Source organism: Dactylosporangium sp. NPDC005572, assembly GCF_040605515.1.
In the GTDB taxonomy this organism is placed as follows: domain Bacteria; phylum Actinomycetota; class Actinomycetes; order Mycobacteriales; family Micromonosporaceae; genus Dactylosporangium.
In genome coordinates this window covers 57232-100504 of sequence record NZ_JBEXCY010000021.1, presented here as the reverse complement: position 1 = coordinate 100504, position 43273 = coordinate 57232, and the positions used below count along the sequence as shown (strand labels likewise).

Sequence of the window (43273 nt, the reverse complement as noted above, 5' to 3'; positions counted from 1 at the left end):
GCCCGCGGCGGCCCGCGGCGGCCCGCGGCGGCCCGCGGCGGCCCCGCGCTGGTCGCCAGCAGGAGCGTGCCGCCCGCCAGGACCGTGGCTATGCCGAGCAGCAGCATGGCCATGATCGGCGGGCCCGTAACGGCGTCGTCCGGGATGCCCCTTGACCTGCGAGCCGCGCCTGGCATCCGCCCGATCGCCCGCGACGGCCTTCCCGTCCGTGCCCGACTCTCGGCCCGCGATCACCTTCGCGTCCGACTTCCGGCTCGCAACATCAGCGGGTCCAGGCCCGACGTCGGCACTCCTTCCCGTCCGCGCCCGACCTCCTGCTCGCGCAGGAGTCCGCGTCCGCTTTGCCGGCCGCGGACGCCTGACCGACCGCCTTGCCGTTCCGTGGCCGACGTGCCGCCGGCGGCGCCGGTGGTGGCCGGCGCGGCGAAGGCGGCCGCTGGCACGGCGATCGCTCCGCATGCGGTGGGCGTCACGAGCGCCGCCCACCGCATCGCTGTCCGCCGGTCGCGCGACCGGCCGTCCAGAAGGATCATTTCGTTCCGCCGTTTCGGGATCACCCGGCAACGGGCGCGGCTGACCCCCAAGGAGGAACTAGCAGCGTATGTCCCCTTTGCTACTGCCCGAGCCGATAATCCAGGTCCGGCGCGATCGTCACCGTGTCCATCTGCGCGCGCTGTAACCGGCCCGAGTAGTCCCAGTTCATCGACTGCCAGCGGGTGAACTGGTCGAGCACCCACACGCCCGACTGTCGGCTGCCGTTGCCAGAGCGGCCGTTGCCGCCGAACGGTAGGTGGGCCTCCGCGCCCGACGTTGAGTTGTTGATGCTGACCATGCCCGCGCGCGTGCCCCGCCGGAACGCGAACGCCTTGCGCGGGTCGGTCGTGTAGATGGCGGCGGACAGCCCATACCCGGGCGCGTCCGCCAGCTCGATCGCCTCCTCCAGCGACGAGTACCGCGCGATGCCCACGATCGGCCCGAACGTCTCCTGCTGGAACACCTTGTCCTCCGGGCGCACCCCGTGGACCAGGACCGGGTGGTAGAACAGCCCGGCGGTGGGGTCGCCGACGAAGCCCGCACGCGGGTTGGCGGCCGTGATGCGCCCGACCCCGGCGGAGCCCGAGACCCGGTGGTGGGGCTCAATCCAGTCGAGATACGACTCGTAGCGCTCGGCGAAACGCTCGCTCATCAGCGGCCCGAAGAGCACCGCGGGGTCGGTCGGGTCGCCGACGACGGCGCCCTGGACGGCGTCCTCGAGGCGCCGCTCGAACTCCTCCAGCACGCTGTCGTGCACGATCAGCGTGCCGAGCGAGGTGCAGCGCTGGCCGGCGGTGCCGAACCCGGAGAAGAGCGCGCCGTGAACGGCCAGGTCGAGGTCGGCGTCCTCGGTCACCACGAGCGGGTTCTTCCCGCCCAGCTCCAGGCAGGCGCTCTGCAGGTGGCGCCCGGCCAGCTCGCCCACGCGGGCGCCGACCTCCGACGACCCGGTGAACCCGATCTTGTCGATCAGCCCTTCCCGCAGGCCGGCCTCCAGCCCCTCGAAGGTCGTCGGCCCGTCGGCGTGGACCACGTCGAACACGCCGTCGGGCACGCCGGCCCGCCGGATCAGCTCCGCGAACGCGTCCGCGCAGGCCGCCGCATACTCGGCCGGCTTCCAGACGATGGCGTTGCCGCACAGCAGGGCGGGCACGATGTACCAGCTCGGGACGGCCACCGGGAAGTTGCCGGCCGTCACGATGGCGGCCACGCCGACCGGCACGCGGAAGGTGAACAGCTGCTTGTCGGGCATCTCGCTGGGCACGGTCTGCCCGTAGAGCCGGCGGCCCTCACCCAGGAAGAAGTCGCAGGTGTCGACGATCTCCTGCACCTCGCCGCGGGCCTCGGTGAGCGTCTTGCCCACCTCGCGGGTCACCAGCGCGGACAGCGCCTCGAAGTTGGCCTCGACCAGGCGGCCGAGGTTGGCCACGACCCGCCCGCGCACCGGCGCCGGCACCTCGGCCCAGGCCTTCTGCGCCTCCCGGGCCGACCGGCACGCGGCCACGAAGGTTTCGGCGTCGGCCAGGGCGACCTCGGCCACGACGTCGTCGAGACGGGACGGGTTGATGGAGGGCGCGCGGCGATCCTGCGGGGTGACCGGCTGCCCGCCGACGGTGGAGACGATGACGCGGTTCATGGGATACATCTTGAACCGCGGGTACGACGAAATGCGGGTCAGGGCGCGTCAGCGGGGTGCGCCGAGGCGGGCGGCGGCGCGAACGCCAGCTCGCCGCCGAACTGCGCATGCAGCCGGACGTCGTAGTAGTCGGCGGCGTCGGCCAGCCAGTCGCACGCGTTGGACAGCTCGATCGGGTCCAGCGTGGCCGCGAGCAGCTCGGTCGAGGCGATTACCGACTGGTCGCGCCAGAAGAGCCGGATGAAGTTGAGCCGGCCGTTGAGCTCGTTGAGCTCCGCGAGCAGCTCCGGTGAGCACTCGATCTTCCGCAGCAGGGGCGAGAACACCCGCACGAGCGGAGGGTCGTTGTGGACCAGCCGCAGGTACAGCACGGCTGTCCCGCTGCGGATGGCGGCCGGCGCCGCGGTCAGGTCGGCCGGCACCGGCTGACCGCCGAGGTAGTCGCTGACCAGCCCGCGAACCTTCGCGCGTAACGCGTCGTCGATCGACACAGCCCCACCTTACCGGGGCCATGCACGCCCGCCGATCAGCCGCTCTTGCCCGGCCGTCCGGGCGGCAGGAACCCCCGCCGCCGCGCCTCCTTCACCCACCGGTGCGCCGTGCTGACCGGAACGCCGTGCTGGTCGGCCAGGTCGCACGCGGGCCGCGGCGAGGCCTGCGCGAAGTTGAGATACACGTCGGCGACCTCGCGATAGAACACGTCGGGCCGCCCTCGAAGGCGCACGGCCGCCGAGGGAGCGGCCCGCGCGACGGCGAGCGCCGGCTCGATCATCTCCCAGCCCACGTCCGAGGCCATGGGCGGCATGACGGGTCGTGCCCGGGTGTTCAGGACGGGTGCCATACCGAGGGGCGCGTCCACCACGGCCAGTTGCGCATTGGCGGCCGCCTCGATGCGGCCGACGGGGATTGCCCGCAGCAACTCTGCGCTCGGGGTGCCTTCGATGCGCAGCCCGGTGAGCACCAGTCGCCCGCCCGCACCAACGCCGATGCGCACCTGAATCGTGCCGGCCAGCGGCGGATCGTCCTGGCGCCACTCATACCAGTCCTCAGCGACTGGAAACAGGCGACCCCGCACGCCGCAAGGTTATCCACAATTCCCCAAATCAACAATTGCGCGAACCTAGACGTCTAGATACGCTGATCTGGACGCACCTGGTGGGGGGCGTTGCACAAGGGGGCGATCGGGTGGCCGACACGCGATCGGGGGGAAGTTGACACGTCCGCATCGATTGGGGAGGAACGGGGCGATGCGGGCGTCGGCCGTCGGGCGGCTGCGCTTCGGCGCGGCCCGCTCGGCGGTGCCGAACAGAGCCGCGGCCGCGAGGTCTCGCCGGGCCTCGCGGCCGCTTCGCTCACCGACGAGCCGCCCGAGCCACCCCGAGCCACCCCGAGCCGCTCTGAGCCGAGGGCCGAGGGCCGAGGGGACAGTCGCCCAGGGATCAAGCGCCTCCGGGCCGGGCTGCGCCGCACTGACGCCCTGAAGCGGAGTTGGCAACGCCCGACCGGGTCGGCCCCAGCCGATGACCCGCGGGATCGCTGTCCAAGCTGGCCAGAAGGATATTGGGACTCGGGTCCGTGCAAGGCGCGACCATCGCTCCCGCCAGACACCGCTCGTGCCGCCGGTGCATTCGCCCCGGCGCCACGGACGCTGCCATCGCCGTCGTGGCAAGAACCCGCGACCTCCGGCCGCGCCGGACGCTCGCACGCCGTGCGGTGGTAGCGGGTCTTGCGGTCGTCGCGCCGTGCACGAAGTTGACCGTGCATCAGTCGGTTGCCGGCCCCCGGCTGCTCGCGGCCCGCGGGCCCGGCTGCGCCGTGCGCGCGGAAGTCGCGATCAACGCGCCTGACTTCATGATCGATGGAGACTTCCGGCTGTCATGGCGACCAGAACTCGCCGTCGATCATGAAGCCCCACGACCAGCGGCGGGCGGGCGTTCGCATCTCGTTGCCGAGATCGTGATCAAGGGCCGCGCCGCCATGATCGTGGGAAACATCTGGTCGCCATGACAGCCAAATGTTTCCCACGATCATGGCGGCGCGGTCAGGTCGTGGACGGGGTTGGGGGAGATTGGGTCGACGGTGACGACGGGGGTTGCATCGTCGGCTCCTGGATCTGTGGGGAACCCGGCGCGGCTGGGACGTCTCCGCTCGAAGAGCCGCTCCAGGCGAAGAAGAACACGCCCACCAGGACCGCGGCCACGCACAGCGTCGAGACGGCGGCCACCGTCAGGAGCACCCAGGCCAGCGCCCCCAGCTTCTTGCCCGGCTGGATCTGGATCGGTGGCGCAGGCAGCGCCGGGTCGTTGTCCAGCATCGCCTCGGCGGCCACGTCGGACGGGTCGCCCAGCAACTCCAGGATCGAGCGGACCTCGACCTCGGTCTCCGGCGACAGTTCCGCCCGCTTGGCCGCGATGTGCTGGCTCAGGTCGGCGAGGAGCTCCTCGCGGCGGCTGGCCGGGATGCCGGCCGAGGCTTGCTCGACGGCCCGCAGGTAGTCGTTGACCAGGTCATCGTAGGTGTTCATTTCAGTCCCGTCCCGACAATTCGGTCAACCGTGTCCCGGAAGGCCGTCCACTCGGCGCGGAAGTGGCGCAGCGCGGAGTGGCCGGTGGGGGTCAGGGCGTAGTACCGCCGAGGCGGACCCGCCGGCGACTCCCGCCAGGTCGTCTCCACCCAGCCCTGCCGGCGCAGGCGGGCCAGCAGCGGATACAGCGTGCCCTCGCTCGTGGTCAGGGTGCGCTCGGCGCCCAGGTGGCGGACCAGTTCGACACCGTACTGCTCCTCCTGCTCCATCAGCGCCAGCACGCAGAACTCCAGCGTGCCCCGCCGCAGAGCGGTCGACAATGTGCCCGGCACATCCATGCCCCACAAGCTACCTTGCGCCGCAAGGTAGCTGCAAGCGTGGCGGTAGCGGTAAGACTTTTCTGAACGTGCAAAAATGGGGCGGTGACCCGCTGGCTCGATGCGGACGAGCAGCGCGCCTGGCGCGCGTTCTACGCCGCCGCGACGCTCCTGCTCGATCGGCTCGACCGGGAGCTGCAGCACGACGCGGGCATGCCGCACGCGTATTACGAGATTCTGGTCGTACTGTCCGAATCGCCCGGCCGCTCGCTGCGGATGAGCGAGCTCGCCCTGCTCACCAGGTCGTCCCGGAGCAGGCTCAGCCACGCCGTCACCAAGCTCGAGGGCAAGGGCTGGGTCAAGCGGCGCGACTGCGACGACGACAAGCGCGGGCAGTTCGCCGACCTCACCGAGGCGGGGTTCACGGCGCTGGCGGAGGCCGCCCACGGCCACGTCGAGACGGTCCGCACCCACCTCTTCGACGCGCTGACCCCCGACCAGGTCGCGCAGCTCGAGACCATCAGCCGGCAGATCGCCGAGACGCTCAAGCAGTGACCCCGGGACTGTAGAAGCTGCTTGTCAAGCCTTGTAAGGATCATTTCCGGTCGATACCGTGCGCCCTGCCAAGAGACAGCCCCTGTCCTCTAGGAAGGCCCGCCATGCCCTCCAAGCACACGCTGAAACTGTCCCGGACGATCCTCGGCGCGCTCGCCGCGTTGGCGCTGCTGGTCGCCGTCCCGGGGAGCAACCCGACCATGCCGGACGCGGCGCAGGCGCCCAGCGGCTTCGAGCAGGGCGTGCCGCAGTGGGCCGACGAGCCGTCGATCGCGAGCCTGCTCGAAGGCGGCAAGGCGCAGCACGCCGAGCAGTTCTACTTCGTGCTGCCCGACCGCTTCGCCAACGGCGACCCGGGCAACGACCAGGGGCGGCTCACCGGCGACCGGCTGAGCACCGGCTACGACCCCGCGGACAAGGGCTTCTACCACGGCGGCGACCTCAAGGGCGTGATCGACCGCCTCGACTACATCCAGAACCTCGGCACCACGGCGATCTGGCTGGCGCCGGTGCTCAAGAACCGGCCGGTCCAGGGCAGCGGCAATGACATCAGCGCCGGCTACCACGGCTACTGGATCACCGACTTCACCGAGATCGATCCCCACTTCGGTACCAAGGAAGACCTGAAGCGGCTGGTCAAGCTGGCCCACCAGCGGGGCATCAAGATCTACCTCGACGTCATCACCAACCACACGGCCGACGTCATCCGCTACGCGCAGAACCAGTACTCGTACCGCGACAAGACGGACTACCCGTACCAGGACGCGAACGGCAACAACTTCGACGACCGCAACTACGCGGACGGCTCCAAGGGCTTCCCCGCGGTCGACGCACAGTCCTTCCCGTACACCCCGGTCTTCCCGAGTGACGCCGACAAGACGGTGAAGAAGCCGAGCTGGCTCAACGACCCGCTCATGTACCACAACCGCGGCGACTCGACCTTCACCGGCGAGAACAGCGAGTACGGCGACTTCTTCGGCCTCGACGACCTCTGGACCGAGCGCCCCGAGGTCGTCAAGGGCATGACCAGGATCTACTCGGACTGGGTCAAGGACACCGGCATCGACGGCTACCGCATCGACACCACCAAGCACGTCAACCTGGAGTTCTGGCCCCAGTTCGTCCAGGGCGTGCAGAGCGCCGCGCAGCAGGCGAAGAAGCCCGACTTCTTCATGTTCGGCGAGGTGTACGACGCGAACCCGGCATTCGACTCGATCTACGTCCGCAAGGGCCGGCTGCCGGCGACCCTCGACTTCCCGTTCCAGCAGGCCGCGGTCGACTTCGTCGCGCGCGGCGGCTCCGGGCAGGAGCTGGCCGACCTCTACGCGCAGGACGACATGTACACGTCGGCGGGCACGAGCGCGCAGACGCTACCGACGTTCCTCGGCAACCACGACATGGGCCGCATCGGCATGTTCGTCGCCGGTGGCGGCACCGACCCGGCCACCCACCTGCGCCGCGACCAGCTCGGCCACGAGCTGATGTTCCTCACCCGCGGCCAGCCGGTCATCTACTCCGGCGACGAGCAGGGCTTCACCGGCCCGGGCGGCGACAAGGACGCCCGCCAGGACATGTTCCCGAGCAGGACGGCCGACTATCTCGACGACGACCTGCTCGGCACCGACAGCACGCACGCCACGGCGAACTACGACGAGAACCACCCGATCTACCGGACGATCGCCGGCCTGGCCCAGCTCCGCGAGCAGCACCCCGCGCTGAGGCAGGGCATCCAGGTCACGCGCTACAGCGACCAGAACGTGTTCGCGTTCTCCCGGATCGACCCGCAGCAGCGCGTCGAGTACGTCGTCGCGGTGAACAACGGCACCGGTACCCGGACGGTCAAGGTCCCGACCTCGATGGTGAACACGACCTTCGACCGGATCTACCCGACGGCGGGCGCGTTCACCACCAGCGCCGGCGACGGCGCGGTCGAGGTGAGCATCCCGCCGTTCAGCAGCATCGTCCTCAAGGCGCGCACCCAGCTGCCCAAGCCGTCGGCCAGGCCCGCGATCCAGCTCAAGGCGCCGGTCAACCCGGCGACGACCGCCCAGGTCACCGCGGACGTCACCGGCGACCCGCTGGCCACGGTCACCTTCGCCGCCAAGGTCGGCAACGGCAAGTGGACGCTGCTCGGCACCGACCACGCCGGCCCGTACTCCGTGTACCACGACCTCGACGGCCTGCCCGCCGGGACGAAGCTCGAGTACAAGGCCGTGGTCAGGGACAGCCTTGGCCGTACCGCTGAAGCCAAGTCGGAGACGAAGGTCGGAACGCCGCCCGGTGTGGCGTCCGCGGACTACGCGATCGTGCACTACCAGCGGCCCGCGGGCGGGTACGACCCCTGGAGCGTCTACGCGTGGGGCGACATTCAGGACCCGATGAACTGGCCGAATGGTGCACCTTTTGCCGGAGAGGACTCGTATGGGCGCTTCGCATGGGTCAAGCTGAAGCCGGGGGCCAAGAACGTCGGCTTCCTGGTGGTCGACTCCAACGGGGTCAAGGACGTCGCCGCCGACCGCTTCATCGACCCGACGAAACAGCCGGAGATCTGGCTCAAACAGGGAGACGCGACCATCTACACCTCGCAGGCGGCCGCCACCGGCACCGTTGACGTCCACTATGGACGGCCCGACGGTGACTACACCGGCTGGGGCCTGCACCTGTGGGGCGACGGACTCGCTCCCGGCACCGGCACCGACTGGTCCAGCCCGCGCCCGCCGGACGCGATCGACGACTTCGGCGCGGTCTGGCACGTGCCGGTGACCGACCCGAGCAAGCCGGTGAACTTCATCGTGCACAAGGGCGACGTCAAGGACCCCGGCCCCGACCAGTCCGTGCTGCCCAGCCAGCAGGGCTCGGCCTGGATCCGCTCCGGGGAGGCGATCGTGCACCCGACCCGGGCCGCCGCCGAGCACGCCGCGGTCCTGCACTACCGGCGGCCGGCCGGCGACTACGACGGCTGGGGGATGCACGTCTGGAACGGCGCCGCGAGCCCGACCGAGTGGTCCAGCCCGCTGCCGCCGGCGAGCACCGACGCGTTCGGCGTCACGTTCAAGGTGCCGCTCGTCGACAACGCGCCGCTGCTCAACTACATCGTCCACAAGGGCGACGCGAAGGACCTGCCGGCCGACCAGACCCTGGACCTGGTGACCGTCGGGCACGAGGTCTGGATCCTTTCCGGCCAGGAGAAGTACCTCCTGCCGATGCCGAAGCAGGGAACGCCCGACACCGACGTGCACCTGGAGAAGGCGGTCTGGATGGACCGCAACACGATCGCCTGGCGCGCCGGGCCGACCGACGGCCACAGCTACGAGCTGTGGTCGGCGCCGGCCGGCGGCCTGTCGGTCGTCGACGGCCAGCTCGTCGGCAACGGCACCAAGCTGACGATGACCGCGGTACCGGGGAGCCTGACCGAGGCGCAGCGGGCCAAGTTCCCGCACCTCTGGGCGTACCAGAGCTTCCACGTCGCGGGTGACCGCGCCGCGTTCACGGCGGCGCTGCGCGGGCAGCTCGTGGCCGTGGAGCGCGACGTCGACGGCAACGTCACCGAGGCGACCGGCGTGCAGGTCGCGGGTGCCCTCGACGACCTGTACGGCGCGGCGCTCGGCGCCAAGCTCGGCCCGGCCTTCGACGGCAGCCGGACGTCGGTGAGCGTCTGGGCGCCGACCGCGCAGACGGTTGCCCTGGAGCTCTTCTCCTCCCCGGACAAGCCGGCGGAGCTGAAGACCATGCAGCGCGACGAGCGCACCGGGGTCTGGAGCGTCACCGGGGACAAGTCGTGGAAGGGGAAGTACTACCGGTTCCGGGTCACCGCGTACCAGCCGGCGGTCAAGGGCGTGACCACGGCGAGCGTCACCGACCCGTACAGCGTCTCGCTGTCGGCCAACGGTACGCACAGCCAGTTCGCCGACCTGTCCGACGGGGCGCTGCGCCCCGGCGGGTGGGGCACCCTGCGCAAGCCGCCGGCCCCGAACCGGCCGCAGATCCAGGAGTTGTCGGTCCGCGACTTCTCGATCGGCGACGACACGGTGCCGGCCGACCAGCGCGGCACGTACCTCGCCTTCACCCAGGGCCAGTCGGCCGGCATGCAGCACCTGCGCAGCCTGGCCCAGGCCGGCACGTCCTACGTGCACCTGCTGCCGGTGTTCGACATCGCCACGATCCCCGAGATCCGGACCGACCAGTCCCAGCCGCCGTGCGACCTGGCCGCGCTCCCGCCGGACTCGACCCAGCAGCAGGCCTGCATCGCGCAGATCGCCGGGACCGACGGCTACAACTGGGGCTACGACCCGTTCCACTTCAACGCGCCCGAGGGCTCCTACGCGACCGACCCGCAGGGCACCGCGCGGATCACGCAGTTCCGGCAGATGGTCGCCGGGCTCAACGGCGCCGGCCTGCGCGTGGTCATGGACGTCGTCTACAACCACACGACGGCCGCCGGCACCGACCAGTACTCGGTGCTCGACCAGATCGTGCCCGGCTACTACCACCGGCTGCTCGACGACGGCACCGTCGCCAACTCCACCTGCTGCGCCAACACCGCGCCCGAGAACGCGATGATGGGCAAGCTGGTGGTGGACTCGGTGGTGCTGTGGGCCAAGCAGTACAAAGTGGACGGCTTCCGGTTCGACCTGATGGGGCACCACCCGAAGGCCAACATCATGGCCGTGCGGGCCGCCCTGGACCAGCTCACCGTCGCCAAGGACGGGGTCGACGGGAAGAAGATCCTGTTGTACGGCGAGGGCTGGAACTTCGGCGAGGTCGCCGGCGACGCCCGGTTCGTGCAGGCGACCCAGGCGAACATGGCCGGCACCGGCGTCGGCACGTTCAACGACCGGCTTCGCGACGCCGTCCGCGGCGGCGGCCCATTCGACGGCAACCCCCGCATCCAGGGCTTCGCGACCGGCCTCTACACCGACCCGAACGGCGACCCGGTCAACGGCTCGGCCGCCGAGCAGCGCGCCCGCCTGCTGCACTACCAGGACCTGATCCAGGTCGGACTGACGGGCAACCTGGCCGCCTACGAGTTCGTCGACTCGACCGGCAAGCGGGTGACCGGCGCGCAGGTCGACTACAACGGCTCGCCGGCCGGCTACACGCGGTCGCCGTCGGAGGCGGTGACCTATGTGGACGCGCACGACAACGAGATCCTGTACGACGCGATGGCCTACAAGCTGCCGACGGACACGACGGCCGAGCAGCGGGCCCGGCTCCAGGTGCTCGCCCTGTCGACGGCGGTGCTGGGCCAGGGCACCGGGTTCGTCACCGCGGGCTCGGACCGGCTGCGGTCGAAGTCGCTGGACCGCAACTCGTTCAACTCCGGCGACTGGTTCAACCAGATTCGCTGGGACTGCACCGACGGCAACGGCTTCGGGGCGGGCCTCCCACCGGCCGCCGACAATCAGGACAAGTGGCCGTACGCGCAGCCGCTGCTGGCGAATCCGGCCCTGGTGCCCGGCTGTGACGCGGTCAACCTGGCGGCCGTCCGATTCCAGGAGCTGCTGCGGATCCGGGCCAGCTCGGCGGCCTTCGCCCTCGGTACCGCGGCCCAGGTCCAGCAGCGACTGAGCTTCCCGCTGTCGGGCACCGGCGCCACGCCCGGCGTGATCACCATGGTGCTCGACGCGCGCGGGCTCGACGGGCACTGGAAGTCGATCGTGGTCGTCTTCAACGCCGGTCCGGCCGCGACCACCCAGACCGTCGCCGCGTACCGCGGTGCGCAGGTCGCGCTGCACCCGGTCCAGGCGGCGTCGGCCGACCCGGCCGCCCGGCAGGCCACCTTCGACCGGGCTCACGGATCGTTCACCGTTCCCGCACGGACCGTGTCGGTGTTCGTGGAGGGAGCGTAGGAGGTATCAAAATCGGCGGCGTGGGTATCCACCAGGGCACGGAGGTGAACCCACATGACTCGATACCGCAACCGCGCCCTGAAGGCGAGTGCCGCGCTCTGGCTGCTCGTGCTGCTGGCGGACGCGGCCTGGGTCGCGACCTCGGGTGCCGCCGCGGTTGCCGCGACGGTGCTCACGCTGTGCGTACTCGTTTCGGCCGCGCTGCTTGCCAGGTTCATGCTCAACCTGCGTGAACAGCAGCCCGCGCCGGTGCGTGTACGCGCCCAGCGGCGCCGCCGGTAGCGACTCCGCCGGTGGTCGATTGGGGGTCTCCCTCAACCGGCCGCCGGCGGTGCCGTTCCGGTAGGCGTTCGTCGATGCCCCCATCGAGACCGTCATCAATGCCGACCGCGTCTCCCAGCCGCCCCGGTCAACGGCCTCCGCGTGGACGCGTCCGCCGCCGAAGCGGTCGCTTGGTTCGTACTGCGACCGCGTCGTGACGCATAGTTGCGCTCACCTCCGCCGTTCGGCTCCCAACGGTTGCCGATGGGCGCAAGGACTCTCGTGGGATGCGCTCCTTTCCAGTAGCGTGCCGAGTCGTGATCCGTAGTGGCCCCGCCTCCCGCTGCGGTGTTGGAGCGCTTTCTGGCGTGACGAGGAGGCCCCCGGTTGGCTGGCACCGGCTCCCCCCGTGTCCCGGTTCCGCGCGGCGGCGGTTCGAACCGCCGTACCGGCGGGACTGACACGTCGGTCGCCGGGCACCGCCGTGGCGGCGGCCCGCGCCCGAGCGGGCTCCGGTCGGTCCGGACCCAGCTGATCGCTCCGATCCTCGTGTCCATGATCGGCCTGGCGACCCTGGGCACCCTCCAGGCGACCACCGCCACGTCGGCCTCGCGCGACGCCGGCCGGGCGCGGACCGCCGCCGTCACGGCGACCAGTGCGGTGCTGTTCGTGCACGAGCTGGAGCGCGAGGTCGCCGAGACCGCCGCGCTCCGCCAGCGCGGGGGCAAGTCCGGTGCCGCGCTGATGGTCGCGCAGCGGGAGCGCACCGACCAGGCGGCCCGCCGCTACCTCGACGACGGCCGCCGGGCGATCGACTCGGTGCCCGCCCTCTCCGGCGCCATCCGCAAGGCCAACGACCTCTACGGCCAGCTCGGCGCGGTGCGCGAGTCGGCCGACAACGGCGCCGTCATCACACTGTCCGGCGATGCGGTGTACCGCGGACTGGCCGAGGCGCTGCTGGCCATCGCGGATGCGGTACCGGCGCAGATCAAGGACATCGAGCTCGCGAACGCCGCCCGTGCCGTCGCCGCCATCGCGGCCGTCGAGCACTACGCGGCCCTCGAGCGCGACCTCCTGCGCGCCATCTTCAGCCGCGGCGCCGTCGCCCCCGGCGAGCTCGGCGCCATGTCCGAGATCCGCGGTGCCCGCGCCCAGCGGCAGTCGGAGTTCGAGCGCGCGGCGACCCCGGACGAGGCGCGGACGTTCGAGACGGTGCTGCGGGGCGCCGACATCGACAAGGCCGAGAAGATGAGCGCCGCGGTCCGCGACGTCGAGCGCACGCCGGCCGGCGTGAAGGCCGACGCCGATGCCTGGTTCGTGGCGCAGAGCGGCGTCATCCGCCGGCTCAACGTCGTCAGCGTCGACTTCTCCGACGCGCTCGACCTGCGCGCCGACCAGATCGCGGTCAACGCGTCGCGGCGGGCCTGGGCCACCGGCATCGGCACCGCGGCGCTCGGCCTGACCGGGCTCGGTATCGCGATCCTGCTCGCGGTGCGCACCTCCCGGCGCCTGCGCCGGCTGCGGGCCGCCGCCCTCCAGATGGCCCGGCGCGAGCTGCCCGAGGCGATCAACTCGGTGACCACCGGCGCCGCGCCGCGGCCCGAGTCGGCCGAGTCGGCGGCCGTCGTCACGCGGTCGATCGCCGCCACCAACGACGAGATCGGCCAGGTGGCCGACGCGTTCGGCAGCGTGCACCGCACCGCGCTGCGCCTCGCCGGCGAGCAGGCCGAGCTGCGGGTCGACATGTCCCGCATGGCCGAGGTACTGGCCCGGCGCATCCGCACCCTCATCACCCGGCAGCTGCGGCTGCTCGACGAGTTCGAGCGCGACGAGACCGACCCCGACGTGCTGGCCCGGCTGTTCGCCCTCGACCACCTGGCCGCCCGCCTGCGCCGCAACGGGGAGAACCTGCTGGTCCTCTCCGGCGGCGAGCCCGGCCGCCCGCAGACCCACGCCGTGCAGCTCGGCGCGGTCGTCACCGCCGCCGCCTCCGAGATCGAGGACTTCGAGCGGGTCGAGGTCATGCACGCCGACCTGGCCGTCGCCGGCCCGGTCGTCGGCGACGTCGTGCACCTGCTGGCCGAGCTGCTGGAGAACGCGACGATGTTCTCGCCGCCGACCCAGCCGGTGCGGGTCGACGCCCGGTCGACCGTCGACGGCGCGATGATCCGCGTCCACGACAGCGGCATCGGCATCGCGCCGGCCCGGCTCGCCGAGATCAACTCCCGGCTGTCCGTGCCGAGCAACCTGAGCAGTGCCGCCGCCGGCACGATGGGCCTGCACGTGGTCTCGCACCTGGCCGCCCGGCACGGCATCCGGGTGCAGCTGCACGCCACGGGCAGCGGCACCGTCGCCTACGTCTCGCTTCCGCACCGCGTGCTGGAGCAGGTGAGCGCGCTGCCGTCCGGCCGCGGTGCGGGCGGCGCCGTCCGCCCGGAGCCGGTCCGTCAAGAACCAGTACAGGTCCTCTCGACGGTCGGCGCGCCCCTCGGCCGGCCCCGCACCACCGAACGACCGCAAACTGCCGGGACGGCGGCAGCACCCTGGTTCCGTCCCTACCTGAGCGGCGGCGACACCCCGACGCCGCCGCCACCACCCCCCGGCTCCTGGCCGCCGCGGCCGCCGGGGACACCGTCCAGTGCTGCCGGAGGTGGCTCGATGTCCGAAGCGAACCTTCCCCGCCGCCAGCCGGGCGCGCAGCTCGCGCCCGGAACCACCGAACAGCCGCCGCAGACCTCCCGCGGCGCGGCCGTCGACCCGGAGCTCGTCCGGTCCCGGCTGTCCGCGTTCGCCGAGGGGGTCTCGGCCGCCGCACGACGCACCAACAGCGCAGGCACAGGACAAAAGGAACAGTAGATGGCCATGCCACAGCAACCCTCCGGCGTCGGACAGCTCGACTGGCTCATGACGAGTTTCGCGCGGCAGGTGCCCGACGTCGCGCACGCGATCACGGTCTCCGGCGACGGGCTGCGGCTCGCGAGCTCGGCCGACCTGCCGATCGACCAGGCCGACCACCTCTCGGCCGTCATCAGCGGCCTGGCCAGCCTGGTCTTCGGTGCCGCTCGGCTCATGCAGGCGGGCCACGTCCGGCAGACGATCGTCGACATGGACGGCGGCGTGATGATCGTTATGTCCGTCGGCGACCGTGCCCTGCTCGGCGTGCTCGCGGCGCCCGGCTGCGACCTGGGCCAGGTCGGCTACGAGACGGCGATGCTCGTCCACCGGGTCGCCGACGCCCTGGACCCGCTGCCCCGGGACGCGCTGTCTCGATGACACGACGGGCGTTCGCGGCGGTACTGGCGGGGGTCCTGCTCCTGGCCGGTTGCGCCACCGTGCCGCAGCGTCCGGGCGCCGGGCTCTGGCACGGCGGCCGGCTCTTCATCGCCACCGGCAACACCACCGGCGTGTACTACACGATCGGTGGTGGCTACGCCGACCTGATCACCAAGCACGTCGCCGGCTACGAGGCGCGCGCCGAGGCGACGGGCGCCTCGGGCGAGAACATCGAGCGGGTGGCGAGCGGCGACATGGACGTGGCGCTGACCCTCGCGGACACGGCCGCCGACGCCTACACCGGCAAGGGCGCCTTCGACGGCGGCCCGCGCAAGATCGTGGCGCTCGCCCGCGTCTACAAGAGCTACATCCACCTCGTGGTGCGCAACAGCGCGAAGATCGCCACGTTCGGCGACCTGCGCGGCAAGCGCGTCTCGACCGGCTCGGCCGGCTCCGGCATCGACATCGTGGCCGGCCGCATGCTCTTCGCCGGCGGCATCAACCCCGACACCGAGATCGTCCGGCAGCGGCTGTCGCTGCCGGAGACCACCAAGTCGATGCAGGCCGGCACCACCGACGCGTTGTTCTTCGCCGGCGGCCTGCCCACCCCGGGCATCACCGACCTGCTCAACAGCGCGCCGGGCCAGTACTCGATCCTGCCGCTCAACGAGCTGATCCAGCCGCTGACGTACACCTACGGCTCGGTCTACAGCCTGGCGAAGCTGCCGGCGACCGCCTACAACACGCCGACCGACATCGACACCGTCGTGATCGGCAACCTCATCGTGGTGTCGCCCGACATGCCGGAAGAGCTCGCGTACCAGCTCACCAAGGTCCTGTTCGAGCATCAGGTCGAGCTCTCCCGGGTGCACCCCGAGGGCGGAAACTTCGACCGGGCCTCCGCGCCGAACACCGATCCGGTGCCGCTGCATCCGGGCGCCGCAAGGTACTACAGCAGCGGATAGGTCGACGTTATGGATCTCTCATTCGCGCCGAGCGGACAAGGTGATCACGGGTCTGTGGTGTCAGGATGGGCGGCGTGACCACGCTCCAGCAAGACCTCGTTCGCCTGGACGACATCCGCGACGCCGCCGCGCGGGTCTCCGGCCTCGTGGTGCGCACCCCGTTGCTGCCCTGTCCCTGGGCCGACGACCTGTGGCTCAAGCCCGAGAGCCTGCAGCCCATCGGTGCGTTCAAGCTCCGTGGCGCCACCAACGCCCTGCACCGGCTCGACCTGGAGCGCCGCAGCATCGGCGTGGTCACCCACTCGTCCGGCAACCACGGCCAGGCCCTCGCCTACGCCGGCCGCGCCCTCGGCATCCCGGTGACGGTCGTGATGCCCGACGTCTCGACCCCGCTGAAGATCGAGGCGACCCGCGGCTACGGCGCCGAGGTGATCCTGGTGCCCCAGTCGCAGCGCGAGATCGTGGCGCAGCAGTTGGTGGCGGAGCGCGGCCTGACGCTCATCCCGCCGTACGACCACCCGGACATCATCGCCGGCCAGGGCACCGTCGGCCTGGAGATCTTCGAGGACCTGTCGAGCGTGGATGTCGTCCTGGTCCCGGTGGGCGGCGGCGGCCTGTCCTCGGGCGTGGCGACCGCGGTGAAGTCGCTGGCGCCGCGGGTGGCGGTGATCGGCGTCGAGCCGGCGGTGGCCGCCGACGCCGCGGAGAGCCTCGCCGCGGGCGTGGTGCGCACGCTGCCGGAGGCGCGGATGCTGAGCACGGTCGCCGACGGCCTGCGCACTCCGCTGTCGGAGCTGACGCTGGCCCACCTGAGCACGTACCTGGACGCGATCATCACGGTGTCGGAGGACGAGATCCTGGACACGGTGAAGGTCCTGGCCCGCAAGGCGCGCCTGATCGCCGAGCCGAGCGGCGCCGTGGCCACGGCGGCGGTCCTCCACCACCGCGACGAGCTTCCCGCCGGCCGCACGGTGGCCGTGGTGAGCGGCGGCAACCTGGACCCGAAACTGGCCGCGACACTGTTCGCCTGACGGTTATCCACAGCCTGTGGGTAACGCCTGTGGGCAACGCCACCGTCACCTGACGCCGGGATCGGCCGTTGCTGACTCCGCTAGGTGACTGACCAGGCGATACAGATCCGTATGGATCACTGGCGGTAGGTGTTGTCCACAGCATCCCCAGCGTCCGTCCACAGCTATCCACTGGGTTATCCACAGTTGGGGACGACGTCCTGTGGACGACCACACATGCCGCAAATTCCGACCCACCGGACGCCCCGGGGCGTGGCGTGGTCGCAGCCCGCTCGGGCCACCTCATGATCGATGGAGACTTCTGGTCGCCATGGCAGCCAATTCTCTCCATCGATCATGGCGCGAACGGTATGTCCGATGCTGTTCGCCTGGCATACCCGACATTTCGCATTTATACGGCAAGAACGCGCCGGGCCGCGTAGGACGGACCCGGATGCCCGGACTGGCGCCGTGTCCCGCGAGCGTCGCCGATCTTGGAGTGGACGTGGGGCGGAGGTGATGTGGCGTGTCGGGCGGGCGGATACCGACAAATCCGGCTAACCGTCCGACCTCCAGGGGCGGGGTCTTGATCGTGGGAAGGATCTGGTTGTCAGGGCAGCCAGATGCTTCCCACGATCATGGGGCTCGGCGTCAGGCCTTGCCGGCTCGGTCCAGGATCCAGGCCGTGATGAAGGCCTCCTCGCGCCAGGCGTCGTAGCGGCCGCTCGGGCCGCCGTGGCCCGCGCCCATCTCGGTCTTCAGCAGTACGTCCGTCGACGGCGACTGGGCGCGCAGCCGTGCCACCCACTTTGCCGGCTCGTGGAAGAGTACGCGCGTGTCGTTCAGCGACGTTACCGCCAGAATTGCCGGATATGAACCAGAAGTCAGGTTCTCGTAGGGCGTGTACGACTTCATGTACGCGTACACCTCGGGGTCGGCGAGCGGGTTGCCCCACTCCTCCCATTCCGTCACCGTCAGCGGCAGCGACGGGTCCAGGATCGTGTTCAGCGCGTCCACGAACGGCACCTGCGCCACGATCCCCGCGAAGTCGGCCGGCGCCAGGTTCGCCACCGCGCCCATCAGCAGGCCGCCCGCCGAGCCGCCGCGCGCGATGAGGCGGTCCGGGGAGGTCCACGCCGCCTTCACCAGGTGTGCTGCACAGGCCACGAAGTCGGTGAACGTGTTCTTCTTCGCCAGCAGCTTGCCCTCGTCGTACCACCGCCGGCCCATCTCGCCGCCGCCGCGGATGTGGGCGACCGCGAACACCACGCCGCGGTCCAGCAGCGAGAGGCGCGGGATCGAGAACCACGGGTCCATCGACGCCTCGTACGAGCCGTAGCCGTAGAGGACGGCGGGCGCCGAGCCGTCGCGGGGCGTGCCGGCGGCCGCCACGATCGAGATCGGCACGCGGGTGCCGTCCTCGGCGATCGCCCACTCGCGGTACTGCTCGTAGCGGGACGCGTCGAAGTCGCCGAGCACCGGCTTCTGCTTGCGCAGCGTCAGGGTGCCGCTGTCCAGGTTGCAGTCGAAGATCGAGTCGGGGGTCACCAGCGAGACGTAGTGGAGACGGAACGAGGTGGTGTCGTACTCCAGGTTCGCCTCCGGGCCGACGGAGTAGAGCGGCTCGGGGAAGCTGATGTCGTACGGCGCGGCGCCCTGCAGCGGCACGACGCGGATGCCGGTGAGGCCGTCGCGGCGCAGCGAGACCACCAGATGGCCGGAGAAGGCGTCGACCTGGAGCAGCCGCGTGCCGGGCTCGTGCTCGATGAGCGTGGTCCAGGTGCCGGGGGTGTCGACCGAGGTGTACGCCAGCGCGAAGTCCTCGGCGCCGTCGTTGTGCAGGACCAGGAACCGGTGGCCGTGGTGCTCCACCGAGTACTCGACGCCCTGGCGGCGCGGCGCGATCGACACCGGCGGCGTCGTGGGCGCGTCGGCCGGGATGACCAGCACCTCGCTGGTCACCTTGCTGCTGAGGTCGACGAGGATGAACCGCTCGCTGCGGGTCAGTTCGACGCCGACCCAGAACCGCTCGTCGGCCTCCTCGTGCACCACCACGTCGTCGGCGGAGGGCGTGCCGATCGTGTGGCGCCACACGCGGTACGGCCGCCACGCCTCGTCGACCGTGATGTAGAACAGCGTCGAGCCGTCCGCCGCCCAGGCCGAGCCGTAGAACACGTCCTCGACGGTGTCCGGCAGCAGCTCCCCGGTGCGCAGGTCCTTGATCCGCAGCGTGAAGCGCTCGTCGCCGGAGAAGTCGGTGCTGTAGGCGAGCAGGTTGCCGTCGACGCTCAGGTCGAACGTGCCGAGCGCGAAGAACTCCGAGTCGCCGGCGAGCTCGTTGCCGTCGAGGAGCACCTCCTCGCCGGGCAGCGCGGTGCCGTCGCCGATGTCGGGCGGGGTCGTCTGGCCATCGGCCGCCGCGACCCGGCAGTGGATGCCGTACTGCTTGCCGGCCTCGGTGCGGGTGTAATACCAGTAGCCGCCCTTGCGCGCCGGCAGCGAGAGGTCGGTCTCCTTGGTCCGCGTCTTGATCTCGGTGAACAGCGTCTCGCGGAGCCCGTCGAGGTGTGCGGTCGCCGCGGTGGTGAACGCGTTCTCGGCCTCGAGATAGGCCACGGTGTCCGGATCGTCCTTCTGCTGGAGCCAGAAGTACTCGTCGACCACGGTGTCGCCGTGGTGGGTCCGCTCGTGTGGGACCCGCTTCGCGATGGGAGGCTGCTCGCTCGTCACGCGTCCTTACGTTACCCGGGAATGATGCAACCACGAGTGTCGTCCGTCGGTCCTATCAATCAGGAGGGAGCGACGCCGGTACCGTCATGGTCGCGTAGTTCGGGCGTGGCCACGGAGGGATGCGGTGCGGCGTCGTGCACTGTTGCACATCGGGGTGGCCGGGCTGGCAGCAATGCTGGTCCAGGCGTGCTCCGAGGGGTCGTCGACGCCTCCGCGGGCGGGGGGTGGCTCACCGGCCGGATCTCCGGACGGCACGGGCCGGGCCGCGTCGACGTTCGACCCCTCGGGGTACGTCCCCGCTGCCGCGCCCCTCGCCGAGCTGAAGAAGCTCTTCAACTACGACAGGGACCAGAGCCTCGGCGCCACCCTCACCGACAAGCGCACGGGCGACGGCGTGATCCTCGAGGACCTCACCTACTCGGACGCGCGTGGTCACGAGGATCTTCCGATGTACGTCGTGGGGCCCGCGGGTGACGCCGGCCGGTACCCGGCGGTGATCCTCGCGCCGGGCAGCGACGGCAACCGGGACGCGCTCCTCGACGAGGCGATGACGCTGGCCCGGGCCGGCGCGCTGGTCGGCGTCACCGGCCTGCCGCTCAAGCCCACCGGCGACGCGGCGGCCGACGCCAAAGCGGTCGCCGACGCGGTCGTCGGGCAGCGCCGGGCGATCGACCTGCTGGCCCGCCGGTCCGACTGCGACCCGTCGCGGATCGCGTTCGCCGGCCACAGCTGGGGCGCCGCCCAGGCCGCCGTGCTGCTCGGCCTGGAGACCCGGCTGACCGGCGTGGTGCTCGCGGCGGGGTCGAGCCGGATGTCCCGCTGGATGGTCAGGCAGCAGGTACCGCCGGATTGGCACGCCTACCTCGACTCCCTCGCCCGCTTCGACGCCGGCCCCTACGTGGCGGCCGGCGGCAAGCGCTCGGTGCTGCTGCAGTTCGGCACCCGGGACGAGGTGTTCCCGAAGGCCGAGCAGGACGAGTTGGCCGCCGCCGTGGCCGGCGCCAAGGAGCGCAAGGACTACGACGCCCACCACGATCTGGACAGGGTCGCCGCCGCGAGCGCGGACCGGGTGACCTTCCTGAAGCGGGTCTTGCGGCTCAAGTAGGGAGCCCGTACGCTTTCGAACGTCTGTTCGATCTCGGTTGGCGCGCCATGTGCATGCCTTCGGCGATCGATCGTGTTCGACCGTGTCATTGGGAAAGCCAGGACCATGTCCCGGCTACCGCGATTCCCTTCGACCGATCTTCCCCGCAGCGACGGTGGCGGTTGGTGACCAGGGAAGCGGGAGCTTGCGGTGACGGTGATCGAGGGGCTTGCGGATGCGTGCGGTCCGGACCACGTGTGGGAGGCCGGGCCGGCCGACACGGTGGACGGCGTGCCCGTGGGCTGGGTGGCGGCGCCGGGCGGCGCCGATGAGGTTTCTGAGGTACTGCGGTTCGCCGCGGCGGAGGGCCTCTCCGTCGTGCCGACCGGTGCGGGCACCAAGCTCGACTGGGGCCTGCCCCCGACCCACGTCGACATCCTGCTCGACCTGGGCCGGATGTCGGGCATCCTGGACCACGACCCCGGCGAGATGATCGCCACGATCGCCGCCGGCACCCCGATGCGCGCGATCCGGGCCTACCTGCTGCGCGAGGGTCAGCGGCTGGCGCTCGACGTCGCCTCGCCGGCCGCCACGCTGGGCGGCGTCCTGGCCGCCAACGAGGCCGGCCCGCTGCGCCACCGGTTCGGCTCGCCCCGCGACCTCGTCATGGGTGTGCGCGTGGCGCTCGACGAGGGCAGCCTGGAGCGCCACGTCGACGGCTTCGATCTGGCCCGGCACGTGTGCGGGTCGTTCGGGACGCTCGGCGTGATCACCGAGGCCACCGTCCGGCTGGAGCCCATGCCTGCCGCCCGCGCCTGGGTCGTGCGGCCGGTGACCACGCCTCGCGAGGTACAGCAGCTCACCGAGGCGCTCGCCACCTCACACCTGGAGGCGGCCGCGGTCGAGGCCGACCTGCCCGGCGGCAACGGCGGCCGCCCGGCCGAGCTGGCGGCGATGTTCGAGGGCACCCGCGACGCCGCCTTCGGCCGCGCCGAGACCGCCGCCAAGCTGCTCGGCGGCGGCGCCACGGTCGAGCAGCTGCCGCCGGCCTGGTGGGGTCGCTATCCGTTCGAGGCGGAGGACGTCGCGCTGAAGATCTGGGGCCGGCCCAGCGAGCTGTTCGCGGCCGTGTACGCGCTGCGCGACGCGGCCGGCGCGCCGGTGCCGGTGCGCGGCTCGGTCGGCCTCGGGGTGGCGCACGCCGCACTGCCCGACGCGGTCACCCCGGAGCGGCTTGCCGGCATGCTGACCGCCGCCCGGACCGTGTTGCTGGCCCGCGGCGGCGGTGGCTGCACGCTGCTGCGCGCCCCGCTGGAGCTGCGCGAGCTGGTCGAGACCCACGGCCCGGGCCGTCTCGACGACGCCTCGGCGCGCCTCAAGCTCGCGCTGGACCCCGAGGAGCGCCTGGCGCCGGGCCGCCTTCCCGACATGAGCTAGCGCCTAACGGCAGCGCCAGGCCACGGCGTGGATGACGCCATCGGCGTCGTCGGCCTGGCCGGCGATCACCCGGCCGTCGTCGCTGAGTGCCGTGGGCAGGTTGCTGAACTCGCCCGACCTGTGCACGAACACGTCGGGCAGGCGCATCGAGCCGCCCGTCCCGATCAGCACTCCGCGGCCCTCGCGGTCGGTTCCGACCATCCAGCCGGCCGCGTTGGCCGTGCTCGGGCGCACCTGCAGGCCGGGCACCGGCTCGACCTGGCCGGTGCGGAGGTTCCAGCGCGTGCCGACGCTGCCGCTGAGGCCGGTCGCCCAGCCGTTGCGCACGGTGAACGCGGCGGAGTCCTCCGGCTCGCCGTACTCGGGCAGCGGGCGGCCCTTGCCGTCACCCGACCACACGTAGGCCTGCCGCTGCCCGGCGACGGTCACGTAGCCGACCGCGGTGCCGTCGTCGTCGACCGCCTCCGCGGCGCCGCCCTTCGCGCCGTCCGGCACCTGCAGGGACACCGGCTCCGACCCGGCGCTCGGCCAGCGGACGGGCTGGCCGGCCCGCGCGCCCACGATCGTGCCGCTCGCGTTGATGCCCTGTGCCCGGGCGTCGCTGCCCGCGAGCTGCGTCGCCTTGCCGTCGCGGTACACCCAGGCGACCTGCTCGCCGCCGACGAAGCTCTGGCCGACGGCGACGCCGGCCGCGTTGACCGCCTCGATCGTCTGGTCGTCGCCGGGAATGCTGATCTTGGTGGCCTTGCCGTCGGACCACAGCAGGACCTGCGTTGCGCCCTGTCCGGGGTACGAGCGCCCGAAGATCCAGCGGCCGGCCGGATCGGCGGCGGTGACGAGCGACTTGGCGACGTTGTCCGGGACCGGCAGCCGCTCGGCGGCGCACTGGGTGGGCAGCTTCGCGGGTGCCCTGGAGGCGGAGACGCTGGGGGTCGGGGTCGAGGACGGGCTGGTCGACGGGCTGGCACTGGCACTGGCCGGCGCCCCGGTCGTCGCCGCAGGCGATTTCTCTGATACTTCCGATTTATCGGTACCGGCGGATCGCAGCCCGAACGGCAAGGCCACCAGGACGATCGCGGTGAACCCGGCCGCGCCGCTGGCCAGTGCCGCCCGGCGGGTGCGGCGGATCCGCTGGCCCTCGCGCATCGCCCGGGCGATGTCGACCGAGGAGGGGCGGGGCGGGTCGTCGGCCAGGGGGCCCAGCAGGTTGCCGGCGTTGTTCTCGTCGAGGTTCACTGCTCACCGCTCCTGGATATTGGTCAGGGTTGCCAGCGGCTGCTCGCCGAGCAGTCGCCGCAGCGCCGCGAGCCCGTGGGAGGTCTGGCTCTTCACCGTGCCGGCCGAGATGCCGAGGATGTCGGCGACCTCGGCGACGGGCAGGTCGTGGATGAACCGCAGCACCAGCACCGCCCGCTGGCGGCGCGGCACCTGGGCCAATGCGTCGCGCAGAACCGAGCGGTCCTCGACGCTGTCCGGCTCGGGCGCGACCGTCGGCGGCGGCTCCGCGAAGAGCCGCACCCTCGCCCAGCTGAGCCGGCGCTCGTCGACGAAGGCGTTCACGAGCATGCTGCGGACGTACCGGTCGAGGTGCTCGGCCTGGCGGATCCTCGACCACCGCACGAACATCGTCGTGATGGTCTGCTGAACGAGGTCGTCGGCGCGGTGCGAGTCGCCGGTCAGCGAGTAGGCGAGGCGGCGCAGCACCGGCAGTCGCGCCGTGACGTACTCGACGTACTCCGCAGATTCCCCGGCCATCCGTGGTGTTCCTCCCTCGGGGGGATTCGGTCCACCCTTTGACGGGTCCGGGGTCGCGTCAGGTTGTACGCGTCTTCTCGGTCCAGACGACGAGCTGGTCCTGACCGTCGATCCCGGTCGTGTAGCAGCGCTCGGGGACCTCGACGAAGCCGAACCGGCGGTGCAGGCCGATCACCTGCTTGTTCCAGGCCAGCGTGCGGCCGCCGAACGAGGTGAGCTTCAGGTCGTCGAACGCGTAGGCGACGGCCGCCTTCTCCAGCTCCATCCAGGCCGGCAGCAGCTCGCCGCGCCCGGTCAGGCCGTCGACGTCGAGGAAGAAGCCCCACTCCGCGGTGCCGGCCTCGGGGTCGTGGTCGTTGAAGGTCACCACGCCGCAGTCGTTCCCGTGGTACGCGAAGATCAGCACCCGTCGAGCGGGGTCGGCCTGGACGTTGGCCCACCACTGCGCGTGTCCCTCGGGGGTGATGTACGCGGTGTAGATGCTCGCCGTGCGGGTCTTCGGATGGTTCCGCCACCTGCGAATAGTCCCCAGGTCCGATTCGTGGGCGTCGCGCAGCACCTGGAAACCTCCCGGTTCATTGCCCCTGCCAACGGTACTCTCGCAGGTGGAAGCGCATGCGCCTGATCGAACAGGACCCAGATCTGATGACCAACCTCGACCGGCTCCGTGTCGCCTTCCGCACCGCGCTCGGCCTCCCGGAGGATCTCGACGTCGACAAGCTTGAGTATCGGGGGATCGAGCAGTGGGACTCGCTCGCCCACCTGACGCTCGTGGCCGAGATCGAGGACGCGTTCGACCTGATGATCGACACGGACGAGGTCATCGACCTGAGCTCGTTCGACAAGGCCGTCGAGATTCTCGGGAAGCACGATGTTGAGCTCACCGGCTGAGGCCCCGCAGCGGGTCGCGCTGGTCACCGGTTCGTCGCGCGGCATCGGCCGGGCCGTCGCCCGCCGCCTCGCCACGGAGGGTTACCAGCTCGTCCTGCACGGCCAGCGCGAGGGCTCGGCGAAGACGACGGCCGACGAGCTGGGCGTCGACACCCTGATCGTGCACGGCGACGTCAGCGACGCGACCGAGGTCAAGGCCATGATCCGCCTGGTGTTCGAGCGGCACCACCGCCTCGACGCCCTGGTCGTCAACGCCGGCGCCCACGAGGCGGGCCCGCTCGGCATGATGAGCGACGCGGCCGTGGAGCGGCTGTTCGCCGTCAACGCCGTCGGCGCCACGCACACCGTGCAGGCGGCGGTCAAGCTGCTGCGGCGCGGCACCAGCCCGGCGATCGTCCTGCTGTCGTCGGTGATGGGCACGTCCGGCGCCGCCGGCCAGGTGGTCTACGGCGCGACCAAGGCCGCCGTCGCCGGCCTCACCCGCGCCGCCGCCAAGGAGCTCGGCCCGGCCGGCATCCGGGTCAACGCGGTGGCGCCCGGCTTCATCACCACCGAGATGCTCGACTCCCTCGACGAGGCCGGCCGCGCCGAGCGGGTCGCCGCGACGGCCCTGCGCCGGCTCGGCGAGCCCGAGGACGTGGCCGACGTCGTGGCGTTCCTGCTCTCCGACGCGGCCCGGTTCGTCACGGGCCAGGTGATCGGCGTCGACGGCGGTCTCGTCGTATGACGCTGCTGCACCCCGGCGCCCGGCTGGTCGACGCCGCCACCGGCGCCGTCGTCACGCCACAGGTCACCGACGCCCTCGCCGACGCGCCGCCCGGGGTGGCCTTCCTCAGGATGCCGACCACCGTCGATGCCGTCGGCCGCTACGTGGACGCGTTCGAGTCCGGCCGCCCGGTCCTCCTGCTCGACCCGTCACTGCCCGCGGACGCCTTCGTCGACCGGTTCGAGCCGGCCGTCGTCGCCGGGCCGCTGCCCGACGAGGTACCGAAGGGCTACCGGCGCGACGGCGACCGCTGGGTGCGCGAGTCGGCGCCCGCCGTCGCCCACCCGGACCTGGGCATCCTGCTGGCGACCTCGGGCTCCACCGGCAACCCGAAGCTGGTCCGGCTGTCGCGCGCGGCGATCCTGGCCAACACCGCGTCGATCGTCGAGGCGCTCGGCATCACCGGCGACGACGTGGCGATCAGCAGCCTGCCGTTCTACTACTCGTTCGGGATGTCGGTGCTCAACACGCACCTGGCCGCGGGCGCGACGCTGGTCGTCGAGGCGGACGGGCTGCTGGGGCGGCCGTTCTGGCCGGCGGTGAACACGTTCGGCGTGACGTCGCTGGCGCTGGTGCCCTCGCAGTACGAGATCCTCCGCCGTCTGCGTTTCGATCCGGCCGGGTTCCCGACGCTGCGCACGCTCACCCAGGCCGGCGGGCGGCTGCGGCCCGAGCTGGTGGAGGACTTCCACGGGCGGATGAGCGCGGTGTCGGGCCGGCTGTTCGTGATGTACGGGCAGACGGAGGCCGCCCCGCGGCTCACCACGCTCCCGGCTGGTCGCCTCGGCGAGAAGCTCGGGTCGGTCGGCCCGGCGGTGCCTGGCGGGCGGCTCAGCGTGCGGCTCGACGACGGCACCGAGTCGACCGCGCCGGACGTGCGCGGCGAGGTGCTCTACCGCGGGCCGAACGTGATGCTCGGCTACGCCGAGACGGCCACCGACCTGGCCCGCGGCGACGACCAGGGCGGGCTGCTGGAGACCGGCGACCTGGGTCACCTCGACGCCGATGGATACCTCTACATCGACGGCCGCCTCAAGCGGTTCGGCAAGGTGTTCGGCGTCCGGCTCAACCTCGACGACATCGAGGGCATGCTCCCCGGCCCGGCCGCCGCGGTCGCCGGCGACGACAAGATCGTCGTGTTCGTCGCGCAGGACGGCGGCGACCCGGCGCGGCTGCGCCAGGACCTCGCCGACCAGGTCCAGCTGCACTGGTCCGGCTTCGAGGTGCGCGAGATCGCCGCGCTGCCGCTGCTGAGCAACGGCAAGGTCGACTACCGGGCGCTGGAGGCGGCCCGATGAGTGTCTTCACGCTGGCCCAGCCCGAGCGCGAGGCGCAGCTGCTGCCCCGGCTGGCCGAGCTGACCGAGCGGCACCGGGCGCGCGGCGCGGCCTACGACAACATCCTGAACGCGATCGGGCACGCGCGCGGGCGGCGGTACGACACCATCGCCGACCTGCCGTGGCTCCCCGTGCGGTTGTTCAAGACCCAGGAGCTCAGGAGCATCCCGGACGACGCCGTGTTCAAGGTGCTGACCTCCAGCGGGACGACCGGCGACGTGAGCCGGATCTACCTGGACAAGGACGCCGCCGCGGCGCAGACCCGCATGCTCGGCCAGACCCTGCAGACCGTCCTCGGCCCGAAGCGGCTGCCGATGCTGATCGTCGACTCGACGGCGCTCATCAAGAACCGCCGCTCGTTCAGCGCCCGGGGCGCCGGCGTGCTCGGCATGGTGACGTTCGGCCGCGACCACGTGTGGGTCCTCGACGAGCACGACCGCCCCGACGTGGAGGCGGTCCGCGGCTTCCTGGCCAGGCACGGCGATCGGCCGTTCCTGATCTTCGGCTTCACCTTCATGGTCTGGCTGTACCTCTACGAGCTCGCCCGCGACCACCGCCTCGACCTCAGCAACGGCGTCCTGGTCCACTCGGGCGGCTGGAAGAAGCTGGTCGACCGCCAGGTCGACAACGCCGAGTTCCGCCGCGCGTTGCAGGCCGGCACTGGCCTCACCCGGATCCACAACTTCTACGGCATGGTCGAGCAGATCGGCGTCGTGTACCTCGAAGGCCCGGACGGGAACTCGCTGTACTGCCCGGACTTCGCGGACATCGTGATCCGCGACCCGGTCACGTGGGAGCCGCTGCCGCCCGGCGAGCCGGGGCTGGTCGAGGTGGTGAGCACGCTGCCGGAGTCGTACCCGGGGCACGTCCTGCTCACCGAGGACCTGGGCGTGGTGCACGGCATCGACGACGGTGCGTGGCCGGGCAAGCGGTTCTCGATCCTGGGCCGCCTGCCCCGCGCGGAGGCCCGCGGCTGCAGCGACACGTTCCAGGCGGCAGCATGACCACGCCGAGTTCCACGGCTGGCTCGCCGGCGCCCGCTTCGTCCGCGCCCGCTTCGTCCGCGCCCGGGTCCTCCGCGCCCGGGTCCTCCGCGCCCGGGTCCTCCGCGCCCGGGTCCTCCGCGCCCACGTCGTCCGTGGCCGGCCCTTCCGCGCCCGGGTCCTCCGCGGCCTCGCCTTCCACGGCTGGCTCCTCCGTGGCTGGCGGCGGCGTGGTCCTTTCGCGCTTCCCGGCCGGCGCCGAAATTCGGTCGGTCGACCGACTGATCGCCGAGGTCACCCAGGAGCCCGCCGACGGCCGGCTGACCGTCGGCGACGAGCGGGTCCGCGACTTCCTGATCGCCTTCTCCCGCCGCCTGCTCAAGCCCGACCTGGCCCGCCGCCATCCCGAGCTGGGCTCCCTCGGCTTCTTCCTGCGCAGGAGCGAGCTGGCGAAGGCGGTCGAGCGCTTCGGCGACGGCGTCGGCGGCCACCGCCGCGCCCCGCGCGGGCTGGTCCTGCACTTCCCACCGGCCAATGTGGACACGATCTTCGTGTACTCCTGGGCCCTGTCGGCCCTGGCCGGCAACCACAACATCGTGCGCGTCTCCAACCGCTCGGCCGGCGCCGCCCAGACCGTGCTCGAAGCGCTCAACGACGCGCTCGCCGACGCCCACCCGGCGATCGCCCGGACCCAGCGGATGGTCACCTACGACCGCGACGACGCGATCACCGGCGCGCTGATGGCGGCCTGCGACCTGCGCGTCCTGTGGGGCGGCGACCAGTCGGTCGGCGCGCTGCGCCGGCACCCGATCCCGCCGCTCGCCCGCGACCTGGCATTCCCCGACCGCTCGTCGTTCGCCGCGGTCTCGGTCGCCGGCTGGCAGGCCGCGGCCCCGGCCCGGCGCCGGGCGGCGGCCGACGGCTTCGCCAACGACCTGTACTGGTTCGACCAGGCCGCCTGCTCCTCCCCCCGCGACCTGTTCTGGATCGGCGACGCCGAAGCGGCCGACGCGGCCAAGGTCGAGTTCATTGAGCTGCTCGGCGAGGTCGTCGGGCAGCGCGGCTGGGCGGTCGACGCGGCGATGGCCGTCGAGAAGTACGTCGCCACCTACGGCCTGGCCGCCACCGGCGCCGCGACCCGCGTCGCCTTCGCCGGCAACGCGGTGGCCAACGTCGAGCTGGCCGGCCTCGGCGAGGTCCGGCGCGAGTGGCTGGGCGCCGGCACCATCTGCCACGTGACGCTCGGCTCGCTGGCCGATCTGGCCCCCGCCATCCAGCGCAAGGACCAGACCCTGGCCCAGTTCGGCTTCACGATGTCGGAGCTCGACGACTTCGTGACCACGCTGGCCGGCCGCGGCATCGACCGGATCGTCCCGTTCGGCCAGGCGTTGACGTTCGCCGGGGTCTGGGACGGCCTCGACCTCCTGCGCGAATTCACCAGAATAATCACAATACAGGCCTGAATGGTCGCTACCTTGAGGTTCTTCGCGATTGTGAGGAGCCCTTGAGGTGTCCCTGTCCGTCGTCGTCCCGTGCTACCGCTCGGCGCGCATCCTGCCGGCGCTGGTGGAGCGCCTGAACGGGGTGCTGCCCGACCTGCACCCCGACCATGAGGTCATCCTGGTCGTCGACAGCACCGACGACACATGGGACGTGGCGAGCGAGCTCGCCCTGAAGTACGACCACGTGCAGGCCATCCGCATGGCCCGCAACTACGGCCAGCACAACGCCCTGATCGCCGGCATCCGCGCGGCCCGCCACGAGCGCGTCATCACGATGGACGACGACCTCCAGCACCCGCCGGAGGAGCTCCCGAAGCTGGTCGCCGCCCTGACCGACGACCTCGACGTCGTCTACGCGGTGTCCGAGCAGGAGGAGCACGGCGCGTTCCGCAACATCACGTCCTGGGGCGCGAAGTCGCTGGTGATGGGCCGCACGATGGGCATCCCCAACGCCGACGTCCTGGGCGCCCTGCGCATCTTCCGCACCTTCCTGCGGGCGGGCTTCGACCAGGTGAGCGGCCCACACGTCTCGGTGGACATCGTCCTGTCCTGGACGACGACCCGCGTGGGCTCCGTGGCGGTACGGATGGACCAACGCCAGGAAGGCAGGTCCGGCTTCACCGTGAAGTCGCTGGTGAAGCACATGGTCAACATGATCCTGGGCTACTCCACGAAGCCCCTGCGCTGGGTGACGTGGCTGGGCTTCGCGATCGGACTGGGGGGCCTGGCGCTGACGATCATCTGGATCGTCCAGTACGTCAGAGGCCAGACAACGGTCGCCGGCTTCACGACCCTGGCGTCCCTGATCGCCTTCTTCTCGTCGGCCCAGCTGGTGGGCATCGGCGTCCTCGGCGAGTACCTGGGCCGGGTCCACTCCCACGGCATGGGCCGCCCGACGTACGTGATCCGCGAGCACATCACCCGGGGTCAACGCATCGAACGCCGCTAGGCCGCGACGAACACGCCGTTCGTCAGGACGGGGACGGTGTGCGAGACGCCCGACTCGACGGCCAGGGCCACGTCCTCGGCGAAGCCGCGGCCGATCAGCTCCTGGCCGCTCACGCACCGGCGGACCGCGGCACCTACGTTGCGAACCGCGGCCAGCGCGGCCAGCGTGATCGCCGCCTCGACCGAGAGCGAGGCGCCGAGCGCCGACAGGCCGTCGAGGACCGTCGCGGCGCCCAGCAGGTCCTCGACGCACGGGCGCAGGGCGCCGTCCGGCCACAGCTCGCCGGCCGCGATCACGCCGACCGGCTGGGACGGCGTGCCGTGGCCGTGCTCGTGCAGCCAGCGGGCGACGGCCGGCGCGTTGCGCAGTGCGGCCGCGACCACCGGAACGCCGGTGGACGAGGCGGCCGAGCAGATCGTCGCCCCGTTCGGCGACGGCAGGACCAGGTCCGCCACGACCGGTGCCTTCCGGAGCGCATGCGGCGACAGCGACCACGGCGAGGCCGGGGTCACCTTCGAGCGGCCGACCGCGACGGCCGCGCCCATCCGGTCGGCGTAGGCGCGGGCCTGGTCGCTCCACGGGAACGGGTGCACCCGCATGCCGCGGGTGACCGCGATGTCCACCGCGGTCGAGAACGACAGGACGTCGACGACGACCAGCACGGAACAGACGCGGGCCAGCTCCGCCGCCCCGGCCGGGCCCCAGTCGAACCGGGCGCCCGAGCCGGGCTGCGCGAAGACGGTCATGTCAGGCGTCGCCGGGCGACGCAGGCACCTCCGGGGCCTCGACCTTCTCGAAGAAGGGCGGGGGAGCAGTGGGCTCGACGTATGCCGGGGCCTCGGTCGAGACGTCGCCGAACAGGGCCGGCAGGGTGCCGGTCCAGGCCGCCCGCAGCTCGTCGAGCGAGATCGTGAACTTGCCGCGGATGTCGAGCGTGCGGCTGCGGCCGTCGACCGAGCCGATCACCGTGACCGGCAGGCCGTGCTGGCCGGCCAGCGCCGCGAACGCCTTCTCGTGGCCGCGCGGCACGGAGACGAGCGCGCGGGCGGTCGACTCCGAGAACAGCGCGACGAACGGGTTGAGGTCCTCCGGCAGGACGATGTTCGCCCCGTGGTCATACCGCAGGCAGGCCTCCACCAGCGCCTGGGCCAGCCCGCCGTCGGAGAGGTCGTGCGCCGACGACAGGTGACCGCGCTCGCCGGCCTCGGTCAGCACCGAGGCGAGGATGCGCTCGCGGGTGAGGTTCACGCGCGGCGGCTGGCCGCCGAGGTGCTGGTGGGTGACCCAGGCCCACTCGGAGCCGGACAGCTCCTCGGTCGTCTCGCCGAGCAGCATGATCACGTCGCTGTCGCCGCCGAAGCCCATCGGGACCCGGCTGCCGACGTTGCCCATGACGCCCAGCACGCCGACGACCGGCGTCGGGTGGATCGCCTGCGAGCCGGTCGAGTTGTAGAAGCTGACGTTGCCGCCGGTGACCGGGATGCCCAGCTCGGCGCAGCCGTCGGCCAGACCCCGGACCGCCTCGGCGAACTGCCACATGACCTGCGGGTCCTCGGGGGAGCCGAAGTTCAGGCAGTTCGTCACCGCGAGCGGCGTCGCGCCGGCCGCGGCCACGTTGCGGTAGGCCTCGGCCAGGGCGAGCTTGGCGCCGTTGTACGGGTCGAGCCGCGCGTAGCGGGCGTTGCCGTCGACGGACAGCGCGACACCGAGGCCGCTCTGCTCGTCGATGCGGATCACGCCCGAGTTCTCCGGCTGGGCGAGGATCGTGTTGCCCTGCACGTAGCGGTCGTACTGCTCAGTGACCCAGCTCTTGTCGCACAGGTTGGGGCTGGCGGCCAGGCGCAGCAGGGTCTCGCGCAGCTCGACGCCGCTGCGCGGCCGCGGCAGCGTCTCGGCCCGGTCGGCCTGGAGCAGGATGAGGTCGGCCGGCTCGCGCATCGGGCGCGCGTAGACCGGGCCGTCGTCGGCGAGCGAGCCCGGCGGGACGTCGACGACGACCTCGCCGTGCCAGCTGATGATCAGGCGGCCGGTGTCGGTGACCTGGCCGATCGCGGTGGCGAGGACGCCCCAGCGCTCGGCGACCCGCAGGACCTCGTCGAGCTTGTCCGGGTCGACGATGAGCAGCATCCGCTCCTGCGACTCGCTGGCCAGGACCTCCTGGGGGTCCATCGAGGCCTCGCGCAGCGGCACCAGGTTGAGGTTGACGTCCATGCCGGTGCCGGCCGCGGCGCTCGTCTCGGTGAGCGCGCAGGTCAGCCCGGCGCCGCCGAGGTCCTGCACGCCGACGATCAGGCCCCGCTCGTACAGCTCGAGGCAGCTCTCGATCAGCAGCTTCTCGATGAACGGGTCGCCGACCTGGACCGACGGGCGGCGGGCCGGGCCGTCTTTGTCGAAGGTGGCGCTGGCCAGCACCGAGACGCCGCCGATGCCGTCACGGCCGGTCTTGGCGCCGAGCAGCACGACGATGTTGCCGGGGCCGTGCGCCTCCTTGTTCTGCAGCCGGTTGACCGGCAGCACGCCGACACACAGCGCGTTGACCAGCGGGTTGCCCTGGTAGCAGGGGTCGAAGACGACCTCGCCGCCGATGTTGGGCAGGCCCAGGCAGTTGCCGTAGCCGCCGACGCCGGCGACGACCCCGGGCAGGACCCGCTTGGTGTCCTCGTGGTCGGCGGCGCCGAAGCGCAGCGGGTCCATCACGGCGACCGGGCGGGCGCCCATCGCGAGGATGTCCCGGACGATGCCGCCGACGCCGGTGGCCGCGCCCTGGTAGGGCTCGACGAAGCTCGGGTGGTTGTGCGACTCGACCTTGAACGTCACGGCGATCTCGTCGGAGATCTTGATGACGCCCGCGTTCTCGCCGATGCCGGCGAGCATCAGGTCGGACTTCGGGGCCTTCTCGCTGAACTGCCGCAGGTGGACCTTGCTGCTCTTGTACGAGCAGTGCTCGCTCCACATGATCGAGTACATCGCCAGCTCCGACGTCGTCGGGCGGCGGCTCAGGATCTGGCGGATCCGCTGATACTCGTCCTCGCGCAGGCCCAGGTCCTCGTAGGGCTGCTCGTCATCAGGCGTCTTGGCGGCCTGTTCAACGGTGTCGGCGCTCATACTCGGGCTCCCAGATGTGCGAGCACGGATGTGAAGACGCCGAGTCCGTCGATGGACGGGCCGGTCAGCACCTCGACCGCGTGCTCCGGGTGAGGCATGATCCCGACGACGTTGCCGGCGGCGTTGGTGATCGCCGCGATGTCGTGCAGCGATCCGTTCGGGTTTCCGCGGACGTACCGCGCGACGACGCGCCCCTCGGCCTCGAGCTCGTCGAGCGTGCGCCCATCGGCCATGTAGCAGCCCTCGCCGTTCTTGACCGGGATCACGACCTCCTGGCGGGGCGTGAAGTCGCGCGTCCACGCGGTCGTCGTGCTCTCGATCCGCAGGCCCTGGTCGCGGTTGCGGAAGTGCAGGTGCTGGTTGCGGGTCAGCGCCCCGGGCAGGAGGTGGGCCTCGCACAGCACCTGGAAGCCGTTGCAGATGCCCAGCACCGGCAGCCCGTCGCCGGCGGCCCTGATGATCGATTCCATGACCGCGGAGAACCGGGCGATCGCGCCGGCCCGCAGGTAGTCGCCGTACGAAAAGCCACCCGGCAGGATGACGGCGTCCACTCCGTAGAGGTCGGCGTCGGCGTGCCAGAGCGGGATCGGCGCCGCACCGGCGAGCCCGACGGCTCGGGCGGCGTCGCGGTCGTCGAGCGAGCCGGGGAAGGTGACGACACCGATGCGGGCGGTCACCGCTGCTCGCCCTCCGGCTCGTCGACCCGCAGGGTGAAGTCCTCGATCACCGGGTTGGCGAGCAGCATGTCGGCGATGTCGCGGGCCCGCTCGAGGTCGGCCGAGCCTTCGAACTCGATCTCGATGCGCTTGCCGATGCGCACGGACGTCACGTCGGCGACGCCGAGACGCGGCAGCGCGTTCGCGACCGCCTGACCCTGGGGGTCCAGGATCTCCGGTTTGAGCATGACGTCAACCACGACGCGGGCCACGGGGCACTCCTGACGTTGAGTCGGGCGCTCGAGGGCGAGCGACACGAGCCTACCGGGCGGGACAACGCCGCAGATCACCGGCTTGTCGCCCAGCAAGCATCTTAGCGGTACCGCTGAATGCCAAGATCGGCGTCAGAGAATCGGTGGCGGGATGTACGCCGCCGCCTCCCCATGTTTGGCGACGACTTCGGCGATCATCTCGTTGACGGCCCTGACCTGCGCGGATGCCGCGCCGATGAACTGCTGCGGGTCCGCGACCAGGGCCTCCACCTCGGGCCGGGACAGGCGCAGCCGCTCGTCGTCGGCCAGCCGCTGGAGCAGGTCGTTGTCCTGGATGCCCTTTTCGCGCATGGCGAGCGCCACGGCGACGGCGTGCTCCTTGATCGCCTCGTGAGCATCCTCACGGCCGACCCCGCGCCCGACCGCCGCCACGAGCACCCGCGTGGTGGCGAGGAACGGCAGGTACCGGTCGAGCTCGCGCGCCACGACCGCCGGGTACGCCCCGAACTCGTCCAGCACGGTCAGGAACGTGGCGAACAGCCCGTCGACCGCGAAGAAGGCGTCCGGCAGCGCCACCCGGCGCACGACCGAGCACGAGACGTCACCCTCGTTCCACTGGTCGCCGGCCAGCTCGCCGACCATCGAGAGATACCCCCGCACGATCACGGCCAGCCCGTTGACCCGCTCGCAGGAGCGCGTGTTCATCTTGTGCGGCATCGCCGACGAGCCCACCTGGCCGGCCTTGAAGCCCTCGGTCGCCAGCTCATATCCCGCCATGAGGCGGATCGTCGTCGCCAGGCTCGACGGCCCGGCCACCGCCTGGGCGAGCGCCGACACCACGTCGAGGTCCAGCGAGCGGGGGTACACCTGGCCGACGCTCGTCAGCACGTTGCGGAACCCGAGGTGCTCGGCGACCTTCCGCTCCAGCTGCGCGAGCTTGCCGGCGTCGTTCTTGAGCAGGTCCAGCTGGTCGGCGGCGGTCCCGACCGGCCCCTTGATCCCGCGCAGCGGATAGCGCTCCAGGAGGTCTTCGATTCTGCGGTACCCGATGAGCAGCTCCTCGGCGGCACTCGCGAAGCGCTTGCCGAGGGTCGTGGCCTGGGCCGGCACGTTGTGCGACCGCCCGACCATGACCAGCTCGTCATACTGCTGGGCGCGTGCCGCGAGCCGGGTGAGCGCGGCCACCATCCGGTCCCGGACCAGCTCCAGCGACTTGCGGATCTGCAGCTGCTCGACGTTCTCGGTGAGGTCCCGCGAGGTCATGCCCTTGTGGATGTGCTCGTGCCCGGCCAGGCTGGAGAACTCCTCGATCCGCGCCTTGACGTCGTGCCGGGTGACGCGCTCGCGCTCGGCGATGCTGACGAGGTCGACGTCGTCGAGGACCCGCTCGTAGTCGGCCACGACCCCGTCGGGCACCGCGACCCCGAGCTCCTGCTGCGCCTTGAGCACGGCAACCCACAGCCGCCGCTCCAGCCGCACCTTCTCCTCGGGCGACCAGATCTCCACGAGCTCCGGCGAGGCATAACGGCTGGCGAGCACATCAGGAATCCGCGGCTTGTTCACGCCGTCCATTCTGCCCGCCCCGGCTCGGCCGCCCGCAGACGGCAGACCTTACGCATCCTGCAAGGTATCGTGCATGATATGCAAGCTTCGTCGCTGCTGCTGCCGATCCTCCGCTCGCCGTTCCAGGGCGAGCTGCTCGCCTGGCTGTACCTTCACCCCGGGGTCGAGGCTTCGCTGGCCGACCTGGCGCGTCGGTTCGGTGTATCGCAGGCGACGGTGAGCCGGGAGGCGGATCGGCTCGCGCAGGCGGGCCTGGTGCTGGAGCGCCGGCTGGGCATCGTGCGGCTACTCCGCGCCAACCTGGACACGGTGGTCACCCGCCCATTGACCGACCTGCTTGCGGTGACGTACGGCCCTATGGCTATAATCACGGACGCGCTGATGCCGATCGAGCACATCACCGGGGCATACATCTACGGCTCGTGGGCGGCTCGGTACCGAGGCGAGCCGGGCCCGGTCCCGGGTGACGTGGACGTCGTGGTCATCGGTGCGCCGGACGCGGACGACCTCTACGAGGCGGCGGCGACCGCCGAGCGCCGCCTGGCTCGCGAGGTCAACATCACCGCCGTTCCCGAGTCGGCCTGGCAGTCCCCGGCCGGCAACCCGTTCCTGGAGTCCGTCCGGACCCGCCCACTGGTCAAGCTCGATCTCACCACCGGAGTCATCTGACGATGCAGTGGAACCAGGGCCGCGCCACCATCGATGCGATGCTCGTCCGCCGATGGGCGCGGTGCTGCGGCCGTTCGACCGCATGCGTCGGCAGCGGAACGAGGCTGAGTATCCGGGCGCGCACCGGCCCGAGCTCACCGCGGCGGACGTGTCTCGCGACCTGCCGCGGGTCGCGGCAATCGCCGACCTCGCGGAGCGGGTCCTCGACCGGATGAGCCCGTACTAGGTCCGAGAATGGGCGGCGCCGCGGCCCAGACTCTAGTCAGTGATCGTCTGGCGGGCGGGCCGGCCGCGGCGGATGCGGAAGACCCAGAACTTCGTCAGCTGGTAGTTGATGATCGGGGCCGTCACGATCAGGATCGCCTGCGAGATCAGGACCGGGATGCCCGCCAGCTCCACCAGCACCGGCAGCCCCACCAGCGTGAAGCCCAGCGCCCACAGGCACACCACGTAGAACTTGAAGAAGCCGGGGATGAGCGGGCCGTTCGACCGGAACACGAACCGGCGCTGGAGCGGGTACGTGACCAGGGCGCACAGGAGGTTGGCCGCGAAGGCCGGGACCAGGTAGTGCAGCCAGTCGCGGGTCAGCAGGTAGAGCCCGGCGTAGAAGGCGTAGTACAGGACCGCCGACACGCCGCCGGCCAGCAGGTAGCGCACCCGGCGGTCGTTGGCGAACGCGACCACCGTGCGGGTCAGGCGGGTGCGGGCGTCGGCGGTCTCGGTCACTCGCGTGGCCGGTAGCTCTCGACGGCACCGATGACCAGGTCGATGTCGGCGTCGGTCATGCCGGCGTAGAGCGGCAGGCGCAGCAGCCGGTCGGCAACGTCCTCGGTCACCGGGCAGCCCTCGGGACCGACCCGGCCGAACCTCACGCCGGCCGGGGCCAGGTGCAGCGGCTGGTAGTGGAACGTGCCGAGCACACCGTGGGCCAGCAGGTGCTTCAGCATGCCCTGGCGGCTGTCCAGGTCGGGCAGCAGCAGGTAGTACAGGTGGGCCGGCTGCTCGCGGTCGGCCGGCACGGTCGGGCGGACGACGCCCTGCTCGGCGGCCCAGGCCGCGAGCCGGGTGTCGTAGCTCGACCACACGTGGTGGCGGCGGCGCTGGATGTCGGCGAAATGCTCCAGCTGGGCGGTGAGGAACGCGGCCAGCAGGTCCGACGCCAGGTACGACGAGCCGATGTCCATCCAGCGGTACTTGTCGACCATGCCCCGGAAGAACTGGCCGCGGTTCGTGCCCTTCTCGCGGATGATCTCCGCCCGCTCGAAGTAGCGGGAGTCGTTCAGGACCAGCGCGCCGCCCTCGCCGCACTGCACGTTCTTGGTCTCGTGGAAGCTCTGCGTCGCCATCGCGCCGATCGAGCCCAGGTTGCGGCCGCGGTAGGTACCGCCGAGGCCGTGGGCGTCGTCCTCGATCACGACCAGGCCGTGCCGCTCGGCGATCGCGTTGATCGCGTCCATCTCGACGCCCACGCCGGCGTAGTGCACGACGACGATGGCCTTCGTTCGCTCGGTGACCGCCGCCTCGACCTGGCGCTCGTCCAGGTTCAGGGTGTCCGGCCGGATGTCGACGAACACCGGGACGGCGCCCCGCAGGACGTAGGCGTTGGCCGTCGAGCAGAACGTGAAGGACGGCAGGATGACCTCGTCGCCCGGGCCGAGATCGAGCAGCATCGCGGTCATGTCGAGCGCGTGCGTGCACGACGTGGTGAGCAGGGCGTGGCGGGCGCCGACGATCTCGGTGAGCAGTGCGCTCGCCCGTTTGGTGAACGGGCCGTCGCCGGTCATCGGTCCACTCGTCATCGCCTGGTGCATGTAGCCGGTTTCGTCACCGGTCAGGAATCCCTTGTTGAAAGGCACGGCGAGTTGGTTGGTGGACGTCACTGCGGGAGCCTCCCTAACGTCAGGACGGAGCCAGTTCATATACGACGCAGGGGCCCGACCGATAACGCTCGGTAGCCAGCGTCGGCAGTTTCGGTGACACCCCGCCCTGTGACTCGTCGACGAACAGCCACTTCACGCCGTACCGGTCACGCAGCGTGGCGACGTTCTCGGCGGTCGGTTCCTTGAAGGCGGCGTCGTTGTCGGCCAGGATGTCCGGCTTCCAGTAGGGGACGTGGCCCACCCACTGGTCGAGCCGGGCCGCCTCCTGGTGCGCCGTCGTCGAGAAGCCCCAGCCCTCGACGAGCATGCGGCGCTCGCTGTACGCGGTCATGGAGAAGTGCAGGTTGCTGCACGTGCCCTCCAACATGAGGCAGTGCGCGTTGGTCGCGACCAGGTCGGCGGGGTCGGAGTGCTCCCGCAGCCAGCGGCCGGCCGCCAGCGTGCCCTCGGAGACGATCCGGGTGCCCTGCACGACGTTGCGCCAGCCGTGCGCCCGGGCGTCCCGCGCGATCACGTTGTAGTTCTCGGCGCTGGTGTTGAGGCCGTAGCCGGCCAGCAGCGCGATCGTGAGCGCCAGCGCGGTGCCGAACCCGAAGGACCGGCCGCGCCGCCGCAGCAGTACCGAAGCGACCCCGAGCCCGGCCAGGAAGAGCGCCGCGGCCAGGCCTAGCTGCGCGTAGGGCGCGACGATCTCGTGTCGCCAGGCGGCATCGTTCGGCGTGTTCGAACCGGTCGGGACCGTGGTGCGGCCGCGGGCCTGGACGAGCTGGACCACGAGGATGCCGAGCGCCGCGCTGCCGGCCAGGGCTGCGCCGCGCTTCCAGGTCATCCGGCCGGCGGGCAGCAGCGCGGCGAGGCCGACGACCGCGGCGACCGCGATGTACGGGCGGGCGGCCTCGATGAAGAACCGCTGGCTGTCGCCGGACTGGCCGGTCAGCATGGTGGCACCGGCGCCGCCGAGCCCGATGCCGAGCATCGCGATGATCTCGGGCGCGCGGGCCGCGCGCCGGAACAGGCCGAGGAGGCCGGCCCAGACGCAGCACCAGCCGAAGATCGTGAGCGTGGCCAGCACGTTCAGGTGGTCCTGCGGCAGGAAGGCCACGTACTGCGTCGTCATGCCGAGCGGGCTGGTCACCACGGCGGTGAGCGGGTTGAAGCCGCTGCCCTGGCTGGTCGCGCCGAAGAGCACGAGCTGCGAGAACGCGAACGCGACGCCGGTCAGCCCGAGCGCGGCCAGCGCACCGCCGTGCAGCCGGCGGCGGAACACCAGCTCCACCGCCAGCACCAGCAGCAGGCCGCACGCCAGCAGCGGCGGGTAGGTCGCCTTGCTGCCCATCACACCCGCGAGCAGGATCGCCAGCAGCACCCAGCCGCGGCGGTGACGCTGCCAAATCGGCTCGCGCAGGTCGACCTCCCGCAGCCGGTCGACGAGCACCAGCATCACCGGCACGAACAGCAGCGCGCCGAAGGTCTGCGTCGGCCCCGACCACACCGTGAGGCGCAGCGACGAGCCGTCCTCCAGCGGGCTGAACGCCAGGTTCTCGTACACCGGGCGCATGTGCCACCCGAACGGGTTCGGCGCCAGCACGAAGAGCGTCACGACCGAGGCCGCGACGCCGGTCCACCAGCCGCCGGTGAGCTTGCGGGCGAGCACCGCGACCAGCACCGCGAACGCCATGAGCATCGGCAGCATCGACAGGCGCAACAGCAGGACGGCGGGCTCGATGCCGGTCACCCAGCTGGTCGCCGCCAGCTCCGGGTAGACGAACCAGTGGTAGTAGAGCGGCTCGCCGTTGATCCACGGGACGACCATCGGCATGTGGTGCTTGGCCTCGCCGACGAGTGCCAGGTGGAACGTCGAGTCGGTGTCCGGCGTGGAGTTGTACGGGAACCGCAGGCCGTAGATGCGGTAGAACTTGCAGCTCCACAGCAGGATCAGGCCGGCGATCCCGGTCAGGGCCCACCGCCACGCCGCCGGGGGCCGCTCGGCGTCGGGAGTGCTGCGCCAGTACCGCCGAAGCCCCGGAACGACCAGGAACGCCGTGACGGTCGCGAGCGGCCAGACGAGCACCAGCAGCGGCAGGCCGGCCCAGCGGGCGGCCACGTAGCAGAGCACCTCGCCGACATAGCCGAGCGCCAGACCGGCAGCCACGTCCGCGACGAACCAGCCCTTGCCGCGGTGGAAGAACCGCCACCACAGCGTGCCCGGCAGGGTGACGCCGAGGCCCAGGTACACCAGGAAGACCGCGGTGGTCGCGGGCGGGACCGCGTAGAACCACAGCACCGCGAACGTGGCGACCAGGAGGAGCGCCGGTGGCAGCCAGCCGGTGAACGGCAGGCTGCGCGACCGGTCCGGCGGCACCCCGTCCCTGGCCGGGTCACCACGCTCCGCGACGGCGACCTCGGTTGGCGTGTGCATGGTTTCGAGCCCCCCGAAACGGCGAACTGGGTGCACCCGCGGGCATCGGGCCGTGCGACAGTCAAAATGCTATGGCGTCGCCCCCGTGCCGTAGGCCGTTCCGCTCAGATGCGGTTTACCAGTGCGGACGTCCCAGACGGAGATCACCCACTCGTCACCATCGGCCTTGGCGTCGAAGCCCACCGTCGCCGGCAGCAGGATCGGCAACTTGAACGACACCCTGACGGTGTAGGCGTCCGGCAGCCGGCCCTCCAGCGCGGCCAGACACCGGGCCTTCGTCCACATGCCGTGCGCGATCGTGCGCGGGAAGCCGAACGCCCTGGCGAGCAGCCGCGAGGTGTGGATCGGGTTCCGGTCGCCGGAGACCGCCGCATAGTCGGGGCCGGTCCGCTTGGGGATCCGCCAGACCGAGCGGGCGGGGACGGGCTCGTTCGGGTTCGCCGTCGATCTTCCGGCGGCAACGGTACGGCGGAGGTACGTCGAACGGCCGGACCAGATCGGCTCGTCGTCGATCGTGGCGGTCGCGACCACGTCCAGCTGGGTGCCGCGGTCGTGCGGGCGCAGGGCCTCCGCCCGTACTGCCAGATCGAACGCATCTGTCGTTTTCAGCGGCCGGTGCACGCGGATCTCGTTCTCCACGTGCACCAGCCCGAGCAGCGGGAACGGGAACTCGCGGGCGGTCATCAGCCGCAGGGCCAGCGGGAACGCGAGCACGTGGGGGTACGTGGCCGGCAGCGTGTCGCCGAGGCGGAACCCGCACACCCGGTCGTACGCGGCCAGGTGTTCGCGATCGGCGCGCACCCCGCGCAGGATCAGCTCGCGGTCGGGCAGCCTCGGCTCCTTCGCCGTGCTCCGGCGGAGCGCGGCGGCGCGGTAGAGCGGGCCCAGCGACGGCGCCCGCTCCAGCTCCTGCCGCATCAGGCCCCCAGCAGACTCTGGCCGCAGACCCGGATGACGTTGCCGCTGACCCCGCCGGAGGCCGGGTTGGCCAGCCAGGCGATCGTCTCGGCCACGTCGACCGGCAGGCCGCCCTGCGACATGCTGTTCATCCGGCGGCCCGCCTCCCGGACGAACATCGGCATGGCCGCGGTCATCCTGGTCTCGATGAAGCCGGGCGCGACCCCGTTGAGCGTCAGCCCGCGGGCGGCGACGGCGGCCGCGTTGGCCTCGACGATGCCGATGACGCCGGCCTTCGAGGTCGCGTAGTTGGTCTGGCCGCGGTTGCCCGCGATGCCGGACACCGACGAGACGGTCACGATCCGCCCGTTGCCGCCGAGCAGGTTCTCGGCGAGCAGCACGTCGTTGATCCGCTCCTGGCTGCCCAGGTTGACGTCGAGCACCGACTGCCACTGCCCCCCGTCCATGCGCCCGAGGGTCTTGTCGCGGGTGATACCGGCGTTGTGGACGAACACGTCGGCGTGGACGTGCCGGGTCGCGATGAAGTCGGCGAGCCGGCGCGGCGCGTCGTCGGTGGTCAGGTCGAGCTGCAGCGCGGTGCCCTTGAGGTCGTTGGCGACTCTGGTCAGGTCCTCGCCGGCGGCCGGGACGTCGAGGCAGACGACGTGCGCCCCGTCGCGCGTGAGCACCTCGGCGATGGCCGCGCCGATGCCGCGGGCGGCGCCCGTGACGATCGCGGTCTTGCCGACGAGCGGCTGCTCCCAGTCCCCGGGCACGTCGACGGTGGCCGGCCCGATGCGGACGACCTGGCCCGACACGTACGCCGAGCGCCCCGAGAGCAGGAACCGCAGCGTCGACTCGACGGCGTCCTCGGCGCCCGGCGCGACGTACACGAGCTGCGCCGTCGCGCCGTGCCCGACCTCCTTGGCCACCGAGCGGACGAAGCCCTCCAGCGCGCGCTGCGCGGTCGCCTCGCGCGCGTTGGCGCACAGCTCGGGCGGACTGCCCAGCACGATCACCCGTCCGGAGGGGGCGAGCGTGCGAATGACCGGATGGAAGAAGTCGTACAGCGAGCGCAGCCCACCGCTGTCGACGATTCCGGTGGCGTCGAAGATCAGGGCGGCGCTGCGGTCGGACTCCGGTGGTTTCGGCAGGTTCTCGATGATCTTGTTGATCGGCGCGTTCAGGCGCCCGGTGCCGCCGATGGCGACCGGCCCGGCGAGCACCGAATCACCCGGTCGATACCGCCGCAAACGGGGCGGATCGGGCAGGCCGAGCCGTTTCACGAAGAACCGTCCGGCGCCCGAATGGGCGAAGCTGGCGTAGCGGTCGGACATTGCAGTGCCTCCCCAGTCACAACAAACGCGCTAACCTACTCGCGAGTAGGGTAACGCCAGGATGCCCTTACGCGTCGAGAAGGAGACACCGATGGCCCCGGTCCGGGTAGCGATCGT

37 protein-coding genes and 1 pseudogene (1 of these 38 cut by a window edge) are annotated in these 43273 nt (G+C 71.5%); 19 read left to right on the top strand and 19 right to left on the bottom strand.

Annotation, left to right across the window (positions count from 1 at the left end; genetic code table 11):
- Window positions 1-613: 613 nt before the first annotated feature.
- The 3 genes from ABZS66_RS13955 to ABZS66_RS13945 are packed head-to-tail and all read right to left on the bottom strand — an operon-like array spanning window position 614 to window position 3245.
- Window positions 614-2170 carry an aldehyde dehydrogenase family protein gene (locus ABZS66_RS13955; protein ID WP_354757493.1) on the bottom strand — a complete coding sequence of 519 codons (1557 nt, stop codon included), beginning with the start codon at window positions 2168-2170 and terminating at the stop codon, window positions 614-616.
- Window positions 2171-2208: 38 nt separating this feature from the next.
- Entirely contained in the window at window positions 2209-2661 is a 453-nt protein-coding gene (locus ABZS66_RS13950; protein ID WP_354757492.1) for a hypothetical protein, read from the bottom strand.
- Window positions 2662-2696: 35 nt separating this feature from the next.
- Complete coding sequence (locus tag ABZS66_RS13945; protein ID WP_354757491.1) at window positions 2697-3245, bottom strand: hypothetical protein; 549 nt, start codon at window positions 3243-3245, stop codon at window positions 2697-2699.
- A 587-nt stretch (window positions 3246-3832) separates the two neighbouring features.
- On the opposite strand from ABZS66_RS13945, the gene ABZS66_RS13940 reads away from it, so the two are divergent.
- Entirely contained in the window at window positions 3833-4177 is a 345-nt protein-coding gene (locus ABZS66_RS13940; protein ID WP_354757490.1) for a hypothetical protein, read from the top strand.
- A 34-nt stretch (window positions 4178-4211) separates the two neighbouring features.
- Here ABZS66_RS13940 and ABZS66_RS13935 read toward each other — a convergent pair whose 3' ends face one another.
- Window positions 4212-4694, bottom strand: a complete 483-nt coding sequence (locus tag ABZS66_RS13935) for a hypothetical protein (RefSeq protein WP_354757489.1) — start codon at window positions 4692-4694, stop codon at window positions 4212-4214.
- Window positions 4691-5032, bottom strand: coding sequence for a PadR family transcriptional regulator (locus tag ABZS66_RS13930; RefSeq protein WP_354757488.1), 342 nt, complete (start codon window positions 5030-5032; stop codon window positions 4691-4693). Before ABZS66_RS13930 ends, ABZS66_RS13935 begins: the two co-directional genes overlap by 4 nt.
- 84 nt (window positions 5033-5116) lie before the next feature.
- On the opposite strand from ABZS66_RS13930, the gene ABZS66_RS13925 reads away from it, so the two are divergent.
- The 7 genes from ABZS66_RS13925 to ABZS66_RS13895 all read left to right on the top strand — a co-directional run bounded on the left by ABZS66_RS13925 (window position 5117) and on the right by ABZS66_RS13895 (window position 16945).
- Window positions 5117-5566 (top strand): MarR family transcriptional regulator, encoded by a 450-nt coding sequence (locus ABZS66_RS13925; RefSeq protein WP_354757487.1) that lies wholly within the window; start codon window positions 5117-5119, stop codon window positions 5564-5566.
- 104 nt (window positions 5567-5670) lie between these two features.
- Complete coding sequence (gene pulA / locus ABZS66_RS13920) at window positions 5671-11415, top strand: pullulanase-type alpha-1,6-glucosidase (RefSeq protein WP_354757486.1); 5745 nt, start codon at window positions 5671-5673, stop codon at window positions 11413-11415.
- A gap of 54 nt (window positions 11416-11469) precedes the next feature.
- Window positions 11470-11697: a hypothetical protein gene (locus ABZS66_RS13915; RefSeq protein WP_354757485.1), complete on the top strand. Its 228-nt coding sequence runs from the start codon at window positions 11470-11472 to the stop codon at window positions 11695-11697.
- 534 nt (window positions 11698-12231) lie between these two features.
- Window positions 12232-14532 carry a nitrate- and nitrite sensing domain-containing protein gene (locus ABZS66_RS13910; RefSeq protein WP_354757484.1) on the top strand — a complete coding sequence of 767 codons (2301 nt, stop codon included), beginning with the start codon at window positions 12232-12234 and terminating at the stop codon, window positions 14530-14532.
- 6 nt (window positions 14533-14538) lie between these two features.
- Window positions 14539-14949 (top strand): roadblock/LC7 domain-containing protein, encoded by a 411-nt coding sequence (locus ABZS66_RS13905; RefSeq protein ID WP_354757496.1) that lies wholly within the window; start codon window positions 14539-14541, stop codon window positions 14947-14949.
- Window positions 14946-15914, top strand: a complete 969-nt coding sequence (locus tag ABZS66_RS13900; RefSeq protein ID WP_354757483.1) for a TAXI family TRAP transporter solute-binding subunit — start codon at window positions 14946-14948, stop codon at window positions 15912-15914. Before ABZS66_RS13905 ends, ABZS66_RS13900 begins: the two co-directional genes overlap by 4 nt.
- Before the next feature lie 74 nt (window positions 15915-15988).
- Window positions 15989-16945 (top strand): threonine/serine dehydratase, encoded by a 957-nt coding sequence (locus ABZS66_RS13895; protein ID WP_354757482.1) that lies wholly within the window; start codon window positions 15989-15991, stop codon window positions 16943-16945.
- 630 nt (window positions 16946-17575) lie between these two features.
- Here the strand turns inward: ABZS66_RS13895 and ABZS66_RS13890 are convergent.
- Window positions 17576-19654 (bottom strand): S9 family peptidase, encoded by a 2079-nt coding sequence (locus ABZS66_RS13890; RefSeq protein WP_354757481.1) that lies wholly within the window; start codon window positions 19652-19654, stop codon window positions 17576-17578.
- A gap of 124 nt (window positions 19655-19778) precedes the next feature.
- Between ABZS66_RS13890 and ABZS66_RS13885 the strand changes: the two genes are divergently transcribed.
- Complete coding sequence (locus tag ABZS66_RS13885; protein ID WP_354757480.1) at window positions 19779-20759, top strand: hypothetical protein; 981 nt, start codon at window positions 19779-19781, stop codon at window positions 20757-20759.
- A gap of 189 nt (window positions 20760-20948) precedes the next feature.
- A complete protein-coding gene (locus tag ABZS66_RS13880; RefSeq protein ID WP_354757479.1) occupies window positions 20949-22175 on the top strand; it encodes an FAD-binding oxidoreductase in 1227 nt (408 codons plus the stop codon).
- Between the two features lie 3 nt (window positions 22176-22178).
- Here ABZS66_RS13880 and ABZS66_RS13875 read toward each other — a convergent pair whose 3' ends face one another.
- Genes ABZS66_RS13875 through ABZS66_RS13865 form a run of 3 tightly spaced genes read right to left on the bottom strand, consistent with a single transcriptional unit; the run spans window position 22179 to window position 24489 of the window.
- Window positions 22179-23411: a hypothetical protein gene (locus ABZS66_RS13875; RefSeq protein WP_354757478.1), complete on the bottom strand. Its 1233-nt coding sequence runs from the start codon at window positions 23409-23411 to the stop codon at window positions 22179-22181.
- 3 nt (window positions 23412-23414) lie between these two features.
- A complete protein-coding gene (locus tag ABZS66_RS13870) occupies window positions 23415-23930 on the bottom strand; it encodes a SigE family RNA polymerase sigma factor (RefSeq protein ID WP_354757477.1) in 516 nt (171 codons plus the stop codon).
- 58 nt (window positions 23931-23988) lie between these two features.
- Window positions 23989-24489, bottom strand: coding sequence for a GNAT family N-acetyltransferase (locus ABZS66_RS13865; protein ID WP_354757476.1), 501 nt, complete (start codon window positions 24487-24489; stop codon window positions 23989-23991).
- 56 nt (window positions 24490-24545) lie between these two features.
- Between ABZS66_RS13865 and ABZS66_RS13860 the strand changes: the two genes are divergently transcribed.
- The 6 genes from ABZS66_RS13860 (at window position 24546) to ABZS66_RS13835 (ending at window position 30358) form a co-directional block, all read left to right on the top strand.
- On the top strand, window positions 24546-24821 hold the full coding sequence (locus ABZS66_RS13860; RefSeq protein WP_354757475.1) for an acyl carrier protein: 276 nt from the start codon (window positions 24546-24548) through the stop codon (window positions 24819-24821).
- Entirely contained in the window at window positions 24802-25548 is a 747-nt protein-coding gene (locus ABZS66_RS13855) for an SDR family NAD(P)-dependent oxidoreductase (RefSeq protein ID WP_354757474.1), read from the top strand. Before ABZS66_RS13860 ends, ABZS66_RS13855 begins: the two co-directional genes overlap by 20 nt.
- Window positions 25545-26885: an AMP-binding protein gene (locus ABZS66_RS13850; RefSeq protein WP_354757473.1), complete on the top strand. Its 1341-nt coding sequence runs from the start codon at window positions 25545-25547 to the stop codon at window positions 26883-26885. The genes ABZS66_RS13855 and ABZS66_RS13850 overlap by 4 nt, the downstream gene beginning before the upstream one ends.
- Entirely contained in the window at window positions 26882-27928 is a 1047-nt protein-coding gene (locus ABZS66_RS13845) for an acyl-protein synthetase (RefSeq protein WP_354757472.1), read from the top strand. Before ABZS66_RS13850 ends, ABZS66_RS13845 begins: the two co-directional genes overlap by 4 nt.
- A gap of 209 nt (window positions 27929-28137) precedes the next feature.
- Window positions 28138-29370 (top strand): acyl-CoA reductase, encoded by a 1233-nt coding sequence (locus ABZS66_RS13840; protein WP_354757471.1) that lies wholly within the window; start codon window positions 28138-28140, stop codon window positions 29368-29370.
- A gap of 46 nt (window positions 29371-29416) precedes the next feature.
- A complete protein-coding gene (locus tag ABZS66_RS13835) occupies window positions 29417-30358 on the top strand; it encodes a glycosyltransferase family 2 protein (RefSeq protein WP_354757470.1) in 942 nt (313 codons plus the stop codon).
- On the opposite strand, the gene ABZS66_RS13830 is transcribed toward ABZS66_RS13835, so the two are convergent.
- The 5 genes and pseudogenes from ABZS66_RS13830 to purB form a co-directional block, all read right to left on the bottom strand.
- A complete protein-coding gene (locus tag ABZS66_RS13830; protein ID WP_354757469.1) occupies window positions 30355-31104 on the bottom strand; it encodes a 2-phosphosulfolactate phosphatase in 750 nt (249 codons plus the stop codon). The two genes, ABZS66_RS13835 and ABZS66_RS13830, sit on opposite strands and share 4 nt — an antisense overlap.
- Before the next feature lies 1 nt (window position 31105).
- Window positions 31106-33430: pseudogene (purL, locus tag ABZS66_RS13825) on the bottom strand (phosphoribosylformylglycinamidine synthase subunit PurL); the annotation flags it as partial.
- A 29-nt stretch (window positions 33431-33459) separates the two neighbouring features.
- Entirely contained in the window at window positions 33460-34140 is a 681-nt protein-coding gene (gene purQ, locus ABZS66_RS13820) for a phosphoribosylformylglycinamidine synthase subunit PurQ (RefSeq protein WP_354757468.1), read from the bottom strand.
- Complete coding sequence (gene purS / locus ABZS66_RS13815) at window positions 34137-34391, bottom strand: phosphoribosylformylglycinamidine synthase subunit PurS (protein ID WP_354757467.1); 255 nt, start codon at window positions 34389-34391, stop codon at window positions 34137-34139. Before purS ends, purQ begins: the two co-directional genes overlap by 4 nt.
- Window positions 34392-34523: 132 nt before the next feature.
- The gene (gene purB, locus ABZS66_RS13810; RefSeq protein ID WP_354757466.1) at window positions 34524-35954 is read right to left on the bottom strand and encodes an adenylosuccinate lyase; all 1431 of its coding nucleotides are present in this window, start codon (window positions 35952-35954) and stop codon (window positions 34524-34526) included.
- 78 nt (window positions 35955-36032) lie between these two features.
- Here purB and ABZS66_RS13805 point away from each other — a divergent pair, with 78 nt between their 5' ends.
- Entirely contained in the window at window positions 36033-36623 is a 591-nt protein-coding gene (locus ABZS66_RS13805; RefSeq protein WP_354757465.1) for a MarR family transcriptional regulator, read from the top strand.
- Between the two features lie 52 nt (window positions 36624-36675).
- Window positions 36676-36849: a hypothetical protein gene (locus tag ABZS66_RS13800; RefSeq protein ID WP_354757464.1), complete on the top strand. Its 174-nt coding sequence runs from the start codon at window positions 36676-36678 to the stop codon at window positions 36847-36849.
- Between the two features lie 32 nt (window positions 36850-36881).
- Here the strand turns inward: ABZS66_RS13800 and ABZS66_RS13795 are convergent, their stop codons facing one another.
- The 5 genes from ABZS66_RS13795 to ABZS66_RS13775 all read right to left on the bottom strand — a co-directional run bounded on the left by ABZS66_RS13795 (window position 36882) and on the right by ABZS66_RS13775 (window position 43156).
- Window positions 36882-37349 carry a GtrA family protein gene (locus ABZS66_RS13795; protein ID WP_354757463.1) on the bottom strand — a complete coding sequence of 156 codons (468 nt, stop codon included), beginning with the start codon at window positions 37347-37349 and terminating at the stop codon, window positions 36882-36884.
- The gene (gene rffA / locus ABZS66_RS13790) at window positions 37346-38503 is read right to left on the bottom strand and encodes a dTDP-4-amino-4,6-dideoxygalactose transaminase (RefSeq protein ID WP_354757462.1); all 1158 of its coding nucleotides are present in this window, start codon (window positions 38501-38503) and stop codon (window positions 37346-37348) included. Before rffA ends, ABZS66_RS13795 begins: the two co-directional genes overlap by 4 nt.
- A 19-nt stretch (window positions 38504-38522) precedes the next feature.
- The gene (locus ABZS66_RS13785) at window positions 38523-40922 is read right to left on the bottom strand and encodes a hypothetical protein (RefSeq protein WP_354757461.1); all 2400 of its coding nucleotides are present in this window, start codon (window positions 40920-40922) and stop codon (window positions 38523-38525) included.
- A 69-nt stretch (window positions 40923-40991) separates the two neighbouring features.
- On the bottom strand, window positions 40992-41843 hold the full coding sequence (locus tag ABZS66_RS13780) for a MaoC/PaaZ C-terminal domain-containing protein (protein WP_354757495.1): 852 nt from the start codon (window positions 41841-41843) through the stop codon (window positions 40992-40994).
- Window positions 41840-43156, bottom strand: a complete 1317-nt coding sequence (locus tag ABZS66_RS13775; RefSeq protein WP_354757460.1) for a 3-oxoacyl-ACP reductase — start codon at window positions 43154-43156, stop codon at window positions 41840-41842. The genes ABZS66_RS13780 and ABZS66_RS13775 overlap by 4 nt, the downstream gene beginning before the upstream one ends.
- 91 nt (window positions 43157-43247) lie before the next feature.
- Between ABZS66_RS13775 and ABZS66_RS13770 the strand changes: the two genes are divergently transcribed.
- A protein-coding gene (locus tag ABZS66_RS13770; protein ID WP_354757459.1) for an acetyl-CoA C-acetyltransferase crosses the window boundary here: on the top strand, window positions 43248-43273 show its start. 1249 nt of this gene lie beyond the right edge of the window; only the first 26 of its 1275 coding nucleotides appear in the window; its start codon is at window positions 43248-43250; the stop codon falls past the right edge of the window.

What these genes read in the sequence shown, in the direction of transcription:
- ABZS66_RS13805 (WP_354757465.1), top strand. Translation starts at nt 36,033, where the DNA reads ATGCAAGCTTCGTCGCTGCTGCTGCCGATCCTCCGCTCGCCGTTCCAG.
- ABZS66_RS13905 (WP_354757496.1), top strand. Translation starts at nt 14,539, where the DNA reads ATGCCACAGCAACCCTCCGGCGTCGGACAGCTCGACTGGCTCATGACG.
- ABZS66_RS13775 (WP_354757460.1), bottom strand. Translation starts at nt 43,156, where the DNA reads ATGTCCGACCGCTACGCCAGCTTCGCCCATTCGGGCGCCGGACGGTTC.
- ABZS66_RS13930 (WP_354757488.1), bottom strand. Translation starts at nt 5,032, where the DNA reads ATGGATGTGCCGGGCACATTGTCGACCGCTCTGCGGCGGGGCACGCTG.
- ABZS66_RS13910 (WP_354757484.1), top strand. Translation starts at nt 12,232, where the DNA reads ATGATCGGCCTGGCGACCCTGGGCACCCTCCAGGCGACCACCGCCACG.
- ABZS66_RS13855 (WP_354757474.1), top strand. Translation starts at nt 24,802, where the DNA reads ATGTTGAGCTCACCGGCTGAGGCCCCGCAGCGGGTCGCGCTGGTCACC.
- ABZS66_RS13870 (WP_354757477.1), bottom strand. Translation starts at nt 23,930, where the DNA reads ATGGCCGGGGAATCTGCGGAGTACGTCGAGTACGTCACGGCGCGACTG.
- ABZS66_RS13830 (WP_354757469.1), bottom strand. Translation starts at nt 31,104, where the DNA reads ATGACCGTCTTCGCGCAGCCCGGCTCGGGCGCCCGGTTCGACTGGGGC.
- ABZS66_RS13845 (WP_354757472.1), top strand. Translation starts at nt 26,882, where the DNA reads ATGAGTGTCTTCACGCTGGCCCAGCCCGAGCGCGAGGCGCAGCTGCTG.
- ABZS66_RS13955 (WP_354757493.1), bottom strand. Translation starts at nt 2,170, where the DNA reads ATGAACCGCGTCATCGTCTCCACCGTCGGCGGGCAGCCGGTCACCCCG.
- ABZS66_RS13860 (WP_354757475.1), top strand. Translation starts at nt 24,546, where the DNA reads ATGCGCCTGATCGAACAGGACCCAGATCTGATGACCAACCTCGACCGG.
- pulA (WP_354757486.1), top strand. Translation starts at nt 5,671, where the DNA reads ATGCCCTCCAAGCACACGCTGAAACTGTCCCGGACGATCCTCGGCGCG.
- ABZS66_RS13800 (WP_354757464.1), top strand. Translation starts at nt 36,676, where the DNA reads ATGGGCGCGGTGCTGCGGCCGTTCGACCGCATGCGTCGGCAGCGGAAC.
- ABZS66_RS13935 (WP_354757489.1), bottom strand. Translation starts at nt 4,694, where the DNA reads ATGAACACCTACGATGACCTGGTCAACGACTACCTGCGGGCCGTCGAG.
- ABZS66_RS13900 (WP_354757483.1), top strand. Translation starts at nt 14,946, where the DNA reads ATGACACGACGGGCGTTCGCGGCGGTACTGGCGGGGGTCCTGCTCCTG.
- ABZS66_RS13785 (WP_354757461.1), bottom strand. Translation starts at nt 40,922, where the DNA reads ATGCACACGCCAACCGAGGTCGCCGTCGCGGAGCGTGGTGACCCGGCC.
- ABZS66_RS13850 (WP_354757473.1), top strand. Translation starts at nt 25,545, where the DNA reads ATGACGCTGCTGCACCCCGGCGCCCGGCTGGTCGACGCCGCCACCGGC.
- ABZS66_RS13915 (WP_354757485.1), top strand. Translation starts at nt 11,470, where the DNA reads ATGACTCGATACCGCAACCGCGCCCTGAAGGCGAGTGCCGCGCTCTGG.